Below are 54,052 nucleotides of genomic sequence, written 5' to 3'. Positions count from 1 at the left end.
TGTGGGAGGACAGGTCGGAGACGGCTTTATTCATCGGATTGTCAGGCAACTCGTTCAAAGGTGTAGGGCAAAAGCGAGGCATCTGCCAGGCTTTTACGCGATGAGCGCAAGGTTACCATGAGCGGTCTGCCCGACGCAGGCGCGACGGCCCGCTGACAGTTTTCTGCATTTAAATGTGATTTATGCACGATTTATGCAAATCAGCATTTGTCTTCGCGAAAAACTTCAAGCACTATGCGCGTTATGCAAAAACGCAACGTATCCTCCGTCTTAAGAGCACTGCTCGACCAGCACGGGATCTCCCCCACGGAGCTCCACCGTCGCACCGGCGTGCCTCAATCCACTCTCTCGCGGATTCTCAGCGGGAAGATCGTCGATCCTTCGGATAAACACATCTCGAAGATCGCCGAGTACTTCAATGTCAGCACCGATCAGTTGCGCGGGCGCGCGGATGTTGCGCCGTCGGCCGGTGCCGCGCGTGGTGACGTGCATGCGGAACTCAAGGACATAATGCTGTGGGACGACGACACCCCTGTCGATGACGACGAGGTGTCGGTACCCTTTCTTCGCGAGGTTGAATTGGCAGCTGGATCAGGAAGATTCGTCATCGAAGAAAGCGAGCGCTCCAGCCTGCGCTTCGGCAAGCGCAGCCTGCGGCACAACGGCGTGCAGTTCGACCAGGCCAAATGCGTGACCGTGCGTGGCAACAGCATGACGCCGGTGTTGCGCGATGGCGCCACCGTTGGTGTGAATGCGGGCAAGTGTGGCATCGGCGACATCATTGATGGCGACCTGTATGCGATCAATCACAACGGCCAGTTGCGGGTCAAGCAACTCTATCGCCTGCCTACGGGCATTCGCCTGCGCAGCTTCAACCGCGACGAACATCCGGACGAGGACTACACCTTCCAGGAAATCCAGGAAGAGCAGATCGTCATCCTCGGTCACGTCTTCTGGTGGGGCATGTACGCCCGTTAAGCAGACCCCGGTCAGATAAAACCCGTCCTCGGCGGGTTTTTTTTCGCCTGTGCAAAACCCCCAGCGCCTTGATTTATGCGGCTTTCATGCATGAACGCATGCTGCGCGCATAAATAAATGCATTTACGCATTGACTGGATATGCATTCATGCATATTATTACCACCAAGCCGCTCGACAAAGCGGCTGGAAACGAAAGCTCTTTAGTTCCACAAGAACAGGCAGCGATGAACCGGCCTCAACGGTTCAGAGGGTTGGCAACTGACCCGGGTGTGCAGCGTAAAGCACCATAAGCAGTTATCCGGCGGGCAGGGACCGCGGTCGGAAAAACAATTTGAATGGACTCGTACCGCGCCAGTAGCGCCGAAAAGTCAGCTTCCTTTTTTGAACACAGGATTTAAAGGAAGGCGAAGGAGCGCATTACTGAAAAGCCCGGCGGATTTGCCGGGCTTTTTGGAATGCCTACCTCAAGAGAAACCGTTTGAACCCAACACACACTATTCATCAATCACACCAGGAGGCGTGACATGACAAACGAGCAACAAGCGTTGGCGGACATGCCTATCTGGCTGGTCATCCTGCTCGCCCTGGTCGGCGGGGTATCCGGCGAAATGTGGCGGGCCGATAAGGAGGGCGCTCGTGGCTGGGCGCTGATGCGACGTCTGGCATTACGATCAGGGGCCTGCGTTATTTGCGGCGTCTCGGCGATCATGCTGCTGTACGCCGCCGGCATGTCGATCTGGGCTGCGTGCGCAATTGGTTGCCTGACCGCAATGGCCGGCGCCGACGTGGCCATCGGTCTTTACGAACGCTGGGCGGCCAAGCGCATCGGCGTCTGCGAAGTGCCAGCGCCGCGCGATCCACACTAACCCCTTCACTGATTTGCTCTGCCGCAACTGTTGCGGCGGGGTTTTGCGTGGACATTTGAAAAGGAGGTCAATACATGCCGGCACCGATCCAGCAGCCCTCGCAGCTGTTCACCGCGATGGCGACAACCTTGCGCAACGCCACCGGCCTGAATGTGCAGGTTGGCGGTCACGAAGACTTCAGTGCTCCCGGCGATCAGGCCTGGGTGTTGATCGACTTTGACCGCAACGCACCGGGAATACGTGCCGCTGATGGACGTATCGCTCATGTGCTGACGCTGTCGCTGCAAGTCATCCCGGCACTTTCCGCCACGGCGTTTGCAGCGTGCGATCTGATCGCCGTGCTGAAAAACCTGATTACCGACAACCGCTGGAACCTGCCCGGCGATCAATGCGATCTGCCGATGAACATTGATGGTCTGCCGTCACTGCTTATCCGCGCCGAGCAGCAATACAAAGCCTGGACCCTGACGTTCACCCAGACCCTCTACCTCGGCCAGACCTTGCTTGATGACCCGCTCGGCACGCCGAAATTCGCCCGTACCTGGGAAGTCAGCAATATCGACGACCCCGACCAATACACCGCGCTGGAGGCCTGACCGATGTTCGACGCATTGCTGCGCATGCAACTGGGCCCGGTCATCGAACGTCTGGCCGAGATGGAAGCGGAAATCGAAGACCTGCATCGGCGCGCCGAAAGCTACTGCCGCATCGGCGTCTGCCAGACAGTCGACGCGGCGAGCAACACCTGCACGGTCAGCCACGGTGGCCTGCTCACGCCGGCCATCAAGTTCTTCAACCCGAGCGCCGGAGCGCAAAGTGAATCGCGGATCCCGACCGTGGGTGAGCAGTGTCTGCTGTTCAACTACGGCAGCGGTGAAAGCAGCGCGCAGAGCGTGGCGCTTTTCGGTCTGAACAGCGACCGTTTTCCGCCGGCCTCGACCGTACCGACGCTGACGCGCCGCGTGCATCAGGACGGCAGCGAAAGCGGCTACGACGACGCCACACACACCCTGCATTGGCAGAACGGCCCGGCAGCCTTCAGTGGTTCTCGCGAAGCGCTTGAGCTGAGCATCGGCGCCGCGCGACTGGCAATGACCCCGCAGGCGATCAACCTGCAACTGGGCGCGGTCGGCCTGACCATCGACGCCTCGGGCGTGCACTTCAGCGGCCCATTGGTCGATCACCAGGGCCGTGTCATCAGCCCCTGATTCAAGAGCTTCCCATGATCGGAATCGATAGAGACAGCGGGGCCACGGTCGACGACTGGCTGCAGTTTGTGCAGCGCGCGACCCGGGCCCTGACCACGCCGCTGGGCACCCGGCAAAAAAGGCCCCTTTATGGCTCGCTGATCCCCACGCTGCTGGGGCAGAACCTCGGTGATGACGTTTTGCTTCTGGCTCAGAGCCACGCAGCACAGGCGTTCTACAACAAGCAAAACGGCATCGATGATTTTCAGCCGCAAGTGATCGTCGCCAGCCGTCAGGGCGCCGGTCTGCTGCTGCGTTTCGCCGGTACCTGGAAAAACCGTCAACAGACATTCGAGGTCGTGACATGAGCATGTTGATCCCCGGCCAGAACCAATTGGCCGAACCCGCGCTGATCGCCGTCGACGCCTTCGAAGACCTGCTCGCCGAGTTCAAGACCTTCGTCGTCGAATACGTCAGCGCCCGAGCGCCGGGCAGCGCTGCGAAACTCAAAACCAGTCTGGAGAACGAGAGCGAGTTGCTGACGATGGCGCTCGAAGCCTTCTGCGTTCGACTGCAAACCCACGAGCGCAAATACAACGCCCGCATCAAGCAGATGCTGGCGTGGTGGGCGACTGGCAGCAACCTCGACGCACGGCTGGCGGACATGGGCCTGGAGCGGCAGTTGCTCGATCCGGGTGACCCGGCGGCATTCCCGCCAGTGCCGGCGATTTACGAAAGCGACGACGACGCCCGGTTGCGTTATTACCTGGCGCCGCATGCACCGGCGGCGGGTTCGCGGATGCAGTATCGCCGCGAGGTGTTCACCCTCGGCGAACGGCCGACGGTGAAAGTCGAATCCACCGATGCCGGTGTGGTGAATGTCACTTACACCTTCAACCCGGATGGCCTCGCCACGCAGGTCAAGGATGGCAATGGCCGCCGCACCGCGCCGGGCGAAGTGCAGGTCACCGTGCTTGCTCGGAACGGTGACGGCACGCCTTCGCAGGCATTGCTTGAAGGCGTTCGCCAACACTTCGCCCGGCCCGATGTGCGACCGGAAACTGACCTCGTCACCGTCAAGGCTGCCGACATTCAGCGCTACAAAATTCGCGTCGTTGCCAAGATCAATTCCGGCCCCGATTCGGGCCTGACCCAAGTCGCCGCGCAGCAGCAACTGCAGGCTTACGCCGACAGTTGCCATCGTTTGGAAGGACGGGTCGATCCGAGCTGGATCGACTACACGCTGCACAGCGCCGGTGCCGTGCAACTGCAGATTCTGGAACCGCTGGCGCCGATCGTGACCACTGCGTTTCAAGCGCCGTATTGCACGGCGGTCGAGGTCGAGGTGCTGACGTTATGAGTGAGCCAACACAACGCCCGAGTTTGTTGCCGGCCAACAGCTCGGCACTCGAACGCGGGCTGGATCAGGGCTTCGGCGCACTGCTTGATCGCATCGCGCCGCCGTTCCCCGAATTGATGAACCCGAGCGAAACACCGGTCGCGTTTCTGCCGTATCTGGCGGCGGATCGCGGTGTCGCCGAATGGAGCACCGCCGCACCTGAAACGGAAAAGCGCCTGACCGTTGAACTCGCCTGGCCCACCGCACGCCAGGCCGGCACCCGCAAGGCACTGGAGAACGCGGCCAAGGGGTTGCAACTGCGCCCCGAAGTCCGCGCTTGGTACGAGCAGACACCGCCCGGCGCGCCCTACAGCTTTACCGTGCGCGCCTTCAGCGACCAACCCTACAGCGAGGAAATCGACGCCCGTCTCGACCGACGTCTGGCTGATGCCAAGAGCGAGCGGGATGTGCTGTCAGTCTCGGTGGGCTTGAGCGCTTTTGGCAGCCATTACATCGGCGCAGCGACCTTTTGCGGCGAACTCACCACGGTTTATCCGGTGTTCATCGAAGGGCTTGAAACCTCTGGCGAGGCATTCATGGCCGCCGGTATGTACACCGTCGAAACATCCACTATTTATCCTCAGGGGGCCTGAATGGCTGACTATTACACCCTGCTCACCAACGCAGGGATTGCCTACGAAACGGCGTGCAAGGCCGCGGGCGTACCGATCAAGTTGACGCAAATTTCCGTCGGCGACGGCGGCGGCTCGGTCTACAACCCGGCCGCGACCGCCACGGCGCTGAAACGTGAAGTCTGGCGCGGGCCGCTCAATGCGCTGTTCCAGGACGAGAAGAATCCGAGCTGGCTGCTCGCCGAAGTGACCATTCCGCCGGATGTTGGCGGTTGGTATGTGCGGGAAGCGGGGCTGTGGACGGACACTGGCGTTCTCTACGCCATCGTCAAATATCCGGAGTCGTTCAAACCGGTTTTGGCCACGTCGGGGTCGGGGAAAGAGTTCTACATTCGCTCTATTTTCGAGACCAGCAATGCGTCGCTGGTGACGTTGTTGATTGATGACACGGTGGTGAAGGCGACTCGTGCATGGGTCATGAGTTACCTCGCCGAAGAACTCGGCAAACTCGATGGCAAGCAATCGGTGCGTGTTGCTGCATCCAACAACATTGTGTTGAACGGCGCGCAGCAAATCGACGGCGTGGCCGTGATTGCTGGCGACCGCGTGTTGCTGACGAACCAGACCCTGGCCAAGGATAACGGCCTGTGGATCGTCGCCAACGGCGACTGGGTGCGGGCGACCGATGCCAATACCAGCGCCAAGGTCACGCCCGGCCTGACGGTGATGGTGGAGGAGGGCGCGGCGAACGGAGATTCGCTGTGGCACCTGACCACCAACGCGCCGATCACTCTTGGCACCACCGCGCTGACGTTCAAAATGCTCGCCGGGCGCACCGGGATTGCGGCCGGGACTTACAAAAGTCTGACGGTTGACGAATATGGCCGGGCGACTGCCGGGGCGAACCCTGAAACGTTGGCCGGGTTTGGCATTAAGGATTCTTACACCAAGGCTGAAGTTGAAGCGCTGATTGCCAAGGCGTCGGCGTTGCCGGTGGGCTCGATTGTGGCGTTCCCGGTTGACTCGCCACCGCCGGGGTTTCTTGAACTGGATAACAGTGTCAAGAGTAGTGCGACTTACCCGGACTTGAGCGCTTATCTGGGCGGCAAGTTCAACAAGGGCGATGAGGGTGTCGGGAACTTCCGGTTGCCTGAGGCGCGAGGGGAGTTTTTGCGTGGTTGGGATCATGGGCGTGGGGTGGATGCCGGGCGTGGTCTCGGTAGTCTGCAGTCCATGCAGGCAGAGGGTCACTCACATGTAACGGGTGTGAATGACACGGCGGCAGTTGCGTCGATTCAGAGTGCGCGTGGCGTGGGAGCAGATACGGGAAGTTGGCCGTACGGTGCGGCAGCTATCGGTATTGCTGGAACAAACTCTGTAAGCACCAATACAACTTATTACCCTTCCGGTGAGGACAGTTGGCTGAAGACAGGTCCAGCAATTTCGCTGGGTAACGGCGAAACCCGCCCCCGCAACATCGCCGTCATGTGGTGCATCAAAGCCTGGAACGCCCCGGTCAATCAGGGAACCATCGATGTTGCCGCGCTGGCCAAGGAAGTCGAACGGCTCAAGTCCGCCGTTCCGGTGGGCGCTGTTCTGGCATTCCCGACAGGGATCGTTGCACCCGGTTATCTGGAGCTGGATGGCAGTGTGCAGAGCATTGCGACTTATCCGGATCTGGCAGCGTTTCTCGGCACCACCTACAACAAAGGTAACGAGGGCGCGGGCAATTTCCGGTTGCCAGAGTCGCGTGGTGAATTTCTGCGTGGTTGGGATCATGGCCGAGGAGTAGACGCTGGACGGGAATTGGGAAGCTTCCAAAAGGCAACACTCATAGCGACCGATGCAGTAACCCCCGCACTTACAGCGCTGCAAGACACGACCGTTGGGTTCAAGCTTGGTCCGACTCTCACTGAGAACAGTCATTCCTACGTTGGAGGTGACGTTGTCAGTAAGGCCATGTATCCGGATACCGGCATTTCCGTTAGCACGGCTGAGAGAGCAGGGCTGTCATATTTAGACAGTCTGCCTATCTATGACCGAGGCATTCTTGTTGGAGCACGCCCACGAAACATCAGTGTCATGTGGTGCATCAAAGCCTGGAACGCCCCGATCAATCAGGGAAGCATCGATATCGCCGCGTTGGCCGTTCTCGCGCAGCAAGCATCGGAAACCAACCGAGGCACGGCGAAAATTGCCACTCAGGCACAAGCGGATTCGGGAGCGGATGACACGACCATCGTGACACCGAAGAAACTGCGCTGGGGATTCCAGATATTAAAGGCCGCGAACGGCTATCTGGTTTTTCCAACATGGCTGGGTGGTCTGATCATCCAGTGGGGTTATGCCTCGATCCCGGCTGCCTTCACGGCAGTTCCGTTTCCGTTGAGCTTCCCTAACGCCTGTCTGGGTGTGCAATCCACACCGTTCAACGTTTCGGGTGCGGCCGATGTAATCGAGTTCACGAGTATGCCGTCGAATACCGGATTCACAGCCGTAGGCGTCAGCTCTGGTTTGTCGGGCGGGGCAATACAAACGCCCACGAACTTCTTTTGGTTCTCTATTGGACATTAAAGGTGAATGGCATGAAGTACGTGACATTTGATGCCACAGGCATTCTCAACTCACGCCTGATTCGCGGCGTAAATGAAATTCCCGAGGGCGCCCTCGAAGTCGATGAAAGCCTGTGGATGCGCATTACACAAGAGATGGATGGCGTTTGGAAACTCGATGCCGCGGGCGTTATTTCCAAACATGCCCTGCCTGAGCAACAGCCTGCGTCATATACCGCTGAGGAAGTCGAAGCTCTACGACTTCGCGCTTATGCCAATCCCACTACCGGTTCGGATCGATTTTTCGCCGAAGCGCAGCGCATGGAAATTATGGGAGAACCAGGCTGGGAAGGTATTCGTGCTGCTGGAGTGTGCAGATTCAATGAAATTCAGCAGGAATTCCCATGGCAAGTTCCTCGGTTGCCATAACTGAATAAACGCCCCGCATCGCCAGGGCGTTTTCTTATACGAAACTCAACACCCGCCAAGCCCCTCCCCACGAGGGGCTTTCCCGTTTATGGAGAAACGAAAAATGGCAACCCGCCAAACCTACACCGTGCTCGTCCCATTCCCCACCGGCGGTGGGCACTGGTCGAGCGTCGGTCAAGACCTTGATCTGCTCGACGTCGAGGCGAGTGCTTTGCACACCGCCGGTCGACTGGAACTGAAAACACCTACCACCCAGGCCAAAAAGGCCGCTGCCAAGAAGGCTGACTGAACATGGCTGAGGTTTTGAACTTCGAGCACAACGGCATTACCGTCAATGCCACCGAATCCCCCGAGGCCATGGGTGGCCTGGGTGACAACGTCATCGGTCTGGTCGGCACCGCGCCGAAAGCTGATCCGCTGATTCCGCGTAACGCCCCGTTCCGCATCAACAGCTTCACCACCCACGCGCTGCTCGATCCGACCGGCGCCGAAGAGGGCACGCTGTACCACGCGGTTTACCAGATCCTTAAAGTGGTCAAGGTGCCGGTGTACGTGGTGATCGTTGAAGCGGGCGCGACTCCGGCCGACACCGTCAACGCAGTGATCGGCGGCGTTGAGCCGGCGACCGGCCGCAAGCTCGGTCTGGCCGCACTGGGCAGTGTCCCGGAAGACCTGACCATCATCGGCGCGCCGGGCTTCACCGGCACCAAAGCGGTGGCCAGCGAGTTCGCCTCGTTCGGCAAGCGCATCAAGGCCCGTGTGGTGCTGGACGGCAAGGACGCCTCGGTTGCTGATCAAGTGCTGTACAGCCAGGAACTGGGCGGTGCGGATCTCGGTTTCGACCGTTGCCTGGTGGTGCACAACATGCCGGCCGTGTACTCGAAAGCCGCGAAGAAAAACGTCTTCCTCGCGCCTTCCAGTCTGGCAATTGCCGCGCTGGCCAAGGTCAAGCAGTGGGAGAGCCCGGGCAACCAGGTGACCTACGCCGAAGACGTTTCCCGCGTCGTGGAATACAACATCCTCGACACCTCCACCGAAGGCGATCTGCTCAACCGTTACGGCGTGAGCTACTACGCCCGCACCGTGCTCGGCGGCTTCTCGCTACTGGGTAACCGCTCGATCACCGGCAAGTTCATCAGCTACGTCGGCCTCGAAGATGCGATCAGCCGCAAGCTGGTCAAGGCCGGCCAGAAAGCCATGGCCAAAAACCTGACCAAGTCGTTCATGGATCAAGAGGTCAAGCGCATCAACGACTGGCTGCAGACCCTGGTCGCCGACGAAACCATTCCTGGCGGTAGCGTCTATCTGCACCCGGAACTCAACAGCGTCGAGAAGTACAAGAACGGCACCTGGTACGTGGTCATCGACTACGGCCGCTACGCGCCGAACGAACACATGGTTTATCAACTCAACGCCCGCGATGAAATCATCGAGCAGTTCCTGGAGGACGTTCTCTAATGTTTACCAACCGCGTAAGACAGGCCATCGCGGCCACCCTGCAAGGCCTGCCGCTGTCGGCGACCGTTGAGGAATTCACCCCGCCGAAAATCGATTTCGACATGGAAAGCATGACGGGCGGGCGCTTCATCGTTGAGGAAATGGCCAAGAGCGCCAAGCCGCTGAATGCTCAGATCAAGCTGCAAGGCACCGGTGCTGAAGTGTTGCTGGCGATGGGGGTAAAACTGGGCGACGACATCCTGCTGAACGTGCGTGAAGCCGGTCAGGATCAGGACGGCAACACCTGGTTCACCTATCACACCATCGGCGGCAAGCTCAAAACCATGGGTGAGGACGCGATCAAAATGGGCGGCAAAGCCCTGACGACGCTGGACTTCTCCTGCCGCACCTACAACCGTCTGGAAAACGGCATTCCGGTGATCGACATCGACGTGCGCACCCAGAAATTCGTGCTCAACGGCGTCGACATCCTCGGTGATGCGCGTCGTGCGGTGCTGATGCCGTAACGCTGTAAGCCAGCCCGGCACCTGACCCTGTGGGAGCGGGCTTGCTCGCGAATGCGGTGTGACAGTCGACACTCATTCATCTGACAGGCCGCCTTCGCGAGCAAGCCCGCTCCCACATTGGGCCAGTGTGACTGGCCGATGTTTAGCAACACCCCTCCTCAAGAATCACCAAGGAATTCATTCATGTCGTGGATGCCACCCCAGCATGACCTGCTGTCGCCGATCACCGGCGACGACGGCGCGCAGATCGAACAGATCCAGCTCAAACCATTGTTCTATGCCGCGCAAAAAGAAGCACTGGAACGCGCCGGCGATGATGAAGACGATCAGTTCTTCGAACTGGCGCTGCTCGCTACCGGCCTGTCGGTCAAGGAACTCGACCAGCTCAAACGCCCGGACTACGTGAGCATCGCCCAGTACGTGCACGAAATGTCGACCCGTCCGGCGTCGTACTTTCTCGATCAGGTTGAAGACGCGGAAAAGTCCGACGATCCCGATCAAATCCAACTGCTGCAACCGCTCGCCGTGACCGGCCGCACCGTGACGTCGCTGAGCCTGGAAATGCCGGTGCTGCGCGCCACCAAAGTGATGAAGAAACTGAAAACGGCCAAGGAACGCGCCGAGTTCATCACCGCCCACTGCGCCGGCCTGATGATCCCCGATCTGGCTCACTTGACCGTCCCGGACTGGACCCAGTTGCAGGTGCGCATAGACGATTTTTTAAACCAGCCGGCGGCCTACTTTCGGAACGCGACATCGAAGTAATCCTCGATATCGTCCCGCTCATTTACCCGGTAAGTGAGGCGGAGATTCTGGAATGGGACGCCGAAAAGGCGTTGCGCCGCTACGACATAGCGATCACTCGCCTTGGCGTGAAACAGGAGTAGAGCGGCATGGCAGATGATAACTATGCGTTGACGTTCGCGAAGGTCAATCAAGAGACCCTGACGTCTACGGCATTGTCTGGGGCGGGGGCAGACCCGGCAGGTGCGGCAAGGCTTGAAGGTGGGTTCGCCGGGCTGAGACTGGCACTGGTCGATGCCTCCGTCGAGTTGCGCAATTTGACAGCCGAACAGATCCAGCTCAGGGATGTGCTGGGATCGATACACGAGGTGCTGACCTCGCAGCGCTCGTTGCAACAGGCGATAAATGATCGGCAAGCGCAATTGGGCGCTACGGCCGCTGGCAGTGAGCAAAAAATACCGCGCAGTGCGGATGCTGGCGATCTTCCCCCTAAGCGTTTGCAAACGACCATCGAACTCGACGCTGCGATGGTGAAGCTTGGGCGGGTTGAAGGGCTTGATAGTCATCAGCGTCAATCTCAGTTGGTCATGCTGGAGAAAATGGCCACTGAAGAAAAAGTCGCCGCTGGCGGGACGACCGCCCTTGATCTGATCGACGTCAAGCTCGCCGCCGCCAGGGCCGGGGTGGGGCGTCCAGTCGATGACAAGGGCAACGTTGATCCGGCTGCCGGGCGAAAAAACCTGGTGGACTTCACCCTAGATACAGGCGTCACCGCGACAGCGTTTGGAATGAAGGCACTGGACACCGCCGATATGTTGATCGGTTGGCGTACCTCGATGAGCCTTGAACGGCCAGAAACGCTCGATTTGGCCGACGCCGTCACTGTGCTCGGCGGTAGCCTGAGTGCTCCGATGGCTGACATCGGCGCGATTCTCGGCAGTTACGGTGCGTCGGGAAAACGGGCCGGATTGTCGGTCGAGGAATCGGCAGCGTTTTCCGCGGCGTTGCTCAATGCCGGCGTCAATAGGGCGGATGCCGGAGTGGCGTTCGAAAAAATCATCACGACCCTGGCCTTGGGGGATAAGGCCACGCCTTCCCAGCAGGCGGCGATGGTGCAGTTGGGATTCAATCCTGAAACCTTGGCTGCCAAGATGAAGGCTGATGCCCCTGACGCAATCCAGCAAGTGCTTGAGGCACTTAAAAAGCAAAACCCTGATAAACAATTGAGTTCGTCAAAGGCGCTTTTCACAGTTGACCGGCCGATTATTCAATTGTTGGAGAACACCGGTGAAGTGCAACGCGCTTTTTCACTGGTTGCAGACAAACAAAGCTACGCAAGTTCGGCTCGTGGTGAAGAAGGGGGCGCGCTCAATCAGGCCTCCCTGGCGCAATCGAATACATCGCAAGCGAGTTGGAATGCGCTGGATGCGAGCCTCGATCGGTTTTCTGCAGCGTTCGGCAATGCCCTGGCTCCTTTAACCGATGGCGCCGCGGTGGTTCTCACGACGTTGGTCAAGGGTGTGAGCGCCGCAGCAGAAGCGCTTCCGGCCCTCACTGCCGGTCTGGTTCTGCTTGGCGCTGCAGCTTTACCGTTTGTGGGCGGCGCGTTGAAGTTGGGCGTGGCGTCGGTGCTCGACCTGGTTGCCAAGAAGCTGCTACGCCTGGCATCCACGCGATTGCCGGCGGATATCGCCGACGCGATTACCGGTGACGACGATGGTAATGGGCGTCGGAAAAAGAAACGCTCTGGACGTGGGCCTGGTCGGCGTTCGCTTTCCAGAGCACCGGCTCGCGCAACAGTCCCACGCGTCACTGGGGGCGGTCGTTTGGCAGGTATGACGGCCAAAGTCGCGCCGCTTTTTGATCAAGTGAAGATCGGGGTCAAACTCTGGGCAGATGACATCGCTGGCAGCAAGCTGAGCTCACGGCTCAAAGGGCCGGTCGCCAAACTTGCGCCTCTCGCTGAAAGTCTGGGCGCCAAGGTCATGCCGTCGGTTGCTAAAGCATTGCCCTTCGTCAAGGTCGGTGCGCCACTGGCCATTGCGCATGCTGCGTACTCGGGACTGAAAGGCTGGCGAGAGGGCGATGAAAAAGCGGTAAAAGGCGCCGCCGGCGAACTGGCCGGGACCGCCATTGGTGCCACCATAGGTACGTTCATTGCGCCGGGTATCGGTACTTTCATTGGTGGGACATTGGGCGCAATGCTCGGATCCTATCTGGGTGAAAAACTGGCGACGCCTCCCGAGGACAAACTTGCCCCACCAGCGCAGGTTGCCAAAGATCTATCGAGCGCGCAGACCCAAAACCAGCAAATCACCTATGCACCGTCGATACAGATCAGCGGCAGCGAAGTGGCCAGTTCCGAGAAGGTTGGCGCGATGATCTCGCAGGTCATGCAAAACCACTTCAACAGTCAGTTCATTCCGACGATGAACACCAACCCCCTCGCCACCCGCCGTGACGCAGCCCTCACCGATGGAGTCGCCTGATGAAACAACAAATGGCCCTGGGCAGTTTCATCTTCGGCCTCTCGCGCAATTTCGCCTACAGCACGCTGGCGCGCAAATCCGACGGCGGCTGGACGGAACTGCAGATTCTCACCAGCAAACCCAAGTCCCATCAAATCGGACAGAAGCCCGAAACCCTGACCATCACTGGCAAATCAATGTACGCGGTGGCCATGGATCGGCTGGATGAGCTGCGGGCGCTGCAAGCCCTTCGTGTGCCGCTGCCGCTGATTGATGGCATCGGTCGAAACTGGGGCCTGTGGCGAATCACCATGGTTCAGGAAACCCAGACCTGCATCATCGATGATGGTACGGCGATGGTGGTGGACTGGACCCTCGAATTAGCGGAGTTCAACAATGCGTAAGGTCCGAAGCGTGGCCGGTGATTCGGTGAATCTGCTGCTCTACCGCGAGACCGGTCGCAGCGATGACGCCGCCGAAGAAGCCCTGTGGAAACTCAACCCGACCCTGGCCGAACACGGCCCGGTCTTGCCGGCCGGTGTCTGGGTGACCTTGCCGGAACTCGACAGCAGACCGGCCGCGATCAAGCCGGTTTTGGCGTGGGACTAAGGAGGTTGCATGGCACAGGGATTTACACCGGCGATCGAAATCTACGGGGCCAACCATGCCCTGCTGAACCAGCGCCTGATCAGTTGGGAACACATTGATGCCGCCGGGATGGAGTCCGATCAGCTGACACTGGTGATCGACCTGGAAGGCCTTGAAGGCTTGCCGACCCTGGGCGGAAAAATCGGCCTGCGGGTTGGCTATCTGGAGTCCGGGCTGGTCGAAAAGGGCCAGTTCAAGGTGACTCGACTGACCCCGACGCTGTTCCCGTTACGCTTGACACTGGTGGCTACCGCAGCGCCTTTCAGCGGCAAGGATGAGACCCGATTCAAGGAACGGCGCACAGCCAGTCATGGCCCGACAACCCTGGGCGGACTGTTTCGCGAACTGGTCTCGCCGCACGGTTTTTCGCCGCGCGTCGATCCAGAGCTGGCGCTGATCCGGATTGCTCATGTTGATCAGTCGAACGAAACCGACATGAGCTTTATCACACGACTGGCAAAGAAGTACGACGCGGTGGCCAAACCGTTCAACGACCTCTACGTGCTGGCGAAACCGGCGCAGCTGAAAAACCTCTCGGGCCAGGTGATACCTGACGTCAGGCTGTCGGTGACCAGCAACAATCGACCGGGTGATCATGCCTTCATCAGCGCCACACTGGAAGAGACGGCCCGTACTCAGAATCAGGGTTGCAAGACCTGCTTCTGGGACATCGCCGCCGGCAAACTGCGCGAGGTGATAACCGGTTCCGAGCCCTACAAGGTCATTCGCCAGAAACAGGCCAGTGAAGAAGAAGCCAAAGCCATCGGCGAAGCCGAAGTGCGCAAGATGCTGCGCGAGAAATACAAGCTGAAGGTTACCTGCCCAGGCGATCCGCTGCTGGCCGCCGAAGGCCTGTTGGTGCTCGATGACACCTGGCCGGACTTCATACGCGGTCGCTGGTCGATCAAAAAGGTCACCGCCAGCGGCAAGCGCGAGGAAAGCTATCGCTGCTTGATCGAGGCAAGCGGCCTCGACGCCAAGACCTGATCCCCGCACAAACTCAAAGTGGGAGCGGGCTTGCTCGCGAAAGCGTTGTGTCAGTCGCCATCGATGTTGAATGCGCCGTCCCCTTCGCGAGCAAGCCCGCTCCCACATGGGGGCCTGCGGTAATTCCCTTCATTCTGGAACACCACCATGAAGATCACCCCGATCCTCACGCAGTTGCGTGCGCAATGCCCTGGCCTTGCCAATCACATTGCGGTGGGCGTGGATCTGGCCTTGCTGCAAGGCAACGCCGATCTGCCGACACCTTCGGCCCACGTCACACCGCTGGCCGATCTGGCCAGTAACAGCACCGCCCAAAACCTCACCACCCAACCGATCCGCGACCGCTTCGACATCGTTCTGGTGCTTGACGCCAGCGACGCTACAAAAGCGCTGGATCTGTTGCACGACCTGCGCGCCGAACTGTGGCGTGCGCTGGTGGGTTTCAAAGCCGATGCCGACTACAGCGCCATCGTTTATGACGGCGGCGAGATGGTGTCGATCAACAGCAGCCGCGTCTTTTACCGGCTGCGCTTTTTTGCCGAGTTCCAGCTTGGCCGCAATCTGCCGAGTCAGCCTGCGGAAAGTTGGCACGAACGTGAACTGGACGGTTTGTCGTCCTTTACCGGGGCCACCGTGCGGGTCGATGCGATCGACCCCGCTGACCCCAACCTGAAACGCCCGGGCCCCGATGGGCGGGTGGAACTGACTTTCTCTGGAGACGTAACCCCATGAGCAATCGCATCACCGTAGTGCCGGCCGCTGGCCGTGCCGTGCCAGACCCGGAGGCGGGCGATCTGCTGCCTCTTGAAGGCCGTGAAGTGCTGGACAGCGCCTGGTGGCGCCGACGTCTGACCGACGGCGATATCACACTCAAAACCGCAAAAGCGGCTAAACCACAGGGAGCCAAATAATGGCGATCGGATTCAGCAACATCCCCGCGGACATTCGTGTACCGCTGTTCTATGCCGAAATGGACAACTCGGCCGCCAATAGCGCGACCTCGGCCATGCGCCGTCTGATCGTGGCCCAGGTCAATGACAACATCGCGCCGACCGAAGTCGGCAAACTGGTTTTGGTCTCCAGCGTCGCGCTGGCGAAAAGCATCGGCGGCCAAGGTTCGATGCTCGCCTCGATGTACGAGACCTTCCGCAAGGCTGACCCGATCGGCGAGATCTGGTGCCTGCCACTGCACAACGTTGAAGGCGCTATCGCCAAAGGCGTGTTGACCCTGACCGGCACCGCGACTCAGGCTGGCGTGCTCAACCTGTACGTCGGTGGTGTGCGTGTGCAAGCCACCGTGGTCAACGGTGCCACGGCGGCGCAAGCGGCCACTGCGCTGGCGCAGAAAATCAACGCCACGGCTGATCTGCCGGTCAGCGCTGCGGCTGCTGAAGGTGTAGTGACCCTGTCCGCGAAATGGACCGGCGACAGCGGGAACGACATCAGCCTGCAATTCAATCGCCTGGGCAAGAGCAACGGCGAAGAAACCCCGGCTGGCCTGACCACCGCGATTACCGCCATGACCGGCGGCGTCGGTGTACCGGATCAGGTCGCTGCGGTCGCGGCGCTGGGCGATGAGCCGTTCGAATTCATCGCGCTGCCGTGGTCGGATCTGTCGACCCTCAACACCTGGCAAGCGGTCATGGATGACAGCACCGGTCGCTGGTCTTGGGCTAAGCAACTGTTCGGTCACGTCTACAGCGCCAAGCGCGGCACCGTTGGCACGCTGGTCGCCGCAGGCCAGGCCCGCAACGACCAGCACATGACCATTCAGGCGCTGGAGCCGGGCGTACCGCAACCGGTTTGGGTTCAAGCCGCCGCACTGGCCGCACGCACGTCGGTGTTCATCTCCGCCGACGCCAGCCGTCCGACCCAGAGCGGCAGCCTGCCGGGTGTCGATCCGGCGCCGGCGAGCGAGCGTTTCACCCTGACCGAGCGTCAGTCGCTGCTCAACTACGGCATCGCCACCGCTTACTACGAAGGCGGTTACGTGCGCATCCAGCGTTCGATCACCACGTACCAGAAGAACGCTTACGGCCAGGCCGACAACTCCTACCTGGACAGCGAAACCATGCACCAGTCGGCGTTCATCGTGCGTCGTCTGCAAAGCGTGATCACCAGCAAATACGGTCGCCACAAACTGGCCTCCGACGGCACCCGCTTCGGCGCCGGCCAGCCAATCGTTACCCCGAGCACCATTCGCGGTGAGCTGATTGCCCAGTACGCCAAGCTCGAACTGGAAGGCCACGTCGAGAACGCCGAGCTGTTCGCCGAGCACCTGATCGTCGAGCGTGACGTGCAGGACCCGAGCCGCGTGAACGTGCTGTTCCCGCCGGATTACATCAACGGTCTGCGCGTGTTCGCACTGCTCAACCAATTCCGTCTGCAGTACGACGACGCGGCTTGATAACCGCGTTTAGCGTCAAGCATTCAGCCCACCTCGCGTGGGCTTTTTTATTGAAGGGAGTAACACCATGGGTCAACTGATTGCAGGCACCTGCTACGTCAAAGTCGACGGCGCGCAACTGACTATCAATGGCGGCTGCGAAGCCCCGCTGATGGCGGTCAAACGCGAAACCGTCGTACCCGGCTTCTACAAGGAAACCGATATCGCGCCGTCGTTCAAAGTGACCGCGCTGCACACCGCCGACTTCCCGCTGAAGAAGCTGATCGAAGGCACGGACATCACCGTCACCTGCGAATTCAGCAACGGCAAAGTCTACGTGCTGGCCGGTGCGTACCTGGTCGAAGAGCCAGTCTCCAAGGGCGATGACGCCACCATCGAACTGAAATTCGAAGGCATCAAGGGGACCTGGCAATGAGCGGCGCCGTGAAGCTTCAAGTTGCGATCGAAGCTCACGGCGAGCCCCTGACCGAACTCGTCCTGCGCCGTCCGACGGTGCAGGAAGTGCGAGCGATCAAGGCGCTGCCGTACAAGATCGACAAGAGCGAAGAGGTCAGCCTCGACATGGACGTCGCGGCCAAATACATCGCCGTGTGCGCCGGCATTCCGCCGTCGTCGGTCAACCAGTTGGATCTGGCTGACCTCAACGCGCTGAGTTGGGCCGTAGCGAGTTTTTTCATGAGTGCGGCGTCGGCGCCATCACCGACCTGATCGCCGTCGCCTATGACCTGGCCTGGTTCTGGAAGGTTGACCCCGAACAGATGATGGCCAGGCCACTGGATGTGCTCCGCGAATCGCTGGAGCACGCGCAACGGATCAACGCGATGCAGCAGGTGCAGTGATGGCAGACACAGATAGCAACCCCAAAACATCGGTGCTGATTACCGGCATCGATGAGTTGTCGCCCAAACTCGGCGCCCTGCGAGTGAAAGTCGATAGCTTCAAGAAAAACCTCGAACAGACCAGCCTCGGCAAACTGGACATCAGCGGGCTGTTCAAGGGCGGCAGCGTGATCACGCCGTTCGTGGACGGCATCAAGTCGGCGGCGGCGTTTCAGGGCAAATTGACCGAAGTCAGCGAGGCGGCGAAAACCGTCGACCTGCCTGCCGCACCGAAAGTGGCTGCGCAGAACATGAACGTGTTCAGTGCGGCGATGGAGAAGGTCTCGGCTGCCGTGGATGCGGCACTGGTGCCGGCAGTGGGGGCGTTGGTGGTCGGGCTGGAACCGATGCTGAACCAGGTCAGCAGCCTGCTCGCCGACAACCCGAAACTGGTCGAAGGCCTGGCGGCGGGGGCGATTGCCTTCTCTGCCATGCAAACCGCCGTCACCGGTATGACCCAGGTCATGGACGTCATGAGCATGGTGCTCAAGACCAATCCGATCATGTTGATCGCGATGGGCATCGCGTTGGCGGCCGGTTTGATTTATGCCAACTGGACGCCGATCAGCGCTTTTTTCAAGGGCATGTGGGAGGGCGTGAAAAACATCGGTGTGAGTGCGATGGCGACGTTGCGCTCGATCCTTGACTGGCGACCGCTGGATGCACTGGCGGCGCTGTGGTCCCCGATTGCGGGATTCTTCTCGGGCATCTGGGACAAGGTCAAAACCGTCACCGCGCCGGTGATCGACTTTTTCAAATCGGTGTTCTCGTGGACGCCCGCCGGCATGATCCTGGAAAACTGGGCGCCGCTGACCGGTCTGTTTTCGGCGATCTGGGAATTGCTCAAGGCCTTGAGTGTGCCGGTGATGGCGTTCCTCAAAGGTCTGTTCGACTGGACACCGTTGGGGATGATCATCAACAACTGGGGGGCGATCACCGGGTTCTTTGCCTCGATCTGGACGGCGCTGCAACCGGCGGCACAAGCCATCAAGGACTTCTTCGGCACGTTGTTCGACTATTCCCCTCTGGGGATGATCGTCAACAACTGGGGCAGTATCGTGGCCTTCTTCGAACCGGTCTGGGCCGCATTGCAAACTTCGGCTCAGCAGATCAAAAGCTTCTTCCAGAGCCTGTTCGAGTGGTCGCCGCTGGAACAGATTGCGACGTACTGGCAGCCGATCAGCGAAGTATTTTCGGCGCTGTGGGGTGTGGTGCAGGCGCTGGCTGCGCCGGTACTGGAGTTTCTGCACAACATGTTCGAATGGACGCCGTTGGGGCAGATCATCAAGAACTGGGGGCCGATCACCGAGTGGTTCGGCGAGTTGTGGCAAAAGCTGCAAACCGTCATTGCGCCGATCAAGGAGTTGTTCGACGGTGGTTTCGCCGGGTTGATCGCCAAGGTCACCGGCAAGGTCGAAACCTTGACTCAGGCGCAACAGCAGACCAATGCAGAAGGCAAGGGGGAACTGGCGCCGGCGTTCTTTGGCGCAAGCCCTCAAACGTCGTCCAACGGTGTGTTGCAGGGCGGTTCGCTGCCACAAACCTCCAGCGCCCTGATCCAGCAAAGCGCCGCCAACAACCGTACGCAACTCGAAGGCGGCCTGACCGTGCGCTTCGAAAATGCGCCGGCGGGGCTGCGCACCGATCAACCGCAAACCAATCAACCGGGCCTGGCGCTGTCTTCGCGCATTGGCTATCGCTCGCTGTCGGCAGGAGGTTCCAATGAACTGGCGTGACCGTTTGTTGCCGGCATCCTTTCGCGGTGTCGGGTTCTGGATCGATCAGGCGAAAACCCCGGTCGGTCGCAAAGGTCAGTTGCATGAGTATCCGCAGCGTGACCTGCCGTTTTTCGAGGACCTTGGTCAGCAGGCCAAGACCCACGATCTGACGGCGTTCATCATCGGCCCTGACTGCCTTGAGCAGCGTGACAAGCTGCTCAAGGCGCTGGAGGCGGGCAGCGGTGAGCTGGTGCACCCGTGGCTCGGCCGCCTGCAAGTCAAGGTCGGCGAATGCGACATGACCCACACCCGCCAGGACGGCGGGTTGGTGACTTTCGCGTTGAAGTTTTACCCCGATAAACCGCTGCCTTTTCCGACCGCCACCGTCAGCACCCAGAAAGTCTTGTTGTCGAAAGCCGACACGCTGCTGGGTTCGGCGGTAGCGCGCTTCGAACAGGCCATGACCTTGATCAAGGCTGCGCGGATCGGCATCGCCAATCTGCGCAACAGCCTCACCGGGGTGTACGAGGTGATCAAGGAACAGCTCAAACCGCTGATCGAGCAGTACAGGCAAATCACCGAACTGGTCAAAGCGGTCAAGGAATTGCCCAAGGAAGTGGCGGCCGAGTTCAAGGGCTTGCTTGGTGATATCAAAGAACTCAAGGAATTCGCGAAGGAAGGCTACCGTGGCGTGATTGCCGACGTGTCCCAACAACTCGAGGCCATCCGCAAGGCTGATGCGCCGAAGATCACCACCGGTAAGGACACCAACGCGGCGGCGCAAGCCATGGCCGATCTGGTGCAGGACACCCTGCTGGTGAAAGTGGCGCAATGGGTGGCGTCGATGCCGATAGCGACCCCTGCGGTGAAATTGTCATCGACACCGTCGGTGGCTCAGCAGGCGAATCAACCGGTAACCCGTCAGGAAGTACCGGTGACCGATGAGATGAAAGCGCTGCAGAAGGCAATCGGGGCGGCCATTGATCCGATGCTGGACAAGGCCGACCCCAAGCATCACCAGGCAATCAATGATGTGAAGGAAGCGCTGATCGCGCATCTCAAGGCTGTGGCGTCATCCGGTGTGCGACAGATCAGTAAATCGTTCCAGGAAAGCCTGCCGGCGCTGGTCGTGGCCTACAAGCAATTTGCCGATGCTACCCGGGTGACTCAAGTGACTCAGAGCAATGCGATGAACCATCCGGGCTTTTCACCTAACGACGTGAACGTGTCCAGGGAGTAAGCCATGAGCGAGATGGATAACCGCGTCACGCTGACGGTCAATAACATGGAATACGGCGGCTGGAAAAGCGTGGAAATCAGCGCTGATCTGGAGCGCCAGTTCCGCACTTTCAAACTCGACATCACCTGGCAATGGCCAGGGCAGACGGTGGATCAGCGGATCAAACCGGGCGACCCGTGCGAAGTGAGAATCGGCCAGGATCTGGTGCTCACCGGTTACGTGTTCAAGGCACCGATTCGTTATGACGGCCGGCAGATCAGCCTGAGTATCGAGGGCAGTTCCAAGACTCAGGACCTGGTCGATTGCGCCGCCACCAACCGGCCCAATCAATGGCAGGAGCAACCGCTACTGAGCATCGTGCAGGCACTGGCGATGGAGTATTCGCTGATGGTCGTCAACGAAATCCCCGAGACCGCACGGTTGACCAAACACACGATCGTGCCGGGAGAAACAGTCTTTCAGTCGATCGACCGTTTGCTCTCGTTGTTGCGGGTGTTTTCCACCGATGACGAGCAGGGCCGGTTGGTGTTGGCCAAGCCTGGCAGTGGCGGACGCGCTAGCGATGCGCTGGAGTTGGGCAAGAATATTTTGTCGGCCAATGCAGCGATGGATCAAAGCCAGGTGTTCTCCGAATACCGAGTGATCGGCCAGCAGAAAGGCTCGGACAACAAGAGCGGGGCGGCGGTCAGCGAAGTTGAATCTACGGCGGCCGACCTGACCTTCAAGCGGCGGCGTACCACGATTATTAACGAGGGCACGGCGCTGACTTTCGAGCTGGCCCAGCAACGGGCCCAATGGGAGAGCGCCACCCGCATGGGCCGCGCACAGTCCACCACTTATCAAGTGCAGGGATGGCGCCAGTCCAACGGTGATCTGTGGCGTCATAACACGCTGGTGAAGGTCAAGGATCCGGTGCTCGATTTCGATGGCGACATGCTGATCTCCAAAGTGACGTATTCGCTGTCGGCGCAGGGCTCGGTGACGACCCTGCAAGTGGCGCCGCCGCATACCTTCGATCCTGATCCAATCCCCCCGAAAAAAACCTGAGCCTGACACCCGCCCCCACGTTTGTCCGTGTCGGGGCTGCTCTTTGAGGACAATTCATGAGCCTACTGACACGCCTGCTGGCGCGCGGCACTGTCGTGCTCGCCCATTCGGCATCCAAGCTGCAATCGCTGCAAATGCGCCTCACCGCTGGCGAAGTGAACGATGACATGGAGCACTTCGAACCTTACGGCTTTACCAGTAATCCACTGGCCGGCGCTGAAGGTGTTGTCACGTTTATCGGCGGTGACCGTTCACACGCCATCGCCCTGGTGATCGCCGACCGCCGTTATCGCCTGCAATCGCTGGCCTCCGGTGAAGTGGCGATCTACACCGACGAAGGCGACAAGATTCACTTCAAGCGTGGCCGGATCATCGATATCGAAACCGCCACCCTGAACATCCGCGCCACGACCGCTGTGAATTTCGATACGCCGGTGATCAACCAGACCGGCAAGATCGTTTCCAGCGGCGACCAACTGGCTGGCGGCATCAGCCAGATCAAACATGTGCACGTCGGTGTACAGGCCGGCAACGGCCAGACCGGTGCACCGGCAGGAGGCCAATGATGTTGATCAGCCAGAACCTCCACGCCGCGCTGACCCGCGCCGTGCTTATCAGCCTGTTCACCTGGCGCCGTGCCGCCGATGACGACGCCCTCGACGACGACGAACGTTACGGCTGGTGGGGCGACACATTTCCCACCGTCGCCGACGACCGCATCGGTTCGCGATTGTGGCTGTTGCGCCGGGTCAAGCTGACCCGCCAGACCCAGATGGACGCCGAATTCTATGCCCGCGAAGCCCTGCAATGGCTGATTGACGACGGCCATTGCAGCGCCATCGACATCATCAGCGAACGCCTCGACGCCCAGCGTCTGAACCTGCGCACGGTCCTGACCCTGGCCGACGGCGAACGTCTGGACATCAACCCCGATAACAGTTGGCAGGTGATCTATGCCGTTTGAAACCCCTTCGCTGCCGGTGCTGATCAAGCGCACCCAAAGCGACCTGGCCGGCGATTCGCTGCGCCAGTCCGATGCGCAAGTGCTGGCCCGCACCTTAGGCGGCGCGGCTTATGGTCTGTACGGTTACCTTGACTGGATTGCCGAGCAGATCCTGCCGGACAAGGCCGATGAATCGACCCTGGAACGCATCGCCGCATTGCGCCTGAATCAGCCGCGCAAACCCGCGCAAGTGGCCACCGGCAGCGTCAGTTTTACCGCCACCGCCGGTGCCGTGCTGGATGTCGACACGTTGCTGCAAGCGAGCGATGGCCGCACCTACAAAGTCACCACCGCACGCACCACCGTCAATGGCAGCAACACCACTACCATCGCGGCGTTGGATGCCGGCAGCCTCGGTAATGCCGACGCCGGTCTGGCGCTGACACCGGTGCAACCGATTGCCGGCGTGGTCGGCAACAGTTTCGTGGTGCTGGCGCCGGGTCTCAGCGGCGGCGTGGCGCGGGAAAGTCTGGAGTCGCTGCGCTCGCGGGTGATTCGCTCTTACCGCGTGATTCCCCATGGCGGCTCGGCCAGTGACTACGAGACGTGGGCGCTGGAAGTGCCGGGCGTAACGCGCGCCTGGTGTCGTGGCGGCCTGCTCGGGCCAGGCACAGTGACGGTGTTCATCATGCGTGATGAAGACCCGCAACCGGTGCCCAACGATGAGCAACTGGCCGAGGTTCAGGACTACATCGAACCGCTGCGTCCGGTGACCGCCGAGGTCCATGTGCAGCGACCGATCCAGGTGCCGGTGGTCTATCGCTTCAAAAGCGTCAACCCGGACACCACCGCTGTGCGCGCCGCCGTCGAAGCGCAACTGCGCGACCTGCACAACCGTGAAGCCGACTTGGGCGTGCCGCTGCTGATCAGCCATATCCGCGAAGCCATCAGCAGTGCCGGCGGTGAATACGATCACACGTTGACCTCGCCGGCCGCTGATGTGCCTGCCGGGCAAAGCGAACTGCTGACCTTCGGAGGTTGCGTATGGGGGGCATAAGAACCGCCGCGCAATATCAGGCGCAACTGCGCGCCCTGCTGCCGAGCGGCCCGGCATGGGACCCGGAGCATGTGCCGGAACTCGAAGAAGTGCTGCAAGGCGTCGCCGTCGAACTGGCCCGCCTCGACGCCCGCGCCGCCGACCTGCTCAACGAGATGGACCCGGCAGGCGTCAGCGAACTGGTGCCGGACTGGGAGCGGGTGATGGACCTGCCCGACCCGTGCCTGGGCGCCACGCCACTGTTCGACGACCGCCGCCTCGCCGTACGCCGCCGTTTGCTCGCGGTCGGCAGCCAGGCCGTCGGCTACTACCTCGAAATCGCCAAAAGCCAAGGCTACCCCAACGCCACCATCACCGAACACGAAGCCCCACGCATGGGCCGTGCGCGCTTCGGTGCCGCGCATTGGGGCACGTGGGAAGCGCAGTTCATGTGGACGCTCAACACCGGCGGCCGCCTGCTGCTCGGCCGGCGATTCGGCGCGAGTTACTGGGGCGAGCGCTTCGGCGTCAACCCAGGCTCGGCACTGGAATGCCTGATCCACCGCAGCGCGCCGGCGCATACCAAGGTGCACATTAATTATGACTAGGGAGGAATGAAGGGATGGATTATCCGAAGAGTGTGCCCAGCGCCGGGTTGGTGAATGGGAAGTTTGTTGATGAGAACCCGTTGATGGGGACGCCGGGGTCGTTGATTCCGGCGGAGTGGGGGAACAACGTCACGGACGAAATCCTCAACGCAATTACTGCCGCCGGACTGGTGCCGGATGAGAACAACAGTACTCAGCTCAAAGCGGCCATTTTGGCCATTGTCGAAAAAAATAAAAGCGACTCTTTCGCCAGTAAGGAGGAGGCCGAGTCGGGCACCAGCAACAGCCGACTGATGACCCCGTTGCGGGTGTTTCAGGCCATCGAAAAGAAAGTAATCCAGGCGACTGAAACCGTCTTTGGTTGGGCGCGAGTTGCGACTCAAGCACAGGTCAATGCAGCGGCGGATGACACTTCAATTGTCACACCGAAGAAACTCGGATTAGGCCTCTCCTACAGCTTTGGGGAGAACGGGTACATCGTGTTTCCGAATTGGCTGGGGGGCTTCATGATCCAGTGGGTTCTGATCACGATTGCTACAGACAAAACTTATGTGTCAAAACCATGGCCGATCGCTTTTCGAAACCAGTGTCGCGGCGCATGGGCGAGTTATTCCCATAGTGGGAACGCACCATTTTTCGATATCGTCACTCCCCCTTTGGTGACGTATTTTGATCCTGGCCAAGTTCAAGTATTGAGCAACTCCGGAGGATCAGGTTTTATCAGTGTCCTTAGTGCGGGGAACTGACATGAAACGTTTCTATAGCCGTACCACTGGCAATACTTACTTGTCGGGTTATCACACGAACCTTCCAGAAGATGCCGTTGAGATTGACGACGAGCGCTATGAGTCGGTGATTGCCAATCCCGCCGCAGGCACTGAGCGGTCCCATGATGATCAAGGTCTGCCGGTATTGGTCGAGCGGCCCCCCCTGTCAGATGAGCAAACCTCGACCGAAGCCAAGGTGTGGCGCGACAAGGAATTTGATCGCTTTGTCTGGTTGCGTGATCGCCATCGGGATGAAGTTGAACTGATGAAAACCACCACTCTGTCCGACGCTGAATACCAGACGCTGCTGACCTATCTGCAGGCGTTGCGCAAATGGCCTCAAGCTAAAAAGTTTCCTTCCAAACGCTCTCGACCGAAAAAGCCTGTCTGGATGACTGCCGAGTGAACGGATGCCGCGTTGTCGGCATCGCCCATCAATGTCCCAGGAAAAGGAAAGTGAAATATGGATTATCCAAAAAGCGTCCCCAGCATCGGGCTGGTCGATGGCCGTTTCGTCGATGAAAACCCGGTGGCGGGAACGCCGGGATCATTGATTCCCGCGGTGTGGGGCAACAACGTCACCGAAGAATTGTTGACGGTTATCAAAGCGGCCGGGATTGAGCCAGCTGAAGGCGCTACCAACCAACTGTTAGCAGCATTGAAGAAACTTCTCAGCCTTGCCAGCCCCATGGCATCGCAGGTGCTGGAGGTTTCTGGATCGAAGACATTGATCGCCGATGAGCTGGGACTTGTCCTGATCAGTGCCAGTGCGGCTGACGCAACGATCACGTTACCGTCGGTGAGTTCGCTTTCAGGTGTGCGAGATGTCGTCGTTCGTCGTTCTGATAACAGCGCCAACCGACTGGTCGTGCAAGCCGCCGGTAATGATCGAATCAGATTTCATACTCATCTGTCGCCAAACGGTTATCCCTTTCTGGTGTTGATGGGGGCGGGCGACTGGTGGCACCTGCGCAGCGACGGTTCTGGTAGCTGGTGGCCGGTCGGGCGTTTTGATAACAGCGCTCTGGGACGGATTATTGTTGAGACTTCGACCGCGCTAAGCCCAGGTGGATATGGTGCACTCAACGGTCGTGAGTTTCTGCGTGCCGAATGGCCGTGGCTCTGGGATCACGCTGTTCAATCGGGGATGTTGCGCGCGGAAGCTGACCGCGCGGGTGGCTGGAGCAGCGGTGACGGTATCAAGACCTTTCGCGGGCCGGAGGTTCGCGGCGAGTTCCTGCGGATGCTGGATGAGCAACGCAATATCGATGCGGGTCGAGTGGCCGGCTCCTGGCAGACGGGCACCAACATCGCCGGTGATAACGGGTTCGCCCCGGCGGTTCACGGAATTGGCAACCTGGCAACGATCGGAGCGGATCCGACCGCATTCACCGGCCTTACTTACTACGTTGGCGCTACGGGCATTGAGAACTTTACCCAACCGTATTGGGGAATGGCTCGACCCCGCAACATCGCCTATCCAGGTCGCCTTAAACTGATTTGAGGTCTTTATGGCTTATTACTACGTTAACGAACTTACCCAGGAACTGACCGGACCTGTCGAACTGCCGGTTTATCCAGGCATGGGGAAAGTCGTACCGGGCAATGCCATCGAGCTGCCTGAAGTACTGTCCATCGCCAAGCCCGGTTATGTCTGGGCATGGCGCGATGGGCAAGCTTTGCAATTGGTCGATTTGCGTAACCGCACTGTTTATCGCAAAGACAATGGCAGCTCTCAGTACTGGACACAGTTGGGCTCACTGTCCGACGAACTGACGGCCAAGGCCCGTCCTGATGCCTACCACTTCTGGAAAAATGATGGTTGGGTACTGGATGTCGAAGCCGAGCGTACAGGGCTTGTCGCGAAGGCAGAGATCGATCGTGACAACCGATTGCGTGAAGTGGTCATTCGGATTGCCTCTCTGCAATACGCCTATGAGTTGGGGGAGGCGAGCAGTGATCAGTTGACGACACTGCAAGCTTGGAAACGCTACGCGCTGGCATTGGCTCGGATTGAGCAGCAGCCAAATTATCCTTCGCTTATCGATTGGCCGGCGGCGCCAGCCCCTTTGGTTGCTTCGCCTACCGTCTGATTCACCCTATAAAAATCATACCGGCGCGCTTGAGTCGCCGGCATTCGGCTGCCTGTAAAACTTAGAAGGTTCGTACGTGGACTATCCAAAAACCATCCCCGGTGTGGGCCTGGTCAACGGCGGTTTCGTTGATGAAAACCCCGTGGCCGGAACACCGGGTTCGTTGATCCCCGCCGAGTGGGGCAACAGCGTGACACAGGAAATTCTCAATGCGATCAAAGCGGCCGGACTGACGCCGGATGAAGCCAAAACCGATCAATTGGCGACAGCGATCGGGGCCCTGGTCGATTTCACCAAACTGAAAAACACCCCGACGAGCTTGAGTGGCTACGGCATCACCGACGCGGTGGGGCGGCTACTGGCGGTCAGGCAATTCGAGACGGTCGGGATTACGGTTTACAAGCCCAATCCCAAAGCCAAACGCATTCGCGTTCGCTTGGTGGGGGCGGGTGGATCCGGCGGCGGTTGTGCACCTGTCGCTGCGAATTATCAAAGTATCGGCGGCGGCGGTGGTTCGGGAGCCTATGCGGAAAGCCTTTATGACGTGACCCCGGAAATGTTGGCCGGTGTGCCAGTTTCGCTGGGGGCAGGTGGCGCAGCGCGTAACGCGATGGGGCAGACGGGTGGAGGCGCATCCTTTGGTACTTACATGAGCGCGGCGGGTGGAGCAGGTGGGCAAATTCTTACCTCTGCTGTAACGGCAACGGCCGTCGGTTTTGTTCAGGGTGGCGCCGGAGGGCAGGCCGTGACCGGTGGCAGTCTTTCCAATGCTCGAGGCATTGGCGGTGATTACGGGATGTACAACGCCAATTGGGGAGTGCTTGCCGGGGCGGGGGGCGCCAGCCCGTTTGATGGTGGTGCCACCCGCGTGGGCGTAAATGGAGCAGGTGGTTCTGGCGGTCGTGGCTCGGGTGGTAGCGGTTCTTGCTCGACCAATGCTTCCGCGTCAGTGCTCAGCGGCGCCGGCGGCAACGCCTTTTGTGAAATCTGGGAGTACGAGTAATGACCCGTTATGCACGAGTGGAAAACGGTGTTGCGGTCGAACTGATCGATACCGGTGACTACCTGATCACCCAACTGTTCGCTCCAGCCTTCGTCGAGTCGATGGTGCCGGTTCCGCAAGGCATGAAGGTCGAAATCGGTGCGCCGGTCGGCGAACTTCTTCCTGGCAATGAGCCGTCGCTCGTAACAGAAAATCCTGTGGTTATCCCGAAGGCCGCAGTCGAAGAACAAGAGCCCTTGACAGCGGCGCGCACTTGGCGTCAGTCCAGTCTTTCCTCCACCGAATGGTGGGTGACTCGCCATCGCGATGAACAGGAACTCGGCCGGGGCACGACGCTCAAGGCCCAGCAATATCTGGAGCTGCTGGAGTACCGGCAGGCGTTGCGTGACTGGCCAGAATCCGGCGCCTTCCCGGCAGCGGTGTCTCGACCGAGAGTGCCGCAATGGTTGCAGGCCGATGCGGGATAAAGCCCCGCGCGAATGTATTTTTAGATCAGGAGATGAGTCATGGATTATCCCAAGAGTGTTCCCAGCGCCGGGTTGGTGGATGGCAAGTTCGTAGATGAGGATTTGTTGACGGGCAAACCGGGATCATTGATTCCGGCGAGTTGGGGCAATGGTGTTACGCAGGAAATTCTGGGCGTTGTACAGGCGGGCGGGCTGACGCCGAGCGAAGCCTCTAACACGCAATTGCTCGGAGCAATTCGAAGTGCCCAATTGTTCAAGACTGCTGCGCCGTTCGACATCAGCCGTTCAGCGGCTACTTGCGAGTTTGTCCAACGGGCGCTGGGCAACTATGCAGGGGCGCGGGGCATCTCTGCCGCGACACAATTGACGGCCGCTGATGTGGGCTGGTCGATCGGCCTAGGCGGAAACTCGTCTTACACCGTGACCTTGCCGGACATCAACAGCGTTCCCAACGGTGCGACGATCGGCTTGCACTGTCGCAGTAATGCCGTGATCACCATTACCGGGATTAACGGTACTCAAATAAGTCCGCAAGGCGCCTATTTGACTTCGATTGTGATGAACAGCGGCGAGAGTGCCAGCTTAGTCAGAGAGAGCGGCATCTGGATCCTTTACGGGACAGCCAGTCTGAAATATGCCCCGCTGTTTTCCGGAATGGTGAGTAACCCTGGGTATCAGAAACACCTCAGCGGAAATATCGATCAATGGGGGGCGGGCATTTCCAACGCTCAGGGGGACGTCTTAGTGACGTTTCCAATGGCCTTCCCGAAAGGATTTTTTTCGATGGTAGCCACCCATTCGGGTGGTGATGCGGCGATGGTCTCGGTGACCGCCTTCGACCGCTACGGTTGCACGCTCAGAATTCGCAATTCTGCCGGTCAAGTGAGTGCAGGCTGGTCCGTGAACTATTTTGCAAAAGGTTATTGAATGAACACTTTCAACGTTTTGTTCAGCGCCAGTACCCGTAGTGTTTATATACCGGGTATCCATTCGTCGGACATACCCGACGACGTTATTGAAATTCCTCAGGCCTGTTGGGTCTCGCTGTTACAGCAATTGGCGGTGACGCCAAAAATGATTGGCGTGCGCGCGGATAACGGCTACCCCATTCTTGTCGATCCGCCGCCGCCGTCGGCAGAAGAAGCAACCGACATTGAGCGCCGCTGGCGTACTGCACAATTGGCTGCCACCGACGGTTTGGTCGCACGTGATCGTGATGAGCTTGAGGACGGTGGCGGCACAACGCTTACCGCCGAGCAATACACCGAGCTGCAAACCTATCGGCGTGCATTACGTGAGTGGCCGCAAGGAACTTTCTTCCCATTCAGCGAACATCGGCCGGTCTCTCCGCGTTGGTTGGCGACAGCACTTTAAGTCAGCAGCAGCGATGAAAAACCTTGCGTGAAAACTCCGGCAAACAATGGCTGGCAGGCATTAACCCCCAACCATGATTCAATCGGAGCATCCAGGGAGGACTACGCATTATGCAAATAACTGAAAACAACCTTATCAACATCATGCCCAACGCCCGCTCCCAAGCGGGCGTTTTTGTTTCTGCGCTCAATAACGCCATGGCCAGGCATCGCATCGACACGCCCAAGCGTATCGCTGCATTCCTCGCGCAGATCGGCCACGAGTCGGGGCAGTTGCGGTACGTGCGCGAGTTGGGCAACAACCAGTACCTGAGCAAGTACGACACCGGCACCTTGGCGTTACGGCTGGGCAACACGCTTGAGGCCGATGGTGACGGGCAAAGGTATCGCGGTCGCGGGCTGATCCAGATCACCGGTCGCGCCAACTATCGCCAATGCAGCCTCGGCTTGTTCGGCGATGAGCGTTTGCTGTCCTTGCCGGAACTGCTGGAACAACCGCAATGGGCCGCCGAATCCGCCGCGTGGTTCTGGGAAAAGAATGGCTTGAACGAACTGGCCGACCGCGACCAGTTCAACACGATCACCCGGCGCATCAACGGCGGGTTGAACGGTTTGCAGGATCGGCTGGAAATCTGGGCGCGGGCGAGGGCGGTGCTATGCCAATCCCCTGGCGAGTGATTGGCGTTGTTTTGCTCGCCGCCGGGGCGGCGGCGCTGGCCTGGCAGTTTCAAGACTGGCGTTACGGTCGGCAGTTGGCCGAGCAGGCTCGGTTAAACGCCGAAACGCTCAATCAACAGACCACGGCCGCCGCCACCGCACAACAGGCCGAACAGGATAAACGTCTGGCGCTGGAGCAACGCCTTGCGGCCAGTGAACAAACCCACTATCGAGCGATGAGCGATGCCCAACGTGATCAGGATCGCCTGCGCGATCGTCTTGCCACTGCTGATCTGCGCCTGTCAGTCCTCATCGACGCCGGCGATGCTGCCCAAGGCTGCGGGGTGTCAGCCACCGCCGGCACCGGCGGCGTGGATCATGCAACCGTACGCGCCCGACTTGACCCGGCGCATGCTCAACGAATTGTCGCCATCACCGACACCGGCGACCGCGGACTGATTGCCTTGCAGGCCTGTCAGGCCTATGTCAGAGCATTGGCGCCTGAACATTTTGAATGAGTCTGTGTATTGAAAGCGCAACCGGCTCGTGTACGGTGGTACGCATTCCACACGATCCGGAGAGCACCTTGAAAGAGATCACTCAATTGGCCGCCGAGCTGGGCCGACGTCTGCAAGTGCTCAATGCCCACGTCACCACGGCCGAATCCTGCACCGGCGGCGGCATCGCCGAAGCCATCACACGGATACCGGGCAGCTCGGCGTGGTTCGAGGCCGGCTATGTGACCTACTCCAATCGCCAGAAAACCCGGCAACTGAATGTGCCGGCCGAGTTGTTCGAAACGGTGGGTGCGGTCAGTCGTGAAGTGGTTGAGGCCATGGTGTGCGGCGCCCAGGACAAAAGCCTGGCGCGGTTCGCCGTGGCCGTCAGCGGTGTGGCCGGCCCCGACGGTGGTACACCGAACAAGCCTGTGGGCACGGTGTGGCTGGCGTGGGGCGTCGGCGACGCGGTTTGCAGCGAGGTTCAGCACTTTGCCGGTAACCGCGATGAAGTCCGCCGACAAACGGTGAAGGCCGCGCTAGAGGGGCTCCTGCGACTAGCGGCAAGAGAAATCGAAAATCAGGGGTAGGCGATCCACGAACGCTGTGGAATAATACTGGCTACTTATACAGGTGTTGGCCGTCAGGCCTTATTGATTACGTGAGGACTTTAATGGACGACAACAAGAAGAAAGCCTTGGCTGCGGCCCTGGGTCAGATCGAACGTCAATTCGGCAAGGGTGCCGTAATGCGTATGGGCGATCAGGACCGTCAGGCGATCCCATCCATCTCCACTGGCTCTCTGGGTCTGGACATTGCACTCGGCATTGGCGGCCTGCCAAAAGGCCGTATCGTTGAAATCTACGGTCCTGAATCTTCCGGTAAAACCACACTGACGCTGTCCGTGATCGCCCAGGCTCAAAAAGCCGGCGCGACCTGCGCATTCGTCGACGCCGAACACGCACTCGACCCTGAGTACGCCGGCAAACTGGGGGTCAACGTCGACGACCTGCTGGTTTCCCAGCCGGACACCGGCGAACAGGCCCTGGAAATCACCGACATGCTGGTGCGCTCCAACGCTGTTGACGTGATCATCGTCGACTCCGTGGCGGCATTGGTGCCTAAGGCTGAAATCGAAGGCGAAATGGGCGACATGCACGTCGGCCTGCAAGCCCGTTTGATGTCGCAGGCGCTGCGTAAAATCACCGGTAACATCAAGAACGCCAACTGCCTGGTCATCTTCATCAACCAGATCCGTATGAAGATCGGCGTGATGTTTGGTAGCCCGGAAACCACCACCGGTGGTAATGCGTTGAAGTTCTACGCATCGGTCCGTCTCGACATCCGCCGTACTGGTGCAGTGAAAGAAGGCGACGAAGTGGTGGGTAGCGAAACCCGCGTCAAGGTTGTGAAGAACAAGGTGGCTTCGCCGTTCCGTCAGGCCGAGTTCCAGATTCTTTACGGCAAGGGAATCTACCTCAATGGCGAGATGATCGACCTGGGTGTGCTGCACGGTTTCGTCGAGAAGTCCGGCGCCTGGTATGCCTATGAAGGCACCAAGATTGGTCAGGGCAAGGCCAACTCGGCCAAGTTCCTCGCGGACAATCCTGAAATCGCCACCAAGCTCGAGAAACAACTGCGTGACAAGCTGCTGGCCCCCGTAGCAGACGTCAAGGCTTCGCTGGCCAAGGACAAAGTTGACGATATGGCCGAGGCCGATGTCGACGTTTGAAGCCTTTGAATGACACTTGTACTCGATACCCTCGTCGCGGTGCGGCGAACCGCCATGGACCTGCTCGCACGTCGTGAGCACGGTCGAGTCGAGCTGACGCGTAAACTGCGTCAGCGCGGTGCTCCGGCGGAGATGATCGAAACAGCCCTGGACCGCTTGACGGAAGAAGGGCTGCTTTCGGAGTCTCGTTACCTTGAAAGCTTTGTTTCCTACCGCGCCCGTTCCGGTTATGGCCCTCTGCGAATCCGTGAGGAACTGAGCCAGCGCGGTTTGCAACGTGCCGATATCGAACTCGCCTTACGCGAAAGTGGTATCAGTTGGCAGGAACAACTTCAGGACACGTGGCAGCGAAAGTTCTCCGGGCATCTGCCGATTGATGCCAAAGAGCGGGCCAAACAAGGTCGGTTCCTGGCGTATCGGGGCTTCTCGATGGAGATGATCAACCGCTTGTTCAGCGGCAGAGGGATGGACGATTAAAACGGTTAAATAAAAACGGCCCGCTATGAAAATAGCGGGCCGTTTTTTTTGCCTTCAAATTACCTTCGAAGGCTCTCGGTTGCGTTGCGCGGTTTGTGGTTTGGAATGGGCCCAGTTTTCCGGCAAGTTGATGTAGTCCACCAGCTCCCTTAAGCGTCCGTGATTGCGGGCATTGAAGGCGAATGCCAATCGCGTCAGGTGGCTGAACTGTGCCTCGTCGTGTTCCTCACCATTGAAAGTGTGTTGATGGAACTGGTCGCTCAAACACAAATCGGCAAAGGCTTCCTGCAGATGCGCCAGTGCCTGATCGCTGAGCTTGTGGTTCATGCGGATCACGAATTGGCGCTTGAGCCAGCGGCTGGAGTGGAAGTTGCTGTAAAACTGGTTGATTTCTTCTACTGCCTCCTCGACCGAGTAGACCAGCCGCATCAGTTTCATGTCGGTCGACAGGATGTAGTGGTTGTCCGCCAGTTGCTGGTGGATGAAATCCATCGCACCCTGCCAGAAGGTGCCCCCTGGTGCATCCAGCAGTATCACCGGTACCAGTGGGCTTTTACCGGTCTGAATCAGCGTCAGCACTTCCAGTGCTTCATCCAGCGTGCCGAAGCCGCCAGGGCACAGCACCAGTGCATCGGCTTCCTTGACGAAGAACAGCTTTCGGGTGAAGAAGAAGTGGAAGGGCAACAGATTGCCGGTGCCGCCCACGGTGGGATTGGCATGCTGCTCGAAGGGCAGGTTGATGTTGAAGCCCAGGCTGTGATCGCGACCTGCCCCCTCATGCGCGGCGGCCATGATGCCGCCACCTGCCCCGGTGATGACCATCATTTCCGAGCGCACCAGCGCTGCACCGAGTTCCCGGGCCATGGCGTACAGGGGATGCTCGACCGGCGTGCGCGCCGAGCCGAAGACGGTGACTTTGCGTCGGCCCTTGAATTGCTCCAGCACCCGAAACGCCTCCTCCAGCTCGCGCAGGGCTTGCAGGGTGATCTTGGCATTCCATCGATTGTGATCTTCCTGAGCCATACGCAGCACGGTCAGGATCATGTCGCGATAGATAGGGATATTGGGGCTATTGGGTGAAACGCGGTTGAGTTGTTCTTCGACCTTGATGACGAGGTCAGGGCCGCTTTCCTGAAAATGACGGCTTAAGAGGTCATTCGGTTGGTAAGGCATTCAACGTCTCCTTCTGCACAGAGCTTGTGGCCCTGACGAGCGGCGTCAGTGCCGCGCTGCAAAAACACACAGTCGGCAGTTCCTTTTCTGCCGTTAACAAGTGATCGGGAATACTCTGAATCTAGACCCTTGTGCGCGATTGCGCCGACTCGATCATTGCGCCGCACGTCCAGACTGGCAATCGCTGATTGATTTTTACGCGATGACAGCACCGCTCGTCCGAACGTGCGCCGAGCGGCAAACCCTCTGATTAACTGATTTACAGGCACCGTACGACAACGTTGCGTCAACGACAGTACGCAAGGTGCGCGCTATTGAAGGATTTGCGGTTGGCAAGGAGGCGGGACATATGCCCAGAGTGATTCTGGAAATCGATACGCAGCTGTATCGGATGTTGAAAGCATCGGCCGAGACCCATCAAGTCAGTCTCGAAGATGAATGTTGCCGGCGGTTGGCGGGAGGAGAGCGCCGTTCACACTATTTACAGGCCTTGCTGGCTGAGCTACGCGCCGAGGATGAACAGCGGCGCGCCAATTCGCGATGATTACTTCTTCTTCGCCGGTGCGGCTTTCGGGCAATCCGATTCCTGGTAGCTGGCGGAACCGATCGCTTTGTTGGTTTTCACTTCGGTGAAGTCGTAACGCATGATCGCGCCCTTGGCCATCAGCTTGCGGTACGACGGGTTGTTGCAAACCGAGGCGCCCAGCTGGAAATATACGGCTTTGGGATCAGCGCGCATTTTCTCGGCGTGGCTCTTTTGCACGCTCAGGTGGTTGATCAACTGCGTGCCTTCAACGGTGTAGCCCTGATCAAGAATGTCTTCATTGATGGCCCGTGGCGTACCGACGCTGCTTTGAGCGGCGACGTTGCGCAGCTCTCTGTTCAGATTCTGCTCACTCAAGGACGCCGCCTGAGCGGTGAAGGACGACGCCAGCACAATGGCAGCGGTGGGAACGATAAGGCGCAGCATGAAACTCTCCTGATTCGGTGACTGGTGGTTCGACCAGCCACGGGGCTGTGCGTTCAGTGGCGGCGAATTATAGGGGAGCCGGTCTGGACGGTACAGGCTTGTGCCCGCCGCTCTGGTAAACTGCCGGCCTTTATTGCCCTGCCGAGTGTTGTTCGTGTCGAGTTTCCCTGTCTGCCGGTCGTCCCCGCGATGAATCATGCCCCCAACGCCGTAGCCCGCCTGCGCGATGAGCGCGAGGACGCGGGCATCAAGCCGATTCAGGCGCGAGGTTTTCGCTCCGAGCGGTGCCGCGACTGCCGGGTGATCATCAGTCATTGCCTGTGCGCCTGGCGGCCAAGCGTCGAAACCCGTTCCGGTGTGTGTCTGATCATGACCGGCAAGGAAGTGTTCAAACCGAGCAACACCGGTTGGCTGATAGCTGATGTGGTCAGCGATAACCATGCGTTCATCTGGTCGCGCACCGAGCCGGACCCGCAGATGTTGGCGCTGCTCAACGATCCGCAATGGCAGCCGTATCTGGTGTTTCCCGGCGAATACGTCGAGCCATCGCGAGTGACCAATACCGTCGCGGCTGATGGCAGCAAGCGGCCGCTGTTCATTTTGCTCGACGCAACCTGGACCGAGGCGCGGAAAATCTTTCGCAAGAGTCCGTACTTCGATCGCCTGCCGATTCTCAGTCTGTTGCCCGACAAACTCTCGCGCTACCGCCTGCGCCGCTCAACCCGAAGCGAGCACCTGTGCACCGCCGAAGTGGCGGCGTTGTGCCTTGAGCTGGCCGGCGATACGGACGCCGCCTCGGCGCTGGACGCCTATTTCGATGTGTTCAGCCAGCATTACCTCGGTGCCAAACAGCAATTGGACGTGAACGAATCAACCCCGGCCCACGCCGAGCTGCAACCCTTTATACGAAAGCCGCAAGCAGCGTTGGCCCAATAGTGGCCCATACTGTACAGCGCGCTGGCCGTACTGCTTGACCGCCCAGTCTTCGCTGGGCATGCTTGGCGCCGATTAGGGTGCGGCCAAGGTTTGAAACGCCGTGTTTGCAAGTGATTGGCGTTGAACGTGCCCCTGTGGATACCGCTACAAAGCGGCATCTTGAGTTGCTTTGGCCAGACCCGAATGCTCCGGGCCGGCCATCAAAAACAGGATCATTTGAAAAATGGCCACATACGACATCCTGATTGCCGATGATCACCCCCTCTTTCGTAGCGCACTGCATCAAGCGGTTACGCTGGGCCTTGGCCCGGATGTGCGCCTGGTGGAAGTGGCGAGCATCGCCGAACTGGAAACGCGTCTGACTGAAAAGTCTGACTGGGATCTGGTCCTGCTGGACCTGAACATGCCCGGTGCTTTCGGATTTTCCGGGTTGGTGATGTTGCGCGGCCAATACCCGCAGATTCCGGTGGTGATGGTTTCGGCGCAGGAAGAAGCATCTGTGATGGTTAAGTCCCGCGAGTTTGGAGCCAGTGGCTTTATTCCCAAGTCCAGTGGCCTGAGCGTGATTCAGGAGGCCGTGCGCAAAGTGCTCGATGGCGACGTGTTCTGGCCACCGCAAGCGTTCGAGGCGGTCAGCGTTTCGGCTGAGGCCAAGGCCGCCAGCGATGGCCTTGCCAGCCTGACGCCGCAGCAATTTCGTGTATTGACGATGGTCTGCGAAGGGTTGCTGAACAAGCAGATTGCCTACGAGCTGAGCGTGTCGGAAGCGACCATCAAGGCCCACGTCACGGCAATCTTTCGCAAGTTGAATGTGCGCACTCGCACGCAGGCTGCTTTGCTTCTGCAACAACTTGAGTCAATTGCGAGCCAATAATGACTGGCGTCTTCACGCTTTTTTGACTGTCGTTGATCTAGCTTTCCCACTCCTTTTTGGTTGGTTTCTACTTTATGTCACCTTTCAAGGGCCAGACTGGCCTGAAACGCATCCTCAACGCTTCCGGTTACTCGCTCGATGGCCTGCGCGCGGCCTTCACGGGCGAAGCGGCGTTCCGTCAATTGGTGCTGCTCAATGTGGTGCTGATTCCGTTGACGTTCTTCCTCAATGTCAGCCGGGTTGAGCGGGCGCTATTGATCGCTGTGTGCCTGTTGGCGCTGATCGTCGAGTTGCTGAATTCGGCAGTGGAAGCGGCCATCGACCGCATCTCGCTGGAATTGCACCCACTGTCCAAGAACGCCAAGGACATGGGCAGCGCGGCGCAATTCGTTGCGCTGAGCATGATCGCCCTGGTGTGGGCCGTGATTCTGCTTTAAGCGATGGTTGGCAAGACGATCTCGTCGCTGCGCTGCACCCCGGCGGTGAAAGCGCGGCACAGTTCGAGAAACTCGCGCATGGCCGACGTCTGGTATTTCTGTTTGTGCCAGATGAAGTAGAACTGTCGCGCCAGATCCAGATCTGGCGTTTCCACCGCCACCAGACTGCCGCGGCGGAAGGCATCGCGCAGCGCCAGTCGCGAGATGCAGCCAATCCCCAATCCTGATTCCACTGCACGTTTGATCGCTTCGGTGTGCTCCAGCTCCAGCCGGATGTTCAACGCACTGCGATGGTGACGCATGGCCTGATCGAAGGTCAGGCGCGTGCCGGAGCCTTGTTCACGCAGAATCCATGCCTCATGGGTCAACTCTTCCATGGTCGCGCTGCCGCGTTTGGCCAGCGGATGCTGCGGGGCGCAGAACACCACCAGCTCATCCTCGACCCAGCTCTGCACTTCGATGTCCGGGTGGTTGCAATCACCTTCGATTAGACCCAGATCAATTTCGTAGTGGGCCACCTGGTGCACGATATTGGCTGTGTTCTGTACATGCAGCTTTACCTGGCTTTCCGGGTGGCGCTGCATGAAGCCGCCGATCAGCAGGGTCGCCAGATAATTGCCGATGGTCAGCGTCGCGCCGACGGAGAGCGAGCCGAAACCGGATTTGCCGTTGAGCAGGTCTTCGATTTCCTTGGCCTGATCGAGCAGCGCCACTGCTTGTGGCAACAGCTGTTTGCCGAGGGCATTGAGGCTCAACCGTTTGCCGGCGCGGTCGAACAGTTGGCAGCTGGATTGGCGCTCAAGCTCGGTAATAGAGGTGCTGGCCGCCGATTGCGAGAGGCTGAGCAGACCCGCAGCACGGGAAACGCTTTCCTGCTGGGCGACGGCGACGAAGACTTGCAGTTGACGGAGAGTAAATCGCATATCGATATAACCGATAACCCTTATCTTAATAATCCAGTTAACAGATATTGTCGGCGCTATTAGAATGCGATGCAATTGCGCACCATCGGCATTTATTCAGCCCAGAGCAAGCGCAGAGCCAATATCCAGGAGTCAAACGTACATGAGCAACATGAACCACGAGCGTGTCCTCAGTGTTCATCACTGGAACGATACCCTGTTCAGCTTCAAGTGCACCCGCGATCCGGGCCTGCGCTTTGAAAACGGGCAGTTCGTGATGATCGGCCTGCAACAGCCCAACGGCCGCCCGCTTATGCGCGCTTACTCGATCGCCAGCCCGAACTGGGAAGAGCATCTGGAATTTTTCAGCATCAAGGTGCCTGACGGCCCGCTGACCTCCCAGTTGCAGCATCTGAAGGAAGGCGACGAGATCATCATCAGCAAAAAGCCTACGGGCACGCTGGTGCTGGACGATTTGAAGCCAGGCAAACACCTTTACCTGCTCAGCACCGGTACCGGTCTGGCGCCGTTCATGAGCGTGATCCAGGATCCGGAAACCTACGAGCGTTTCGAAAAAGTCATCCTGTGCCACGGCGTGCGCTACGTGAACGAAGTCGCTTACCGCGAATTCATCACCGAGCATCTGCCGCAGAACGAATTCTTCGGTGAAGCGCTGCGTGACAAGCTGATTTACTACCCGACCGTCACTCGCGAGCCGTTCGAGAACGAAGGTCGTCTGACCGACCTGATGCGCAGCGGCAAACTGTTCAGCGACATCGGCCTGCCACCGATCAACCCGCAGGACGACCGCGCCATGTTGTGCGGCAGCCCAAGCATGCTCGACGAGACCAGCGAAGTACTCAACAGCTTCGGCCTGACCGTGTCGCCGCGTATGCGCGAGCCGGGCGACTACCTGATCGAGCGTGCGTTCGTCGAGAAGTAAGCACCGTCAAAACCCGTGGGAGCGAGCTCCTGAAGAGGGCGGAACATTCAGCCGTTGTGTTGACTGACACGCCACCTTCGCGAGCAAGCCCGTTCCCACATTGGGTTTGTGGTGTGACAGTAAAAAACCCGCGTGCCTGAGAAGGTCACGCGGGTTTTTTCGTTTTCGGGGTTTATGCTTCGGCGGGGATGACCTCGAGGACGCAAATCTGCGCAGGCGTCGGGTAATGCCAGCGCACATCCAGATCCCAGAATTGCGCGCCGTATTCGCGTTCCGGCGCCGGGGTTTGATAGGCCGGGCGCGGATCCTGGGCCAGGCATTGCTCGATCAACTCGACCAGTGGCTCGGCAAGGCGTCGCGCGTGGGCATGCGCCTGTTGCAGCGCGCTGTCCGTCCACTGCACGTCGATCAGTTGCGGCGCGGCGCTGGCGATGCTGTTGGAGGCGCTGTTGATGATGTCGGCGTAAGGCACGTAGGGTTTGATGTCGAGGATCGGCGTGCCATCAAGCAAGTCGATGCCGGAGATGAACAGGCGATGAGCTTCAACCTTGTCCAGTTTCACCACGGATTGGCCGATGCCATTCGGGCGATGGGTGGCGCGGGTGGCGAACACGCCCATCGACTTGTTGCCGCCCAGGCGAGGCGGGCGGACCTTCAGGCGCGGTTTTTCTTCCAGCGCTTGATGGAAGAGGAACAGTAACCAGATGTGGCTGACGTGCTCCAGCCCCTGCACCGCGTCACCCTGATCGAACGGCGCCACCAGTTCCAGCACACCACGGGCGGCGGGGGCCAGTTGTGGCTGACGAGGGATGGCGAACTTCTCCTTGAAGCAGGAGCGCACGAAGCCGATGGGGGAGACGCTGTAAGTCATGGTTTAGAGTCAGAAGCGGGATCGGGCGGGCATGATACCCCGGCATGCCTCAAGACGGGTGCTGGCAGGGCTGGCCTCTTCGCGAGCAAGCTCCACACAGAGAACGCATTGCAAATGTGCAAGCGAGCCTGCTCGCGAAGGCCGCGCCGCCGATATCAGAGGCTGAACCCACCATCCAGCGGAATGATATTCCCCGTCATATAAGCGCCGGCGGTGCTCGCCAGACTGATAGCCAAGGCCGCCATCTCTTCCTCACGCCCCCAGCGCTTCATCGGAATCAGCGCCGTATCCTCGGCCAACGCCTGCTGATCATTGCCAATATGCTGGGTCATCTTGCTCGGAAACCGACCTGGTGCAATCACGTTGACGTTGATGTGCTGGCTCACCAGTTCGCGCGCGAGAATTCGCGACAGTTGATGCAAAGCCGCTTTACTCGGCCCATAGGCATACGCCTGCTCACCAAAAGAAGACATTCCGGCCACTGAGCCGATATTGATGATCCGCGCCGGATTGGCCGCCGACCCCGCTTTGCGCAGCAGTGGCAGAAACTGCTGGATACAGGTGAACACCGACGTCACGTTGAGCTGCATGACTTTCTCCCAGCCCTTGACCGGGTAACTCTCCAGCGGGGCGCCCCAGGTCGTGCCGGCATTGTTCACCAGAATATCCAGATGGGTGATCTGCTCGCCCAGTCGCGCGGCCAGTTCTTGGACGCCTTGTTCAATCGCCAGATTCGCCGCCACGCCATGGCAGATGCCCTGGGCGCTGAGTTCTTCGGCGGTTTGATGACAGGCTTCTGCATCCCGGGAGCAGACGTACACATGGGCGCCGGCCTCGACAAACGCCTTGGCGATCATTTTGCCGATACCACGGGTGCCGCCGGTCACCAGAGCGGTGCGGCCTTTCAGGGAAAAGTACGGGTGCATGGCAAGTCCTGAGGGCTAGGGATGAGTACACCCTAGTCGTCAACCGCGAAAAGCGGAGCCACTATTTTTGCAAGGAATGAACGGTCATGCGCAGCGGCGGCGATTGGATATCGCCGCCGCTGAAGAGCGATCAGGTGCGAACGCGTAGGGTCAGGCCCTTGAGGAAGTTGCGCAGCAACTGGTCGCCGCACGGGCGGTAGTTGGTGTGGCCGACCTTGCGGAACAGCGCGCTCAGCTCGGGCTTGGACACCGGGAACTCGGCAGCCTTGAGGATGGCATGCATGTCGTCTTCTTTCAGTTCGAAGGCCACGCGCAGCTTTTTCAGGATGATGTTGTTGGTCACCGGCACTTCGATCGGCTGCGGCGGACGGCTTTCGTCCTTGCCACGCTTGAAGATCACCAGGCCGTCGAGGAAGTGCGCGATGACTTCGTCCGGGCAGCGCACGAAACCTTCTTCGTCTTCTTCTTTCTTGTCGAGCCAGGTGATTACGTCAGCGAGGTCCACGTCCATGCCGCCGAGTTTGATGATTTCGACGACTTTTTTGTCGCTGATGTCGAGCATGTAGCGCACGCTGCGCAAAACGTCGTTATGAATCATGTGGGTAATCCTGATAAACGTTGTGGGCATCGCGCGGGCGCAATGCCGGAATGTGTGGCGGCAATCGAAGCTTTAGAACTTCTCTTTGCCGGACAAGTAGCGCCATTGACCGACCGGAACCTTGCCAATCGAGACGCCGCCGATGCGGATGCGACGGATGCCGACAACCTTGAGGCCAACCGCTTCGCAGAACTGGGCGATGATCCCCGGCTGCGGGTTTTTCATGGCGAAGCGCAGGCGGTTTTCGTTCTGCCAACTGGCCTTGACCGGCGGCAGTTCCTTGCCCTTGTGGGTGAGGCCGTGCTGCAAGCGGTTAAGGCCGTGAGCGACCATGTCACCTTCGACTTCAACGATGTATTCCTGCTCGATCTTGGCCGAGTCGGCAGTGAGCTTGCGCAGAATCTTCCAGTCCTGGGTGAACACCAGCAGGCCGCTGGCCTTGGCTTGCAGGTCGGTGCTGGCGGTCAGGCGCAGGAAATGGCCACGCAACGGGCGTTTGCTGAAGCGGTGCTCTTGGCTGAGGGTTTCAGCACTCAGTGTCTGCATCGCGCTGTCCGCATCCATGCCCGCCGGCACGTTGAGCAGGATGGTCACCGGCTCCGGTGCGGTGGCTTTGGCGTCCTTGTCGAGTTCGACCTTCTGGTCGCCGACCTTGAATTGCGGCTCGTCGATCACTTCGCCGTCCACGGTGACCCAGCCGCCCTCAATGAACAGCTCGGCCTCGCGGCGGGAGCAACCCACCAGTTCGATGAGGCGTTTGGAGAGGCGAATCGGGTCAGTCATGACAGGGCCGTAACAAAAAAGGGGTGGGCATTGTACCTGTGTGGCGCCGGTTAAGCCCGGTTCCATTTACAGGCGGTTAATTGAGGGTAGGAGCGGGCTTGCCCATGAGTGCGCAGTATCTGTTGACGCCAAGGCTGCTGATCCACCGCTTTGGCGAGCAAGCCCGTTCCCACAGGTTGTTCTGTGTTGCATCAGCCGTGTTGCGAGCGCTGCGGGTTCTGCCGCAAGCGCATATGCAGCAAAGGATACGGCTGGCCCATGCCATCGACTTGCGAGCGGCCGATGACTTCAAAACCTTGCTTGAAGTAAAACCCCAGCGCCTGTGGGTTCTGTTCGTTAACGTCGAGTTCATCGGCGTTCAAATGCTGCATGGCGTAATTCAGCAGTTTTTTGCCCAGACCCTGGCCGCGATGGTCAGGATCAATGAACAGCATTTCGATCTTGCCTGCCGCAACACCGGCGAAACCGGTAATGCGTTGCTCGCGATCCTTGGTGCAGATCAGCATCACCGCGTCGAGGTAGCGAGTCAGCACCAGATTGCGCAACAGTTCGATGTAGCTGTCCGGCAGAAAATCATGGGTCGCGCGGACCGAGGCCTCCCAGACCCGGGTCAGTTCCTGATAGTCGCTGAGTTTCGGTGTGTGGATGACCGAATGGTGACGCATGCCCGGTAGCCTCTTGTCAGGTGTGATGGGAGTCCTTCCCCCCACAAACGATAGACCTAAAAAAGCCCCGCATCTCGTAAAAAGAGCGGGGCTTTTCAATACGACACTATTGCCCTGTGGGAGCGGGCTTGTTCGCAAAAGCGGTGTATCCGTCACCGGATTTGTCGACTGATACGACGTACTCGCGAGCAAGCCCGCCCACAGGTACTGCGTGGTGCTTAGATCTGTTCAGCCCACAGATCGTATTCGTCAGCGTCAGTCACTTTGCACCAGACCTTGTCGCCCGGCTTGAGGTTGCTGCCGTTGTCGATGAACACGTTGCCGTCGATTTCCGGGGCGTCAAAGAAGCAGCGGCCGACGGCGCCTTGTTCGTCGACTTCGTCCACCAGCACTTCGATTTCACGGCCGATGCGCATTTGCAGGCGCGCCGAGCTGATCGCTTGCTGATGCGCCATGAAGCGCTCCCAACGATCTTGCTTGACGTCGTCAGGCACCACGTCCAGATCCAGATCGTTGGCCGGAGCGCCGTCAACCGGCGAGTACTGGAAGCAGCCGACGCGGTCGAGCTGCGCTTCGGTCAGCCAGTTCAGCAGGTACTGGAAGTCTTCTTCGGTTTCGCCAGGGAAGCCGACGATGAAGGTCGAACGGATGATCAGGTCCGGGCAGATCTCGCGCCAGTTCTTGATGCGTGCCAGGGTCTTGTCTTCGAAGGCCGGGCGTTTCATCGACTTCAGCACTTTCGGGCTGGCGTGCTGGAACGGGATGTCGAGGTACGGCAGGATCTTGCCGGCGGCCATCAACGGGATCAGCTCGTCAACGTGCGGGTATGGGTAAACGTAGTGCAGACGCACCCAGACCCCGAGGGTGCTCAGGGCCTCGCAGAGCTCGGTCATGCGGGTTTTTACCGGCGCGCCGTTCCAGAACCCGGTGCGGTATTTCACGTCGACGCCGTAGGCGCTGGTGTCTTGCGAGATCACCAGCAGCTCTTTGACGCCGGATTTGACCAGGCGCTGAGCCTCGTCCAGCACATCACCGACCGGACGGCTGACCAGTTTGCCGCGCATCGACGGGATGATGCAGAAGCTGCAACTGTGGTTGCAGCCTTCGGAAATTTTCAGATAGGCGTAGTGGCGCGGCGTCAGCTTGATGCCTTGCGGCGGCACCAGGTCGATCAGCGGGTTGTGATCCTGACGCGGCGGCACGACTTCGTGCACGGCATTGACCACTTGCTCGTACTGCTGCGGGCCGGTCACGGCCAGCACGCTCGGGTGTACGTCGCGGATGTTGCCTTCTTCCACGCCCATGCAGCCGGTGACGATGACCTTGCCGTTTTCCTTGATCGCCTCGCCGATCACTTCCAAAGACTCAGCCTTGGCCGAATCGATGAAACCGCAGGTGTTGACGACCACGACGTCGGCGTCCTGATAGGTGGACACTACGTCATAGCCTTCCATACGCAGCTGGGTCAGGATGCGCTCGGAGTCGACCAGTGCTTTCGGGCACCCTAGCGATACAAACCCTACACGTGGATTATTACTCATATACTCACAGCCTGCAGGGTTAGCCCTGGTCGAATTTCGTGGCGCGCGATTCTAAGCGTTGATCAAATAATGCGCAAAAACAATTGTCGCTAACGAGTATTGTTCTCATAAGGAGGTAGGGGTGTTTACTATTGAAGGGCTGGATGAGCAGGAGTGGGTCTCTGGACGTGACAAATGCGCTGGTGTCTCATTTTGAACAATACGGGCCAAGTTTACAGCTATCTACGGTTCTCTGATCCACGCCAAGCAATAGGAAGTAGTGCGGATCGTCAGCTTGCATACGCCGCATCCTGGGCCGCACAGCGAGGTATGGCTCTGGATGCAACGTTGACATTGAAAGACGAGGGGCTCTCCGCCTATCACCAGCGTCATGTCAAACAAGGGGCGCTAGGGGTTTTTCTTCGTGCGATCGAGGACGGCCGCATCGCCAGCGGGTCAGTCCTGGTAGTTGAAGGTTTGGACCGCTTGAGTCGGGCGGAGCCTATACAGGCCCAGGCTCAGTTAGCGCAGATCATCAATGCAGGTATTACAGTCGTAACCGCCAGCGATGGCCGTGAATACAACAGGGCAAGTTTGAAGGCCCAGCCTATGGACTTGGTGTATTCGCTCTTGGTGATGATAAGGGCGCATGAAGAGTCCGATACAAAGAGCAAGCGTGTAAAAGCCGCAATCCGTCGTCAGTGCGAAGGCTGGGTGTCTGGCTCATTCCGTGGGTTGATTCGCAACGGGAAAGATCCCCAGTGGGTGCGCCTGGCCAATGACGGGTGGGAATTAATCCCGGACCGTGTCGCTGCAGTAAAACGAGCGCTTGAACTTTACCGGCAGGGGCTTGGCGCTGGTCGTGCTGCGACCGTCATGCATGAAGAGGGTTATCAGTTAACCGCAGGAGGAATTTCCGGGCTGCAGATATACCGGACGATCAAATTGCCTGCACTACGCGGCGTGAAACGCCTACGTCTTGAGGGTGAGGACTACGAGCTGGAGGAGTATTACCCACGGATTCTATCCGACGAGGAGTGGAGTGATTTGCAGCACCTGGCCGGCCAAAGGTTACTTCACCCCGCTAACGAGGCACAGCATGGCACTTGGCAAAGTCAGCGTTAACAATCTCAATCTGGGCCAAGGCGCCGTGACTGAGATCGAGCGCTATTTTCTGTTCATTGGTCCCGGTCCAAAAAACACCGGCAAATTGATCCCCCTCAACACCGACAGCGACCTGGACGGCGCACTGGGCATTCCGCCCAGTGACCTGAAAACCCAGATCACTGCAGCACGTTTGAACGGCGGCGATCGCTGGGCGTGTCTGGCGGCGCCGATCGGCCCGGAGGGCGACTGGCAAACGGCGCTGGAAGCTTCCCAGCAGCAAGGTTTTTCCGTCGAGGCCGTGGTGATCACGCAACCCGTGGTTAAAGGCGACGAGCTGTCAGCCATGCATGACGCGGCCATAGCGCTGGGCAACGTCTACGGGCGTCGGGTGTTTGTAATGGCCGCGACGGTCAGCCCGACTCCGTTGCAGACCTGGGACGAGTACCTGGTGGACCAGAAGGCGATCACCGTCGACCTGGCAGCGCCCCGCGTGTTGGTTGTCCCACAGTTGACGCTGTTACTCGACGGGCAAGAGGTTCGCGGTAAGAACCTCAAGGTCACCGGCAATCTGCGCATAGAGAGCGACGATCTGTCAGGCCAGACCAGCAACACCGACAAGGGGCACAAGGGGTTTAAGCCCAAGACCCTGACGGTCAGTCTGATGATTCCGTTTGTTGACCAGGTGCAGCTGCGTGACCTGATGCGCCTGGTGGAAGCGACCGCCGGCGGTGGCCAGCTCAAGACCTACCGTATCGTCAACGACACGGCGGCCGCGTTCGGCATGCGTCAGGTGACCTTCACCGAAGGCGTGAGCGCCCGGGAAGACGACAACCTGCGCGGCTGGCTGATCCAGTTCACCCTGACTGAAAAGCTATCCAACCCGGAGAAAGTCGAAGGCCGGCGCCCGGGCAACAAGGTGACAGCCCAGTCTGGGCCTGGCGGGGCCGTGAGCGGCACCGGCGCCGCTGGCGACTCCAGCGACAGTCCGGAGGAGCTGACGGGCTTTGAAGCCACGCTGAAAAAAGTGGATGGCTGGCTGGGCGGGAGTAGCCCCCCATGAAACTGCACAAGGTGTTGGCCATCAACGGTGTGCCCTATGTCCTGGTCAAAAACGAAGTGCGGCTGGACGCCAAAAGCCCCGGCCGGGCGACGTTCACCATCCAGGCCCCGGCCCAGGTAAAAGGCCTGGTGACGCTCGACATTGGCTACAACGACAGCACGCTGCAGCGCCACTTCATCGGCTACGTCGAACGCTCGACCACGGCCAGCAACAGCCAGCAGGTGCTGTTTTGCCGTGAACTGGCGGCAATCCTCGCCAACCCGCTGCCGCTGAACCTGCGCCACGTCGACCTGCGCGCCGTCCTGGTCGAGATCAGTAAACACACTGGCCTGCGCTTCCGCGTTCCGGAACAGCCTTACGCCGGCGTAAAAGCGCCGTTCTTCTACAGCCTGGCCGCTGGCTACCAAGCGATGGACAGCCTGGCACGGGTATTCAACATCCCCGACTTCATCTGGCAGCAGCAAGGCGACGGTGAAGTGTTCGTCGGCAGTTGGGCCGACAGCTTCTTCGGTGTTCGCCCGCCGCTGCAGCTGCCGGTGGAACTGTTCGACGATTACCAGGGCAACCAAAGCGCGATGATTGCAGCCCTTCCCGGGTTGCGACCAGGTGCAACGATCAACCGCGGCGAGCGCATCACCAGTGTGGCCCTCGTCGATAACCAAATGGCCATCCGATGGACGACGCAATCCGCCGCAGCGTAGAACGACAATTCCCTGAACTCACCGGCGGTTACCACCTGCCACGCTTTGCGCGGGTTGTCGCCGTGACCGACGCACCGGCCGGCGCTGGCATCTGTGACGACTTTCGCCCGCGCTATGCGGTCGACATCGAGGTCATGGGCCCGGACGGCGAGCCAGACAGCAAACTGCCGATCCTGGCCGGCGTGCCCTTGCCGCTGCCCACCGGTGGTGAGGAAATGGGCATCTATGCTTTTCCGGAGGAGGGCACCCAAGTAGTGGTGTGCTTTGCCTACGGTCTGCCACACAAGCCCTATATCCAAACCATCCTGCCCCACGGCCTGAGCATGCCCAGCGTGCCGAAGGGTGACCAGGTGTGGCAGCACAGCGAGGCTTGCCAACAACGCGTCGACGCCGACGGCAACTGGCTGCGCCAGACGGACGGCAAGATCCTGGACAAGGCGATCGAGCGAGAAGTGGAGGCGATGGGTAATACCGAGCGGTTCCAGAGCCACACCAGGACGGTGGACGACCACTCCACAGAGTCAGTGGGTGGGATCAAGACCTTGGAGGCCCTGGGCGCACTCAGGCTGCTGTCGGGCGGATCTGCCAGCCTGGCGGCGATGGATGATCTGCACCAGGCGACAGGGCGAGACTTCAACTTGGTCGTGGGGCAGAAGTACAACGCCACGGTGGGTGGTGATATGGAGCAGAGAATTCTAGGTGTGCGAACAAGCGTGGCTCTAGTAGCCCAGCGTCTAGTTGCGCCTAAGAGTTGGATAGGATCTGATGAGGTAAATGTATTGAAAATATTATGCGATTTGCTTGAATTAGTCGACTTGATGAATTCCCAACTTGCCATCCATACTCATGGATCAACACCACTGCCGAGCAATGAGGAGTTTTTTCTCGCCAGTTCTGCCGTTTCGTCAGAACTGGCAAAAAAAATAAAGTCTATAAGTTTTTGAGGTTGGGTTGCGATAGACATGATAGAGGGCTCTTTAAGTCGTTTTATGTGAAGGAGGCTGAGCGGAATTACAAGTAGCTCATGATAAAGGTGATCTCCGAGTTTGCGGTTCCAGCTTTAATTTCTCCAGCGCCTCCTGCTTTCTTAACGTATCGTGCGAACATAGGGATTTCGAAGTTTCCCCCGCCATTTGAGTAATCGTTGAATGCATGTGTTAGGTTGAGATTTAGTGGTTGCTCGCTACTGTCCATTATTTGCAATGCAACACCTTTGGCGGTCGAAGTGGAGTTTAGGCTAATAATTCCTAAGGTTGGATCTATTGCAGGTCCTGTTGATGTTGCAAGCAATTTGTAAGTTACTTTTGTTATGCCGACTGGGCAGTTGTTGAGTTTTATGTTGAAACGCTTCGATGCAGTATATGGAGTATTGTAAAAAATTTGACTCAAGTCATAGCTTCCCATGTCCACACTTACATTGGGCGTTTCGCATGAAGGTACTACTATAGACATTCCGTTGGTTGTGATTGTCATCGGGAAAATCGTCGCTGTTTGGAGTGCGCCAATTGCCCCAGCAGGTATTTGAGCGTTATTTTTTATCGCTCCTATTTTTACAAATCTTAACGCGTGAGTTGTGTTGTTTAACGAGTATGTGCCTGGTTGATACGGTGAATTGGATGCCACTCCGCCCCATGGCGCTCCTTGATAAATCCATTGCCAGCCAATACCGGTGTCTCCAATAGGCTGTGTTCTTCCGGGCACGTCCTTACCCAAATAATTCTTGATCCCTTGAATATATGTAACGCTGCATGTGAAAGAATGCCCACTAGGAATTGTGACTTTAGCGCTCTCATATATAACTTCGCCGTCGGGTGCGTCTCTAGGTATCGATACACTTTGGGGTAGTGTTATGTTTTGCCTAATAGGAGTGCTGCTTGGGGGGTAGTAGCATGCTGCTGCGATTGCATTTGTTGTTGTGAAGTAAATAACAAATAAAAATAACAGTTTTTTAATTTTCATAATGTTCAATGCGTTGGAGGAGGATCGGGATGAATTGTGGTGGTTTGACTTTGAAGTCATCTTTATATGTTTATGTGTCTCCAGTATAGGGTGGGTGAGCGCCCAGTGAGTGCTATTAAATATAGGGGGTGTACAATATTAAGCGTTTGCTTTTTTGTTAGCTATGTTTTGATGAGTGGTTTTTTATGGTTATAGGAAGAATTTCAACTATGCTATATTTTTTGGGGGGGGGCGGAATAAGACGATTCTTAAAGTGTTCCGCTAGATGCACTCGGCAGGAGGGTGGCTCGATTTTTTGTTGAATGGTTGTCAGTGCTGATATTTAAGTGTTTATTTTCATGTAGTTAACGATTGTTGGCATTGCGGCCGTAGAAACATTGTTCCGACCGACCAATACCGCCGTATCCTTATAGAAGGGGGCAGGCATGAATGGCGCTTACTCAACGGCTGACTAGCTGATACGACTACGAAAAATGAAAAAAGGCTGGCCTTGGTCTAAGGTGATAGTTGCGAGCCCACACCGATCAAGCAAGAACACAGCCCAGTGAATCGTAGACGCCAAATCGTCCGACATCAACAGCAACGTGCACGCTAGTACGCCGTCAACAGGAATGCTCACGCTTTCTTCAAGCATCTCAGCGATCCAGAGCTATTGCGGGGTATCGAATCATCGATACCCACGCACCTTCAGCGGCTATTCCCAACGACCGAAACACTGTCCATGTTTTTGTCCCTGGCGATGAGGGCTGATCGGTCCTGCCAGAGCGCCGTGAATGATTTGTCTATCAAACGCTCCTGCGAGGGTTTGAAAGCCAACATTATTCCTACCGTTGCTTACTGCAAAGCCGGAGCGCGGTTGCCAGTGGAGATGGTTTCCACCTTGTTGCGCCCCACGAGGTCATTCATGAGCAACCAGACTCCGTCATCATGGCGTTGGATGGGGCGACGCGTGCGGCTTGTGGATGGCACTACAGTCACCGTGCCGGACACCCCGACCAACCAAGAGGGCTATCCGCAATCTCGTGGACACAAGGCCGGACTGGGCTTTCCCATTTGCGGTTTGGTAGGAATCGTTTGCCTCGCCAACGGCGCTGTTTTGGATGCCTCGTCGGGACTTGTCCGCGGTAAAGGAGGTGATGAGCCGACGCTGCTCAGGACCATGCTCGATACCTTGGAACGAGGTGACATTGTGCTGGGCGATGCTTACTGCGCAAACTACTTTTTGTTGTGTGAATTGCAACATCGCGGCGTGGACGGAGTGTTTGAACAATACGGCGCTCGACGGCTTAGCACGGACTTTCAGTCGGAAAGTCCTTGGGCTCGGAAGATCATTTGGCTGAGTTGAAAAAGCGCAAGGAAAAGCCGTTCTGGATGAGTCAGGCCTATTACGACGTGGCATTTGAAACGCTGAAAGTACGTGAGTTGGAAACCGGAGGGAAAATATTGGTAGCTACTTTGAATTGTCCACCGTAAGTGCCAAAAGCTGCCCTTAAACCATTGTTCAGGACCAATGGTATGTGGAGTTGGGCCTGCAACCTCAAGACTATGCTGGGGCTGAAGCACTGAGCTGCAAGACGCCAGGTATGGCCGTCAAGGAGTTGTGGATCTACCTGCTGGCGCACGCCCTGATACGGATGCTCATCAGCTCTGTTGGCCGACTGCCTGCCGCGAGAGCTGAGCTCCAAACATAGACTTCAGCTGTGCCTTGCGTTGAGACAGTACGGGGCTCAAGAGCAAAAAGGTCAGATGCTGAATCTGCTTGAGCTGATTGCCCTGGAACGTGCCGGAAAGCGTCGTGGCAGGATTGAGCCACGCGCGATAAAACGAAGACTCAAGCCTTACCACCTGCCGATTAAAACACGTCGATCAGTAAGGGCTGAGTTTAGGAAGAATAGGCGCCCGAAGAAGGTTATGTAAGTGCCTTTCGGGACAGGCATCATTTTCTTTTGTATCTCGCGTCGTTCAGTGCTAGGTCAACAGTCATCATCATAGTGACTGTTGATAGCGATCCGAGACAAGTTGAGGTGACCATCAATCATAGCTGAATGCCAGCAATTGCATCGACTATCTGCGGACTCACTCGAAGTCAGTGGTTTCGAGGAAAAAGCTAGCAGAAAAAGCACTTATCCCCCTCCCGCCGACGAGCTTTGCGTCTCTTTTTTGTGCAATGGGGGAGTGGGGTGCACACGGTGCCTCCGCCCAGGCCCGCTGCGGGGTCTGTGGGATGTTTGGCAATTGCACCGTGTGTAAGGTTTTGCAAGGAAATGTCGTGTGTTTGCATAGCGTGCTTTGGACGCAAGAAGCAAACGGAATTTCTGAGATGCCCGGCCAGTCAGGTTGTGGGCGTCAAAAAATGGCGTAAACCTGTCTTTTCATTTTGATTCAGTTTCAGAAAAACGGACTCTGAGCGCGCCCTTTAACATGAGTCTGGAATGCTACAGGCCGCGACTGGCGGCTGCTGCGTCAGTTTCAGTTGAGTGTGGGGATTTCATTTATTGTTCGGCTTGAAGGTTCAGGTGCGGTAGGTTGGCTCGATTCATCAGTCTACGATGTTCCGCGTTAACATGTGAATGCAGCAGGGTTTTAAGCCGTTCACCTAGCTGTTTTGCGGTTCCTTCATCCAGTTTTTTCACTGTGCCCACTCGAGCGGAGGGGCTGCAAATGGTGCCGGCAGACGCACCCAAGGCATCAAGCAGACCGCTCACGTAGCCGTCTAGGAATTCCGCTTTGTCGAACAGAACTCGACTTTCAGGCGCTTCTTGATAATCCCAATCTACCCGCCAGTATTTGTCCCCCTTCATGACGTCGATTTTGGGTAGGGAAGGGAGTGCTGTCGGGCTTTTCATCTTGGGCTCCAATTTTTAGATAATCGACCATAAAAACAAAAATGCCCCAACAGTTTGTTAGGGCATTTTTTGTAGAGTACCTGCTACGCCATCAAGCGCAGGCCTCTTCCTCTGCGCGATGCGATACGACCTTAGACATGCCCACTCCCAGTGCCTGAAGTACTTTCAAAATGGTTGAGAGTTTTGGGTCGCCACCGACCGCAAGCGATCTATAAAGGTTAGCTCTGTTAAGGCCTGTGTTCAGCGACAAATTGAGCAACCCGCCACGAGCTTCTGCAACACGACGGATAGCGACAAGGAATGAGTCCTCACCACCATCTTCGTCGATTTCTTCAAGCGCGACAGATAGATATTCGAGGGCAAATGCTTCGTCTCGGAGCATTTGAAGAACGCTATCTTCGTGAGAACGAGTACGAATAGTCATTTTTGCTTCACCTTGTGAGATTTCCAGAGAGCCTTGGCCTGATCGATGTCGTTCTGCTGCCTGTCCTTTGAGCCGCCGCCCAATAGGAAAACAATTTTTCGGTCCTGGATTGCGTAATACACGCGAAACCCCGGTCCGAAATCCAGCTTCATCTCAAAGACCCCATCACCAACCGGCTCTGTAACTCCAAAGTGGCCAAGAGAAGCTCGGTCCACTCTGGTGGTGATTCTTGCTTTTGAACGCTTGTCTTGCACGGTGTCTAGCCAAGCTTGGTAGATGTCCACTCCATTGGCAGACAGTACGTGTTTCACTTCGTACATAAGGAATGTACCTTAAAAGATACAGGTCGATGATTGAATTTCTATATCAATCCCAAAGAAAAGGGTGAAAACCTCACCAAAAACAATCCCCAAGGCGAGGCTGGAAACGTCGCTGAATACACATGCGGGATGGCATGTTGATACCGTGGTGAGTTTAACGCTTAGCAGACGCGGCGTTTTTCAAGGTTGTTGTCGCGTCGCCGTCTAACTATGCCGCTCTTTTCTCGGTCTGCTGCTGCCGATCCGGGTTCAACATCACAGTGCCCATCGGCTCCCAGTTTCTTGTCTGTCCAGACCA

General features: G+C 58.4%; 65 protein-coding genes and 3 pseudogenes (1 of these 68 cut by a window edge). 54 read left to right on the top strand and 14 right to left on the bottom strand.

Going from position 1 to position 54,052, the window contains the following annotated elements:
* On the bottom strand, positions 1–34 hold the 5' portion of the coding sequence (mutS, locus tag AACY11_RS08695) for a DNA mismatch repair protein MutS (protein WP_339464344.1). The gene continues 2,549 nt to the left of window position 1, outside the view; only the first 34 of its 2,583 coding nucleotides appear in the window; its start codon is at positions 32–34; the stop codon falls past the left edge of the window.
* 200 nt (positions 35–234) lie between these two features.
* On the opposite strand from mutS, the gene AACY11_RS08690 reads away from it, so the two are divergent.
* The 43 genes and pseudogenes from AACY11_RS08690 (at position 235) to recX (ending at position 33,739) form a co-directional block, all read left to right on the top strand.
* Entirely contained in the window at positions 235–978 is a 744-nt protein-coding gene (locus tag AACY11_RS08690; RefSeq protein ID WP_339430568.1) for a LexA family transcriptional regulator, read from the top strand.
* A 526-nt stretch (positions 979–1,504) separates the two neighbouring features.
* Positions 1,505–1,846, top strand: coding sequence for a phage holin family protein (locus AACY11_RS08685; RefSeq protein WP_339430569.1), 342 nt, complete (start codon positions 1,505–1,507; stop codon positions 1,844–1,846).
* A gap of 74 nt (positions 1,847–1,920) precedes the next feature.
* Positions 1,921–2,442, top strand: a complete 522-nt coding sequence (locus AACY11_RS08680; RefSeq protein ID WP_339494437.1) for a hypothetical protein — start codon at positions 1,921–1,923, stop codon at positions 2,440–2,442.
* 3 nt (positions 2,443–2,445) lie between these two features.
* Entirely contained in the window at positions 2,446–3,054 is a 609-nt protein-coding gene (locus tag AACY11_RS08675) for a phage baseplate assembly protein V (protein WP_339430571.1), read from the top strand.
* A 14-nt stretch (positions 3,055–3,068) separates the two neighbouring features.
* Entirely contained in the window at positions 3,069–3,401 is a 333-nt protein-coding gene (locus AACY11_RS08670; protein WP_016985063.1) for a phage baseplate protein, read from the top strand.
* Complete coding sequence (locus AACY11_RS08665) at positions 3,398–4,393, top strand: baseplate J/gp47 family protein (RefSeq protein ID WP_339494435.1); 996 nt, start codon at positions 3,398–3,400, stop codon at positions 4,391–4,393. The genes AACY11_RS08670 and AACY11_RS08665 overlap by 4 nt, the downstream gene beginning before the upstream one ends.
* Positions 4,390–5,025, top strand: coding sequence for a phage tail protein I (locus tag AACY11_RS08660; RefSeq protein WP_339494433.1), 636 nt, complete (start codon positions 4,390–4,392; stop codon positions 5,023–5,025). Before AACY11_RS08665 ends, AACY11_RS08660 begins: the two co-directional genes overlap by 4 nt.
* Positions 5,026–7,578 (top strand): phage tail-collar fiber domain-containing protein, encoded by a 2,553-nt coding sequence (locus tag AACY11_RS08655; RefSeq protein WP_339494432.1) that lies wholly within the window; start codon positions 5,026–5,028, stop codon positions 7,576–7,578. It begins immediately after the preceding gene.
* 11 nt (positions 7,579–7,589) lie between these two features.
* The gene (locus tag AACY11_RS08650; RefSeq protein WP_339464348.1) at positions 7,590–7,985 is read left to right on the top strand and encodes a hypothetical protein; all 396 of its coding nucleotides are present in this window, start codon (positions 7,590–7,592) and stop codon (positions 7,983–7,985) included.
* 103 nt (positions 7,986–8,088) lie between these two features.
* On the top strand, positions 8,089–8,274 hold the full coding sequence (locus AACY11_RS08645) for a hypothetical protein (RefSeq protein ID WP_003222199.1): 186 nt from the start codon (positions 8,089–8,091) through the stop codon (positions 8,272–8,274).
* A gap of 2 nt (positions 8,275–8,276) precedes the next feature.
* A complete protein-coding gene (locus tag AACY11_RS08640; protein WP_339494431.1) occupies positions 8,277–9,443 on the top strand; it encodes a phage tail protein in 1,167 nt (388 codons plus the stop codon).
* A complete protein-coding gene (locus AACY11_RS08635) occupies positions 9,443–9,949 on the top strand; it encodes a phage major tail tube protein (protein ID WP_160056265.1) in 507 nt (168 codons plus the stop codon). Before AACY11_RS08640 ends, AACY11_RS08635 begins: the two co-directional genes overlap by 1 nt.
* 183 nt (positions 9,950–10,132) lie before the next feature.
* Positions 10,133–10,714, top strand: coding sequence for a phage tail assembly protein (locus AACY11_RS08630; RefSeq protein WP_339430577.1), 582 nt, complete (start codon positions 10,133–10,135; stop codon positions 10,712–10,714).
* Between the two features lie 128 nt (positions 10,715–10,842).
* Complete coding sequence (locus AACY11_RS08625) at positions 10,843–13,182, top strand: phage tail tape measure protein (RefSeq protein WP_339494429.1); 2,340 nt, start codon at positions 10,843–10,845, stop codon at positions 13,180–13,182.
* On the top strand, positions 13,182–13,565 hold the full coding sequence (locus AACY11_RS08620) for a phage tail protein (protein ID WP_339494428.1): 384 nt from the start codon (positions 13,182–13,184) through the stop codon (positions 13,563–13,565). Before AACY11_RS08625 ends, AACY11_RS08620 begins: the two co-directional genes overlap by 1 nt.
* Positions 13,558–13,770 carry a tail protein X gene (locus AACY11_RS08615; RefSeq protein ID WP_339430579.1) on the top strand — a complete coding sequence of 71 codons (213 nt, stop codon included), beginning with the start codon at positions 13,558–13,560 and terminating at the stop codon, positions 13,768–13,770. The genes AACY11_RS08620 and AACY11_RS08615 overlap by 8 nt, the downstream gene beginning before the upstream one ends.
* A 9-nt stretch (positions 13,771–13,779) precedes the next feature.
* Complete coding sequence (locus AACY11_RS08610) at positions 13,780–14,796, top strand: phage late control D family protein (RefSeq protein WP_339494427.1); 1,017 nt, start codon at positions 13,780–13,782, stop codon at positions 14,794–14,796.
* 147 nt (positions 14,797–14,943) lie between these two features.
* Entirely contained in the window at positions 14,944–15,528 is a 585-nt protein-coding gene (locus AACY11_RS08605) for a phage tail terminator protein (protein ID WP_221732483.1), read from the top strand.
* Positions 15,525–15,707, top strand: a complete 183-nt coding sequence (locus AACY11_RS08600; protein ID WP_221732484.1) for a DUF2635 domain-containing protein — start codon at positions 15,525–15,527, stop codon at positions 15,705–15,707. Before AACY11_RS08605 ends, AACY11_RS08600 begins: the two co-directional genes overlap by 4 nt.
* Positions 15,707–17,203 carry a phage tail sheath subtilisin-like domain-containing protein gene (locus AACY11_RS08595; protein ID WP_221732485.1) on the top strand — a complete coding sequence of 499 codons (1,497 nt, stop codon included), beginning with the start codon at positions 15,707–15,709 and terminating at the stop codon, positions 17,201–17,203. The genes AACY11_RS08600 and AACY11_RS08595 overlap by 1 nt, the downstream gene beginning before the upstream one ends.
* 67 nt (positions 17,204–17,270) lie before the next feature.
* Positions 17,271–17,618 (top strand): phage tail tube protein, encoded by a 348-nt coding sequence (locus tag AACY11_RS08590; RefSeq protein WP_007908779.1) that lies wholly within the window; start codon positions 17,271–17,273, stop codon positions 17,616–17,618.
* Entirely contained in the window at positions 17,615–17,911 is a 297-nt protein-coding gene (locus AACY11_RS08585; RefSeq protein ID WP_007908778.1) for a phage tail assembly protein, read from the top strand. The genes AACY11_RS08590 and AACY11_RS08585 overlap by 4 nt, the downstream gene beginning before the upstream one ends.
* Positions 17,857–18,042, top strand: coding sequence for a hypothetical protein (locus AACY11_RS08580; RefSeq protein WP_339494425.1), 186 nt, complete (start codon positions 17,857–17,859; stop codon positions 18,040–18,042). The genes AACY11_RS08585 and AACY11_RS08580 overlap by 55 nt, the downstream gene beginning before the upstream one ends.
* A complete protein-coding gene (locus tag AACY11_RS08575) occupies positions 18,042–19,817 on the top strand; it encodes a phage tail protein (RefSeq protein WP_339494424.1) in 1,776 nt (591 codons plus the stop codon). Before AACY11_RS08580 ends, AACY11_RS08575 begins: the two co-directional genes overlap by 1 nt.
* Positions 19,804–21,039, top strand: a complete 1,236-nt coding sequence (locus AACY11_RS08570; RefSeq protein ID WP_339494422.1) for a DNA circularization protein — start codon at positions 19,804–19,806, stop codon at positions 21,037–21,039. Before AACY11_RS08575 ends, AACY11_RS08570 begins: the two co-directional genes overlap by 14 nt.
* 3 nt (positions 21,040–21,042) lie before the next feature.
* Positions 21,043–22,086, top strand: coding sequence for a phage baseplate assembly protein (locus AACY11_RS08565; protein WP_339430585.1), 1,044 nt, complete (start codon positions 21,043–21,045; stop codon positions 22,084–22,086).
* A 56-nt stretch (positions 22,087–22,142) separates the two neighbouring features.
* Positions 22,143–22,652 carry a phage baseplate assembly protein V gene (locus tag AACY11_RS08560; protein ID WP_221732489.1) on the top strand — a complete coding sequence of 170 codons (510 nt, stop codon included), beginning with the start codon at positions 22,143–22,145 and terminating at the stop codon, positions 22,650–22,652.
* Positions 22,652–23,050, top strand: a complete 399-nt coding sequence (locus AACY11_RS08555) for a phage GP46 family protein (protein ID WP_221732523.1) — start codon at positions 22,652–22,654, stop codon at positions 23,048–23,050. The genes AACY11_RS08560 and AACY11_RS08555 overlap by 1 nt, the downstream gene beginning before the upstream one ends.
* On the top strand, positions 23,040–24,086 hold the full coding sequence (locus tag AACY11_RS08550; protein ID WP_339494421.1) for a baseplate J/gp47 family protein: 1,047 nt from the start codon (positions 23,040–23,042) through the stop codon (positions 24,084–24,086). Before AACY11_RS08555 ends, AACY11_RS08550 begins: the two co-directional genes overlap by 11 nt.
* On the top strand, positions 24,074–24,673 hold the full coding sequence (locus AACY11_RS08545; RefSeq protein WP_221732491.1) for a YmfQ family protein: 600 nt from the start codon (positions 24,074–24,076) through the stop codon (positions 24,671–24,673). The genes AACY11_RS08550 and AACY11_RS08545 overlap by 13 nt, the downstream gene beginning before the upstream one ends.
* 14 nt (positions 24,674–24,687) lie before the next feature.
* Positions 24,688–24,894 (top strand): annotated as a pseudogene (locus AACY11_RS08540) (hypothetical protein); the annotation flags it as partial.
* Positions 24,895–25,420: 526 nt separating this feature from the next.
* Positions 25,421–25,846 carry a phage tail assembly chaperone gene (locus tag AACY11_RS08535; RefSeq protein WP_339494420.1) on the top strand — a complete coding sequence of 142 codons (426 nt, stop codon included), beginning with the start codon at positions 25,421–25,423 and terminating at the stop codon, positions 25,844–25,846.
* A 57-nt stretch (positions 25,847–25,903) separates the two neighbouring features.
* The gene (locus AACY11_RS08530) at positions 25,904–26,944 is read left to right on the top strand and encodes a phage tail protein (RefSeq protein ID WP_339494419.1); all 1,041 of its coding nucleotides are present in this window, start codon (positions 25,904–25,906) and stop codon (positions 26,942–26,944) included.
* Positions 26,945–26,951: 7 nt separating this feature from the next.
* Positions 26,952–27,533, top strand: coding sequence for a tail fiber assembly protein (locus AACY11_RS08525; RefSeq protein WP_339494417.1), 582 nt, complete (start codon positions 26,952–26,954; stop codon positions 27,531–27,533).
* 76 nt (positions 27,534–27,609) lie between these two features.
* A complete protein-coding gene (locus AACY11_RS08520; RefSeq protein ID WP_339494416.1) occupies positions 27,610–28,536 on the top strand; it encodes a glycine-rich domain-containing protein in 927 nt (308 codons plus the stop codon).
* A complete protein-coding gene (locus AACY11_RS08515; protein ID WP_339494415.1) occupies positions 28,536–29,003 on the top strand; it encodes a phage tail assembly chaperone in 468 nt (155 codons plus the stop codon). Before AACY11_RS08520 ends, AACY11_RS08515 begins: the two co-directional genes overlap by 1 nt.
* 39 nt (positions 29,004–29,042) lie before the next feature.
* Positions 29,043–29,930, top strand: a complete 888-nt coding sequence (locus AACY11_RS08510) for a gp53-like domain-containing protein (RefSeq protein WP_339494414.1) — start codon at positions 29,043–29,045, stop codon at positions 29,928–29,930.
* Positions 29,931–30,377 carry a hypothetical protein gene (locus tag AACY11_RS08505; RefSeq protein ID WP_339494413.1) on the top strand — a complete coding sequence of 149 codons (447 nt, stop codon included), beginning with the start codon at positions 29,931–29,933 and terminating at the stop codon, positions 30,375–30,377.
* A gap of 110 nt (positions 30,378–30,487) precedes the next feature.
* Complete coding sequence (locus AACY11_RS08500) at positions 30,488–31,054, top strand: glycoside hydrolase family 19 protein (RefSeq protein ID WP_339494412.1); 567 nt, start codon at positions 30,488–30,490, stop codon at positions 31,052–31,054.
* Entirely contained in the window at positions 31,033–31,551 is a 519-nt protein-coding gene (locus AACY11_RS08495) for a lysis system i-spanin subunit Rz (RefSeq protein ID WP_339494411.1), read from the top strand. The genes AACY11_RS08500 and AACY11_RS08495 overlap by 22 nt, the downstream gene beginning before the upstream one ends.
* Positions 31,552–31,619: 68 nt before the next feature.
* Positions 31,620–32,120 carry a CinA family protein gene (locus AACY11_RS08490; RefSeq protein WP_339430765.1) on the top strand — a complete coding sequence of 167 codons (501 nt, stop codon included), beginning with the start codon at positions 31,620–31,622 and terminating at the stop codon, positions 32,118–32,120.
* Positions 32,121–32,203: 83 nt separating this feature from the next.
* Positions 32,204–33,262: a recombinase RecA gene (gene recA / locus AACY11_RS08485; protein WP_339430596.1), complete on the top strand. Its 1,059-nt coding sequence runs from the start codon at positions 32,204–32,206 to the stop codon at positions 33,260–33,262.
* Between the two features lie 9 nt (positions 33,263–33,271).
* Entirely contained in the window at positions 33,272–33,739 is a 468-nt protein-coding gene (recX, locus tag AACY11_RS08480; RefSeq protein WP_339494409.1) for a recombination regulator RecX, read from the top strand.
* A gap of 54 nt (positions 33,740–33,793) precedes the next feature.
* Here recX and AACY11_RS08475 read toward each other — a convergent pair whose 3' ends face one another.
* Complete coding sequence (locus tag AACY11_RS08475; protein WP_339430598.1) at positions 33,794–34,912, bottom strand: LOG family protein; 1,119 nt, start codon at positions 34,910–34,912, stop codon at positions 33,794–33,796.
* A 349-nt stretch (positions 34,913–35,261) separates the two neighbouring features.
* Here AACY11_RS08475 and AACY11_RS08470 point away from each other — a divergent pair, with 349 nt between their 5' ends.
* A complete protein-coding gene (locus tag AACY11_RS08470; RefSeq protein ID WP_339430599.1) occupies positions 35,262–35,456 on the top strand; it encodes a hypothetical protein in 195 nt (64 codons plus the stop codon).
* On the opposite strand, the gene AACY11_RS08465 is transcribed toward AACY11_RS08470, so the two are convergent.
* A complete protein-coding gene (locus AACY11_RS08465) occupies positions 35,457–35,882 on the bottom strand; it encodes a PA3611 family quorum-sensing-regulated virulence factor (RefSeq protein ID WP_221732506.1) in 426 nt (141 codons plus the stop codon).
* Between the two features lie 189 nt (positions 35,883–36,071).
* Here AACY11_RS08465 and AACY11_RS08460 point away from each other — a divergent pair, with 189 nt between their 5' ends.
* The 3 genes from AACY11_RS08460 (at position 36,072) to AACY11_RS08450 (ending at position 38,129) form a co-directional block, all read left to right on the top strand.
* Positions 36,072–36,818 (top strand): tRNA-uridine aminocarboxypropyltransferase, encoded by a 747-nt coding sequence (locus AACY11_RS08460; RefSeq protein ID WP_339430600.1) that lies wholly within the window; start codon positions 36,072–36,074, stop codon positions 36,816–36,818.
* A 223-nt stretch (positions 36,819–37,041) separates the two neighbouring features.
* Positions 37,042–37,692, top strand: a complete 651-nt coding sequence (gene erdR / locus AACY11_RS08455; RefSeq protein ID WP_221732508.1) for a response regulator transcription factor ErdR — start codon at positions 37,042–37,044, stop codon at positions 37,690–37,692.
* A 74-nt stretch (positions 37,693–37,766) separates the two neighbouring features.
* Positions 37,767–38,129, top strand: a complete 363-nt coding sequence (locus tag AACY11_RS08450; RefSeq protein ID WP_236190235.1) for a diacylglycerol kinase — start codon at positions 37,767–37,769, stop codon at positions 38,127–38,129.
* Here AACY11_RS08450 and AACY11_RS08445 read toward each other — a convergent pair.
* The gene (locus tag AACY11_RS08445) at positions 38,126–39,052 is read right to left on the bottom strand and encodes a LysR family transcriptional regulator (RefSeq protein ID WP_339494407.1); all 927 of its coding nucleotides are present in this window, start codon (positions 39,050–39,052) and stop codon (positions 38,126–38,128) included. The two genes, AACY11_RS08450 and AACY11_RS08445, sit on opposite strands and share 4 nt — an antisense overlap.
* Before the next feature lie 142 nt (positions 39,053–39,194).
* Between AACY11_RS08445 and fpr the strand changes: the two genes are divergently transcribed.
* Positions 39,195–39,974: a ferredoxin-NADP reductase gene (fpr, locus tag AACY11_RS08440; RefSeq protein WP_002554680.1), complete on the top strand. Its 780-nt coding sequence runs from the start codon at positions 39,195–39,197 to the stop codon at positions 39,972–39,974.
* Between the two features lie 172 nt (positions 39,975–40,146).
* On the opposite strand, the gene tsaA is transcribed toward fpr, so the two are convergent.
* The 6 genes from tsaA to rimO form a co-directional block, all read right to left on the bottom strand.
* Entirely contained in the window at positions 40,147–40,845 is a 699-nt protein-coding gene (tsaA, locus tag AACY11_RS08435; protein WP_339464364.1) for a tRNA (N6-threonylcarbamoyladenosine(37)-N6)-methyltransferase TrmO, read from the bottom strand.
* A gap of 155 nt (positions 40,846–41,000) precedes the next feature.
* A complete protein-coding gene (locus AACY11_RS08430) occupies positions 41,001–41,771 on the bottom strand; it encodes an SDR family oxidoreductase (RefSeq protein ID WP_339494405.1) in 771 nt (256 codons plus the stop codon).
* A 130-nt stretch (positions 41,772–41,901) separates the two neighbouring features.
* Positions 41,902–42,369: a YehS family protein gene (locus AACY11_RS08425; RefSeq protein ID WP_339430605.1), complete on the bottom strand. Its 468-nt coding sequence runs from the start codon at positions 42,367–42,369 to the stop codon at positions 41,902–41,904.
* A 72-nt stretch (positions 42,370–42,441) separates the two neighbouring features.
* Positions 42,442–43,152: an rRNA pseudouridine synthase gene (locus tag AACY11_RS08420; protein ID WP_339430606.1), complete on the bottom strand. Its 711-nt coding sequence runs from the start codon at positions 43,150–43,152 to the stop codon at positions 42,442–42,444.
* A 191-nt stretch (positions 43,153–43,343) separates the two neighbouring features.
* Positions 43,344–43,817, bottom strand: coding sequence for a GNAT family N-acetyltransferase (locus tag AACY11_RS08415; RefSeq protein WP_339430607.1), 474 nt, complete (start codon positions 43,815–43,817; stop codon positions 43,344–43,346).
* Positions 43,818–44,035: 218 nt separating this feature from the next.
* Complete coding sequence (gene rimO, locus AACY11_RS08410; protein ID WP_339464365.1) at positions 44,036–45,358, bottom strand: 30S ribosomal protein S12 methylthiotransferase RimO; 1,323 nt, start codon at positions 45,356–45,358, stop codon at positions 44,036–44,038.
* Between the two features lie 174 nt (positions 45,359–45,532).
* Between rimO and AACY11_RS08405 the strand changes: the two genes are divergently transcribed.
* From AACY11_RS08405 to AACY11_RS08385, 5 genes and pseudogenes are all read left to right on the top strand, one after another.
* Complete coding sequence (locus AACY11_RS08405) at positions 45,533–46,462, top strand: recombinase family protein (protein ID WP_339494403.1); 930 nt, start codon at positions 45,533–45,535, stop codon at positions 46,460–46,462.
* Positions 46,437–46,898 (top strand): annotated as a pseudogene (locus tag AACY11_RS08400) (DUF2586 family protein); the annotation flags it as partial. The gene AACY11_RS08405 and the pseudogene AACY11_RS08400, both read left to right, overlap by 26 nt.
* A 54-nt stretch (positions 46,899–46,952) precedes the next feature.
* Positions 46,953–47,504 carry a baseplate complex protein gene (locus AACY11_RS08395; RefSeq protein ID WP_339494478.1) on the top strand — a complete coding sequence of 184 codons (552 nt, stop codon included), beginning with the start codon at positions 46,953–46,955 and terminating at the stop codon, positions 47,502–47,504.
* Complete coding sequence (locus tag AACY11_RS08390) at positions 47,501–48,205, top strand: hypothetical protein (RefSeq protein ID WP_339494401.1); 705 nt, start codon at positions 47,501–47,503, stop codon at positions 48,203–48,205. Before AACY11_RS08395 ends, AACY11_RS08390 begins: the two co-directional genes overlap by 4 nt.
* On the top strand, positions 48,178–49,149 hold the full coding sequence (locus AACY11_RS08385) for a hypothetical protein (protein WP_339494400.1): 972 nt from the start codon (positions 48,178–48,180) through the stop codon (positions 49,147–49,149). The genes AACY11_RS08390 and AACY11_RS08385 overlap by 28 nt, the downstream gene beginning before the upstream one ends.
* Before the next feature lie 67 nt (positions 49,150–49,216).
* Here AACY11_RS08385 and AACY11_RS08380 read toward each other — a convergent pair whose 3' ends face one another.
* On the bottom strand, positions 49,217–50,164 hold the full coding sequence (locus tag AACY11_RS08380) for a fimbrial protein (RefSeq protein ID WP_339494399.1): 948 nt from the start codon (positions 50,162–50,164) through the stop codon (positions 49,217–49,219).
* A gap of 544 nt (positions 50,165–50,708) precedes the next feature.
* Between AACY11_RS08380 and AACY11_RS08375 the strand changes: the two are divergent.
* Positions 50,709–52,081: pseudogene (locus AACY11_RS08375) on the top strand (IS4 family transposase).
* Between the two features lie 575 nt (positions 52,082–52,656).
* Here the strand turns inward: AACY11_RS08375 and AACY11_RS08370 are convergent.
* From AACY11_RS08370 to AACY11_RS08360, 3 genes are all read right to left on the bottom strand, one after another.
* Positions 52,657–53,010 (bottom strand): hypothetical protein, encoded by a 354-nt coding sequence (locus AACY11_RS08370; protein ID WP_339494397.1) that lies wholly within the window; start codon positions 53,008–53,010, stop codon positions 52,657–52,659.
* Positions 53,011–53,101: 91 nt separating this feature from the next.
* Positions 53,102–53,434 carry a helix-turn-helix domain-containing transcriptional regulator gene (locus AACY11_RS08365; RefSeq protein ID WP_339494396.1) on the bottom strand — a complete coding sequence of 111 codons (333 nt, stop codon included), beginning with the start codon at positions 53,432–53,434 and terminating at the stop codon, positions 53,102–53,104.
* On the bottom strand, positions 53,431–53,754 hold the full coding sequence (locus tag AACY11_RS08360; protein WP_068966396.1) for a type II toxin-antitoxin system RelE/ParE family toxin: 324 nt from the start codon (positions 53,752–53,754) through the stop codon (positions 53,431–53,433). The genes AACY11_RS08365 and AACY11_RS08360 overlap by 4 nt, the downstream gene beginning before the upstream one ends.
* Between the last annotated feature and the right edge of the window lie 298 nt (positions 53,755–54,052).

Source organism: Pseudomonas sp. RA_105y_Pfl2_P56 (assembly GCF_963970845.1).
GTDB classification, from domain to species: domain Bacteria; phylum Pseudomonadota; class Gammaproteobacteria; order Pseudomonadales; family Pseudomonadaceae; genus Aquipseudomonas; species Aquipseudomonas baetica_A.
This window is presented reverse-complemented; position numbering and strand designations above follow the sequence as displayed.

What these genes read in the sequence shown, in the direction of transcription:
- tsaA (WP_339464364.1), bottom strand. Translation starts at nt 40,845, where the DNA reads ATGACTTACAGCGTCTCCCCCATCGGCTTCGTGCGCTCCTGCTTCAAG.
- AACY11_RS08360 (WP_068966396.1), bottom strand. Translation starts at nt 53,754, where the DNA reads ATGTACGAAGTGAAACACGTACTGTCTGCCAATGGAGTGGACATCTAC.
- AACY11_RS08585 (WP_007908778.1), top strand. Translation starts at nt 17,615, where the DNA reads ATGAGCGGCGCCGTGAAGCTTCAAGTTGCGATCGAAGCTCACGGCGAG.
- AACY11_RS08550 (WP_339494421.1), top strand. Translation starts at nt 23,040, where the DNA reads ATGCCGTTTGAAACCCCTTCGCTGCCGGTGCTGATCAAGCGCACCCAA.
- AACY11_RS08385 (WP_339494400.1), top strand. Translation starts at nt 48,178, where the DNA reads ATGGACGACGCAATCCGCCGCAGCGTAGAACGACAATTCCCTGAACTC.
- AACY11_RS08475 (WP_339430598.1), bottom strand. Translation starts at nt 34,912, where the DNA reads ATGCCTTACCAACCGAATGACCTCTTAAGCCGTCATTTTCAGGAAAGC.
- AACY11_RS08555 (WP_221732523.1), top strand. Translation starts at nt 22,652, where the DNA reads ATGTTGATCAGCCAGAACCTCCACGCCGCGCTGACCCGCGCCGTGCTT.
- AACY11_RS08380 (WP_339494399.1), bottom strand. Translation starts at nt 50,164, where the DNA reads ATGAAAATTAAAAAACTGTTATTTTTATTTGTTATTTACTTCACAACA.
- AACY11_RS08650 (WP_339464348.1), top strand. Translation starts at nt 7,590, where the DNA reads ATGAAGTACGTGACATTTGATGCCACAGGCATTCTCAACTCACGCCTG.
- AACY11_RS08630 (WP_339430577.1), top strand. Translation starts at nt 10,133, where the DNA reads ATGTCGTGGATGCCACCCCAGCATGACCTGCTGTCGCCGATCACCGGC.
- AACY11_RS08430 (WP_339494405.1), bottom strand. Translation starts at nt 41,771, where the DNA reads ATGCACCCGTACTTTTCCCTGAAAGGCCGCACCGCTCTGGTGACCGGC.
- AACY11_RS08460 (WP_339430600.1), top strand. Translation starts at nt 36,072, where the DNA reads ATGAATCATGCCCCCAACGCCGTAGCCCGCCTGCGCGATGAGCGCGAG.
- AACY11_RS08570 (WP_339494422.1), top strand. Translation starts at nt 19,804, where the DNA reads ATGAACTGGCGTGACCGTTTGTTGCCGGCATCCTTTCGCGGTGTCGGG.
- AACY11_RS08675 (WP_339430571.1), top strand. Translation starts at nt 2,446, where the DNA reads ATGTTCGACGCATTGCTGCGCATGCAACTGGGCCCGGTCATCGAACGT.
- AACY11_RS08425 (WP_339430605.1), bottom strand. Translation starts at nt 42,369, where the DNA reads ATGATTCATAACGACGTTTTGCGCAGCGTGCGCTACATGCTCGACATC.
- AACY11_RS08420 (WP_339430606.1), bottom strand. Translation starts at nt 43,152, where the DNA reads ATGACTGACCCGATTCGCCTCTCCAAACGCCTCATCGAACTGGTGGGT.
- AACY11_RS08660 (WP_339494433.1), top strand. Translation starts at nt 4,390, where the DNA reads ATGAGTGAGCCAACACAACGCCCGAGTTTGTTGCCGGCCAACAGCTCG.
- AACY11_RS08575 (WP_339494424.1), top strand. Translation starts at nt 18,042, where the DNA reads ATGGCAGACACAGATAGCAACCCCAAAACATCGGTGCTGATTACCGGC.
- AACY11_RS08595 (WP_221732485.1), top strand. Translation starts at nt 15,707, where the DNA reads ATGGCGATCGGATTCAGCAACATCCCCGCGGACATTCGTGTACCGCTG.
- AACY11_RS08565 (WP_339430585.1), top strand. Translation starts at nt 21,043, where the DNA reads ATGAGCGAGATGGATAACCGCGTCACGCTGACGGTCAATAACATGGAA.
- AACY11_RS08465 (WP_221732506.1), bottom strand. Translation starts at nt 35,882, where the DNA reads ATGCTGCGCCTTATCGTTCCCACCGCTGCCATTGTGCTGGCGTCGTCC.
- rimO (WP_339464365.1), bottom strand. Translation starts at nt 45,358, where the DNA reads ATGAGTAATAATCCACGTGTAGGGTTTGTATCGCTAGGGTGCCCGAAA.
- erdR (WP_221732508.1), top strand. Translation starts at nt 37,042, where the DNA reads ATGGCCACATACGACATCCTGATTGCCGATGATCACCCCCTCTTTCGT.
- AACY11_RS08530 (WP_339494419.1), top strand. Translation starts at nt 25,904, where the DNA reads ATGGATTATCCAAAAAGCGTCCCCAGCATCGGGCTGGTCGATGGCCGT.
- AACY11_RS08370 (WP_339494397.1), bottom strand. Translation starts at nt 53,010, where the DNA reads ATGAAAAGCCCGACAGCACTCCCTTCCCTACCCAAAATCGACGTCATG.
- AACY11_RS08610 (WP_339494427.1), top strand. Translation starts at nt 13,780, where the DNA reads ATGGCACAGGGATTTACACCGGCGATCGAAATCTACGGGGCCAACCAT.
- AACY11_RS08665 (WP_339494435.1), top strand. Translation starts at nt 3,398, where the DNA reads ATGAGCATGTTGATCCCCGGCCAGAACCAATTGGCCGAACCCGCGCTG.
- AACY11_RS08510 (WP_339494414.1), top strand. Translation starts at nt 29,043, where the DNA reads ATGGATTATCCCAAGAGTGTTCCCAGCGCCGGGTTGGTGGATGGCAAG.
- AACY11_RS08495 (WP_339494411.1), top strand. Translation starts at nt 31,033, where the DNA reads ATGCCAATCCCCTGGCGAGTGATTGGCGTTGTTTTGCTCGCCGCCGGG.
- AACY11_RS08655 (WP_339494432.1), top strand. Translation starts at nt 5,026, where the DNA reads ATGGCTGACTATTACACCCTGCTCACCAACGCAGGGATTGCCTACGAA.
- AACY11_RS08625 (WP_339494429.1), top strand. Translation starts at nt 10,843, where the DNA reads ATGGCAGATGATAACTATGCGTTGACGTTCGCGAAGGTCAATCAAGAG.
- AACY11_RS08505 (WP_339494413.1), top strand. Translation starts at nt 29,931, where the DNA reads ATGAACACTTTCAACGTTTTGTTCAGCGCCAGTACCCGTAGTGTTTAT.
- AACY11_RS08680 (WP_339494437.1), top strand. Translation starts at nt 1,921, where the DNA reads ATGCCGGCACCGATCCAGCAGCCCTCGCAGCTGTTCACCGCGATGGCG.
- AACY11_RS08500 (WP_339494412.1), top strand. Translation starts at nt 30,488, where the DNA reads ATGCAAATAACTGAAAACAACCTTATCAACATCATGCCCAACGCCCGC.
- AACY11_RS08445 (WP_339494407.1), bottom strand. Translation starts at nt 39,052, where the DNA reads ATGCGATTTACTCTCCGTCAACTGCAAGTCTTCGTCGCCGTCGCCCAG.
- AACY11_RS08615 (WP_339430579.1), top strand. Translation starts at nt 13,558, where the DNA reads ATGCGTAAGGTCCGAAGCGTGGCCGGTGATTCGGTGAATCTGCTGCTC.
- AACY11_RS08690 (WP_339430568.1), top strand. Translation starts at nt 235, where the DNA reads ATGCGCGTTATGCAAAAACGCAACGTATCCTCCGTCTTAAGAGCACTG.
- AACY11_RS08685 (WP_339430569.1), top strand. Translation starts at nt 1,505, where the DNA reads ATGACAAACGAGCAACAAGCGTTGGCGGACATGCCTATCTGGCTGGTC.
- AACY11_RS08535 (WP_339494420.1), top strand. Translation starts at nt 25,421, where the DNA reads ATGAAACGTTTCTATAGCCGTACCACTGGCAATACTTACTTGTCGGGT.
- recX (WP_339494409.1), top strand. Translation starts at nt 33,272, where the DNA reads ATGACACTTGTACTCGATACCCTCGTCGCGGTGCGGCGAACCGCCATG.
- fpr (WP_002554680.1), top strand. Translation starts at nt 39,195, where the DNA reads ATGAGCAACATGAACCACGAGCGTGTCCTCAGTGTTCATCACTGGAAC.
- recA (WP_339430596.1), top strand. Translation starts at nt 32,204, where the DNA reads ATGGACGACAACAAGAAGAAAGCCTTGGCTGCGGCCCTGGGTCAGATC.
- AACY11_RS08605 (WP_221732483.1), top strand. Translation starts at nt 14,944, where the DNA reads ATGAAGATCACCCCGATCCTCACGCAGTTGCGTGCGCAATGCCCTGGC.
- AACY11_RS08515 (WP_339494415.1), top strand. Translation starts at nt 28,536, where the DNA reads ATGACCCGTTATGCACGAGTGGAAAACGGTGTTGCGGTCGAACTGATC.
- AACY11_RS08450 (WP_236190235.1), top strand. Translation starts at nt 37,767, where the DNA reads ATGTCACCTTTCAAGGGCCAGACTGGCCTGAAACGCATCCTCAACGCT.
- AACY11_RS08365 (WP_339494396.1), bottom strand. Translation starts at nt 53,434, where the DNA reads ATGACTATTCGTACTCGTTCTCACGAAGATAGCGTTCTTCAAATGCTC.
- AACY11_RS08600 (WP_221732484.1), top strand. Translation starts at nt 15,525, where the DNA reads ATGAGCAATCGCATCACCGTAGTGCCGGCCGCTGGCCGTGCCGTGCCA.
- AACY11_RS08405 (WP_339494403.1), top strand. Translation starts at nt 45,533, where the DNA reads ATGCGCTGGTGTCTCATTTTGAACAATACGGGCCAAGTTTACAGCTAT.
- AACY11_RS08415 (WP_339430607.1), bottom strand. Translation starts at nt 43,817, where the DNA reads ATGCGTCACCATTCGGTCATCCACACACCGAAACTCAGCGACTATCAG.
- AACY11_RS08635 (WP_160056265.1), top strand. Translation starts at nt 9,443, where the DNA reads ATGTTTACCAACCGCGTAAGACAGGCCATCGCGGCCACCCTGCAAGGC.
- AACY11_RS08640 (WP_339494431.1), top strand. Translation starts at nt 8,277, where the DNA reads ATGGCTGAGGTTTTGAACTTCGAGCACAACGGCATTACCGTCAATGCC.
- AACY11_RS08645 (WP_003222199.1), top strand. Translation starts at nt 8,089, where the DNA reads ATGGCAACCCGCCAAACCTACACCGTGCTCGTCCCATTCCCCACCGGC.
- AACY11_RS08620 (WP_339494428.1), top strand. Translation starts at nt 13,182, where the DNA reads ATGAAACAACAAATGGCCCTGGGCAGTTTCATCTTCGGCCTCTCGCGC.
- AACY11_RS08525 (WP_339494417.1), top strand. Translation starts at nt 26,952, where the DNA reads ATGGCTTATTACTACGTTAACGAACTTACCCAGGAACTGACCGGACCT.
- AACY11_RS08670 (WP_016985063.1), top strand. Translation starts at nt 3,069, where the DNA reads ATGATCGGAATCGATAGAGACAGCGGGGCCACGGTCGACGACTGGCTG.
- AACY11_RS08560 (WP_221732489.1), top strand. Translation starts at nt 22,143, where the DNA reads ATGAGCCTACTGACACGCCTGCTGGCGCGCGGCACTGTCGTGCTCGCC.
- AACY11_RS08590 (WP_007908779.1), top strand. Translation starts at nt 17,271, where the DNA reads ATGGGTCAACTGATTGCAGGCACCTGCTACGTCAAAGTCGACGGCGCG.
- AACY11_RS08390 (WP_339494401.1), top strand. Translation starts at nt 47,501, where the DNA reads ATGAAACTGCACAAGGTGTTGGCCATCAACGGTGTGCCCTATGTCCTG.
- AACY11_RS08470 (WP_339430599.1), top strand. Translation starts at nt 35,262, where the DNA reads ATGCCCAGAGTGATTCTGGAAATCGATACGCAGCTGTATCGGATGTTG.
- AACY11_RS08545 (WP_221732491.1), top strand. Translation starts at nt 24,074, where the DNA reads ATGGGGGGCATAAGAACCGCCGCGCAATATCAGGCGCAACTGCGCGCC.